The sequence below is a fragment of the Rhodobacter capsulatus SB 1003 genome (genome assembly GCF_000021865.1).
GTDB classification, from domain to species: domain Bacteria; phylum Pseudomonadota; class Alphaproteobacteria; order Rhodobacterales; family Rhodobacteraceae; genus Rhodobacter; species Rhodobacter capsulatus_B.
On the sequence record NC_014034.1, the window covers coordinates 891555 to 948902 of the forward strand.

Sequence of the window (57348 nt, forward strand, 5' to 3'; positions counted from 1 at the left end):
ATTCTTGTAGCGGTGCAGCAGCGACACCCCCAGAAACACCCGTTCGGGATGGCTCAGCGCCGCCATGTTGGCGCGGGTGACATTGTCGAAACAGGCCTCGGCGCGGTAATCGGGATGGGTGCGCCAGGTGGTGTCGTGCAAAAGACAGGCCGCCCGCATCAGCCGGTAGCGCTTCGGCGAGACCTCGCCGAAGAGCGGCTCGATGAAGGCATGCAGCCGCTTGCCGAAGCCCGGCAGCCGCGACATCGTGCGTTCGGCATGCCGACAGGCCTCGATCAGGGGGTCGCGCGCCCGCAGCTTGTCGGGCATCTTTTCATAAAGCAGCCCCTCGCGGATGCCATAGGAGGAAACGTCGATCTCCTTGGGCTGGAAGGTCTCGATCAGCTCGCGCAGCACCATCGCGGCGAGCGGCACCAGCTCCATCCGCGCTTCCGACGTGCCGGTCTTCGCCCGCAGCGCCGCCATGTCCTGCTTGGCGACCCAGTCGAGCGTTTTCAGCAGGTTCTCCGGGTCCATCCGGTATTCATGCAGCACCAGAAGCGGATAGTTGCGCCGCTCCATGTCGAGCCGCGCAATCGCCCGCCAGGACCCGCCGACCAGATATAGCCGCTCATGGCCCAGCCCCACCGCCGCGGCGAGCCGGGCGATATGCTCGCGGATATGCGCGGTCAGTTCCTTGCGCCCGCCCTTGACCTGCTGCAGCCGGAACGGACCAAGCGGCGAGGTCGCCCGCGCGCCCACCTTGCCGCCGCCCAGAACCGCCAGTTCCATCGAGTTGCCGCCGATGTCGCAGATGATCCCCTGCGCCTCGGGCCAGCCCACCAGCACGCCCTGGGCCGAAAGCCGCGCCTCCTCGGCGCCGTCGATCACATGCAGCCGCAGGCCGGTTTCCTGCTCGACCTGCTTTTGAAACGCCGGGCCGTCCTTGGCCTCGCGCACGGCGGCGGTGGCGACGCAGGTCAGCGGCCCGATCTCCATCCCCTTGGCCAGCAACGCAAACCGTTTCAGCGCCGCCAGCGCGCGCGCGCGGCCCTTGGGAAACAGCATCCCGGTTTCGGCCAGACCCTGACCCAGCCCCGCCATCACCTTTTCGTTGTAGAAATAGGCGGGCGAGCGGGCGGCGCCGTCAAAGACCACCATCCGCACCGAGTTCGATCCGACATCAACGACGCCGACGCGCGACAGCGCCCGCGCCGAGGGGTCGTCGAACAGCTCCCGCCCGAAAGGATCCCAGTCCTCGTTGTCCGAGTGCGGGGCAACGGTCTTTGCGATCATCGGGCAGCCTGCTGAGTCGTTACGGTGTGAGCGATATCACGCTATCGTGTCCAGGGGGGAATGGGCAAGGGCAGGAACGTCCTTTGCCCCCGCAGAGCCCCGGCCGGACAGCGACGGATTTTCCATGAAATAGCGGTGGCAGGAAAAAAGCTCTTTCCCTTCCGGCAGATGGCGGGTGTAGTGGCCATCGGGGCCCAGTAACCAGCTTTGCGCGGTATCGGCCATGTTCGCGGTCATGATCTGCCCGACGATCTGCGCCTTCACCGTCTCGTTCTTCGCCTCGACCAGGGTTTCGACCCGGCGCGTCAGGTTGCGGCCCATCCAGTCGGCCGAGGACATGAAGACCCGCGCCTGTTCCGAGGGCAGGCCGTGGCCATTGCCGAAACAGACGATGCGCGAATGTTCCAGAAACCGCCCGACGATGGATTTGACGCGGATGTTTTCCGACAGGCCCCTGATCCCCGGCCGCACGCCGCAGATGCCGCGGGTGACGATGGAAATCTTCACCCCGGCATTCGAGGCGGCGTAAAGCGCGTCGATCACCTCGGGGTCGATCAGGCTGTTCATCTTGGCCCAGATCTCGGCCGGACGCCCGGCTTTCGCATGCTCGATCTCGGCGCCGATCAGCTCCAGCAGCCGCGGTTTCAGCGTGATCGGCGAGATGGCGAGGTTTTCCAGCCCCGCAGGCTGCACATAGCCCGAGAGGTAATTGAACACCTTGGTGGCGTCGCGGCCCAGCTGCGCATCGCAGGTGAAGAAGCTGAGGTCGGTATAGATCCGCGCGGTGATCGGGTGATAGTTGCCGGTGCCGTAATGGGTATAGGTGACCAGCGTATCGCCCTCGCGCCGCACGACGGTCGAGATTTTCGCATGGGTTTTCAGATGCATGAAGCCATAGACCACATGCGCCCCCGCGCGTTCCAGCCGCCGCGACTGGCGGATGTTCGCCGCCTCGTCGAAACGCGCCTTCAGCTCCACCAGTGCGGTGACCGACTTGCCCGCCTCGGCCGCTTCGCAAAGCGCATCGACGACGGGGCTGTCCTTGGAGGTACGATAAAGCGTCTGCTTGATCGCCAGCACGTTCGGGTCATGCGCCGCCTGATTGAGGAAGCGGATCACCAGATCGAAGGTTTCATAGGGGTGATGCAGCAGGATGTCTTTCTGCCGGATCGCCGCGAACATGTCGCCCGCGTGATCCTCGACCCGTTCGGGCACGCGCGGGGAAAACGGCGGCCAAAGCAGGTCGGGCCGGCTTGACAGCACCAGCTGCGACAGATCGGCGATGCCCAGAAGGCCCTTGACCTCGACCACCGCATCGGGCGCGACCTGCAATTCGTCCATGATCAGACGGCGCAGCGCCTCGGGGGCGCCCGCGGTGATCTTGAGCCGGATCACCTGGCCGCGGCGACGCCGTTTCAGCGCGGTCTCGAATTCGCGCACCAGATCTTCGGCCTCGTCCTCGACCTCAAGATCGCTGTCGCGCAGCACCCGGAAGGCGCAATGGCCGGTGTCGGTATAGCCGGGAAAGAGCATGCCCAGATGCAGCAAAAGCAGCTCTTCGAGCGGCAGGAAGCGGGCCTCGCCGGGCAGACGCACGAAGCGGGCGATCTGCTGCGGGATCGGCAAGAGAGCCTGCATCCGGCGCTTGTCGATCTCGCGTTCCAGTTCCAGCGCCAGACAGAAGCCGGTGTTCGGAATGAAGGGGAAAGGGTGGGCCGGGTCGATGGCCAGCGGCGAGAGCACCGGGAAGACATTGGCCAGAAAATGCTCGGACAGGAAGGCGCGGTCGCGGGCATTGATCTTGGTGCGGGTCAGCAGCTGGATGCCCTCGGTCTCCATCTCGCGGCGCAGCCGGTTGAAGGTGGTCTGCTGCGTTTCCATCAGCTTGCGCGCATCGGCGTTGATCAGCACCAGCTGTTCGGCGGGCGTCAGCCCGTCATCCGAGGGCACGACATTGCGTTCGCGCACCAGCTCCATCAGCCCGGCGACGCGGACGGTGTAGAATTCGTCCAGGTTGTTGGCCGAGATCGACAGGAAGCGCAGCCGTTCCAAAAGCGGCACGCGCGGATTTTCCGCCTCTTCCAGAACCCGCCAGTTGAAGGCGAGCCAGCTCAATTCCCGGTTGAAGAAGCGCTTGGGTCCGGTGCGTTCCTCGTCGGGGATGGTGACGGGGGCGGGGTAGGGGGCGGAGAGGAAATCGGCGAGTGTCATGGGGCGCTTATGCTTTTCGATTGTGACGGCGCGATGACAGTTTGGCTTCAGCCTTGCAGCCTGTCCAGCACTTCGGCGGCCATCGCACGGGTAATTGCGCGCCCCTCGGCCAGCGCGCGTGCATCAAGCGCCTCCACCACCGCCCGCGCCGTGCCCAGCGCGCGTTCCATCCGCAAGACCAGCCAGTCGATCAGGCTTTGCGGCACCGTCAGCTGACGGTCGGCGAAGAGCTTGACCAGCACCGCGGCCAAAAGCGCCTCGTCGGGGGGGGCGATGCGGACCGATTGCGTCGCATCAAGCCGGCTTTTCAGATCGGGCAGCGCCACGCCCCAGTCGCGCGGCGGCGTGGGGGCGGTGATCAGGCAGCGCCCGCCCTCGGCCGCGGTCAGGTTGAGCAGGTGAAACAGCGCCTGTTCCGAAGCCGCCCGCCCGGCCAGATGCTGCGCATCCTCGATCACCACGGCGCCGGTCGCGGCCAGATCGGCCACCGTCTCGGGGCGCAGATCCGCCGCCGGCCGGATCACCGCGCCGCGCTCGGAGGCCCAGATCGCCGCCAGATGGCTTTTGCCCGCGCCCTCGGGGCCCAGAAGCAGCATCCGCCCCTGTGCCCAGGTCTCGGGCGCGTCAAGCAGGCTCAGCGCCAGCGCATTGGCGGGGGCGACGAAGAAATCCTCGCGTCCCTCGGCGACGCGCACCGGCAGCGGCAGGGGCAATTGGCGGGTCATGTCAGGCCTTGGTCTCGGTGGCGTCGGACAGCGTCGTCGGCGTGTCGTCCAGCCCGGCCAGGCCGCGGTAAAGCCGCCCCTGCCGGTAATGCTCGATCGCGAAGCGGATCAGCACGCCGATCACCGCCGAGACCGGCACCGCGACCAGCATGCCGACAAAGCCAAAGAGCGTGCCAAAGGCGGAGAGCGCGAAGATCAGCCACAGCGGATGCAGGCCCACCGAATTGCCGACCAGCCGCGGGGTGATCACGTTGCCCTCCAGGAACTGGCCGATGGCGAAGATCCCGGCGACAAGGCCGATCGACATCCAGTCGCCCCAGAACTGAAACAGCGCCAGCCCGATCGCCAGCGCGCCGCCCACCAGCGCGCCGACATAAGGAATGAAGGTCAGCGCCCCGGCGATGGCGCCTGCGAGCAGCCCGAAGCTCAGCCCCGCCGCCATCAGCCCCGCGGCGTAAAAGGCGCCCAGAATCAGGCAGACCGAGACCTGCCCGCGCACGAAGCCCGAGAGCACCCGGTCGATGTCGCGCCCCAGCTGCCGAATCGTCGGCGCATGATCGAGCGGCAGAAGCGTGTCGATCTGCGCCACCATCCGGTCCCAGTCGAGCAGCATGTAAAAGGTCACCACCGGCACGACGACGATGAAGACCACCGCATTCACCAGCGTCATCGCCGAGGACAAGAGCCCCTGCGCCAGCTCGCCGCCCCGCGCCTTGACGGCATTGCCCAGGCTGGTGAGCGATTCATTGATGATCGAGCCATGTTCCATCATCGAGGGGAAGGTGGAGGTCAGAAACCCCTGCAGCCTTGTGGCGATGGCGGGGGCGGTCTCGACCAGACCGATCAGCTGGCGCACCAGAAGCGGCGCCACCGCCAGCGCCAGAACGACGATGCCCAGCGTGGCGATCAGCGCGATGGAAGTGGTGGCGAGCGCCCGGCTCAGCCCCAGCCGCTCCAGCCGGTCGGCCAGCGGGTCGAGGAAATAGGCGATGGCGCCGCCCACCAGAAAGGGCAAAAGCACGTCGCCCAGTTTCCAAAGCACCAGGGCCAGCACCGCGGCACTGAGGCCCCAGATGGTGATTTGGCTGCGAACCGGCAGGGCCATGCGCCTCTCCTTGCGAATACCGGGGCAAAATCGGGGTTTTGCGGCCCGGTTGCAAGGGCTGATGGCGGAAAACCGGGGCCGGAGCCGCGGCCGACGTCGGGGGGGCACCCCGGCGCGCTTTACGCGCTGACGTCGGGGGCGCCCCGGCGCGTTTCACGCGCCGACGTCGGGGGCGATCGTCATTTCGGCGGTGCCGGGGCCGGGATAGCGAAAGGCGATGCGCAAAAGCGGGGGCGGCGACATCCGTTCCAGCTTGCGGAACTTCACCGCAAAGCCAAGGTTTTCCAGATGCGCCATCATCTCGGCGCCCTGTTCGGGCGTGCCGCCGATCTGGCGCAGCTCGACGATGCGGATGCCGCGCAGGTGATGGCGCAGCCGGGCGTGGTCGCTTTCGATCAGGAAGGGCACATGGGTCATGGCCGCAGCATGGCAAGGGATGTGCCCCGCGCCAAATGGTTTTTTCGCGACAGCTTCCGCCCGGGCGGGCTGTTGCCGATCCGACGCGGGGCCGGATCGGGGCTAGAGGATCCCGGCATGGCGGATGTCCTCGGCGGCGAAATCGATCAGCGCCCGCAGCTTGCGCGGCAGCACCCGGCCTTCCAGATAGACCGCGCTGACCGGGCTGGGCGGGCTGTGAAAGCCGCTCAGCACCGGCACCAGCGCGCCCGTGTCCAGCGCGCCGCAGACCGCAAACCGCGGCGCATGGGCGATGCCAAGCCCCGCGATCGCCAGTTCGGCCGCCGCCCGCGCCGAATTGACGTGAAACCGGCCCTGCACCGTGACCTCCTGCGCCGCCCCCGCCTGCGCGCTGCCCGGGTGAAACTGCCAGCGCCGCGGCTGCTGCCGGTTGGTGTCGACGATGCAATCATGCCGCGCCAGATCCTCGGGCTCTGCGGGCGTGCCATGCGCGGCCAGATAGGCCGGGCTTGCCACCACCACGGTCCGGCTTTCGCCCAGCCGCCGCGCCTTCAGCGACAGCATCTCCGAGCGGCCGATGCGAAAGGCCAGATCGATCCCCTCGCGCGCCAGATCGACGAAGCGGTCGCTCAGCCGCAGATCGAAGCTGAGGCCCGGATGCGCGGCGGCAAACCGCGCCAGCATGCCGCCGACATAGATCTCGCCCAGCGTCACCGGCGCCGACAGCCGGATCACCCCGGAAAACCCGCGCGAGCCCTCGGAGACCCCGGCCAGAAGATCATCCAGATCATCCAGCAGCGCCGGCGCCCGCGCCAGCAGATCCGCCCCCGCCGGCGTCAGCCCGACCCGCCGCGTCGTGCGCTGCAACAGCCGCACGCCGAGCCGCGCCTCCAGCTCCGCGACATATTTCGAGGTCAGCCGGTTCGACACCCCCAGCTGATCGGCGGCGGCGGTGAAAGACCCGGTCTGCGCCGTGGCGACAAAGGCGCGCAATTCCTCGGTGATGTCCATCCGGCCCCCACTCGGAACAAATCAAGGATAGTCATTCCATACATTCTTCATTTCGTGGAGGGTGCGCAAGGCGTATTCCGGCTGCAGCAAGGCCGCGTCGGGCGGCCCCGAACAGGAGTTTTCCAGATGACCACGACCCCCGCCGCCGCCGATTACGCCGCCACGCTGTTGCGCGTCGCCTCGGGCGTGACCTTCCTCGCCCATGGGCTGCTCAAGGTGACGGTGTTCACCATCCCGGGCACGGTGGGCTATTTCGAAAGCCTCGGCCTGCCGGGCGTGTTCGCCTATCTGACGATCCTGGCCGAGCTGGGCGGCGGGCTGGCGCTGGTGCTGGGCGTCGCCACGCGGGCGGTGGCGCTGGCGCTGATCCCGGTGCTTCTGGGCGCGGTCTGGGTGCATGCGGGCAATGGCTGGCTGTTTTCGGGCGCGGGCGGCGGCTGGGAATTCCCGCTCTTCTGGGCGATCATCCAGCTGGGGATCGCGCTTCTGGGCGCGGGCGCCTTTGCGCTGCGCCTGCCGGGGCTGGAACGCCGCCTTGGCGTTTTCGCCTGAGCCAACAATCACCGCCCGCGGCCTCACCCCGCGGGCGGTCTGCCCAAGGAGAAAGCCATGCACCCCGTTTCCTCTCTTTCGGCCCTGCGCGACCGCTTTGCGCCCTCGGACCGGATGCCGCTGGTCTTTCTGGGCCACGGCAGCCCGATGAACGCGATCGAGGATACGGCCAACAGCCGCGCCTGGACCGCGCTCGGCCGCAGCCTGCCGCGGCCAAAGGCGATCCTTGTCGTCTCGGCGCATTGGATGACGCGCGGCACGACGCTCGTCGATGTCTCGGCGCTGCCGCGCACGATCCATGATTTCTACGGCTTCCCGCAGGCGCTTTTCGACCAGCGCTATCCGGCCCCGGGCGATCCGGCACTGGCGCGCGAGGTGGTCTCGCTTCTGGCCAGCCACCGCGTCGCGGGCGATGACAGCTGGGGCCTCGATCACGGCGCCTGGACGGTGCTGAAGTTCCTGTATCCCGAGGCCGACGTGCCGGTGTTTCAGGTCTCGGTCGACATGAGCCGCGATCTCGCCCATCAGCTGGAGATCGGCCGGACGCTGTCAGAGCTGCGCAACCGCGGCGTGCTGATCCTCGGCTCGGGCAATGTGGTGCACAACCTGCGCGCCGTGACCTGGAGCGATGACGCGAAACCGCTTGATTTCGCACAGGACTTCGACGCGCTGTTCACCGATCGCCTTGCCGGTCGCGATTTCGCGGCACTGGCCGACCGTGCCGGGCTGGGGTCCCTTCTGTCGCAGGCCCATCCAAGCCTCGATCACTATCTGCCGACGCTGACCATCGCGGGGGCCTCGGATGCGGGCGACGATCTGACCTTCCTCACCGAGACGATCGATCTTGGCGCGATCTCGATGCGCTCCTTCGTCTTTCATCCGCGCTAGGGGCTACCACAGCCCCTCGGCGCTTTCCTTCAGCACCGCGGCCGAGCGGTGCAGCGCCGCCCATTCCCCCTCGTCCAGCGAGGGGATCAGCGTCGAGACCACCCCGGCCGCGCCGATCACCCGCGGCAGCGACAGCGCCACATCGGCAATCCCCGCCACCTCGGGCGAGCGGATCGAGACCGACATCACCGCGCGCTGATCGTCGCGGATCGCCTGCACCAGCCGCGCCAGCCCGGCGCCGATGCCATACCAGGTCGCCCCCTTGCCCGCGATGATCCGATAGGCGGCCTGCCGCACCCCCGCGTCGATCTTCGCCCGCACCTCCTCGGTGATTGCCACCCCCAGCTGCGACGCGATCCGGTCCAAAGGCTCGGCGCCGACGCGGGCACTGGACCAGGCCAGCACCTCGCTGTCGCCATGCTCGCCCAGCACGAAGCCATGCACCGAATGCGCGGCCACCCCCAGATGCCCGGCCAAAAGCGCGCGAAACCGCGCCGAATCCAGCAGCGTGCCGGTGCCGATCACCCGCTCGGCCGGCAGGCCCGAGGCCCGCTGCGCCACCTCGGTCATGATGTCGACAGGGTTCGAGGCGACGATCAGCAGCGCCTCGGGCGCCTGTGCGCGCACCTTCGCGATGACCTCGGAAAACACCGCCGCATTGCGGGACAAAAGGCTGAGCCGGCTCTCGCCCGGCTTTTGCGCCACGCCTGCCGCCAGAATCACGATGCCCGCCCCCGCCAGCACCTCGTAATCGCCCGCGCCCAGCTTCACCGGATGCGCAAAGGGCACGGCATGGCCGATATCCTCGGCCTGGGCCTGCGCAAGCGCGGCGTTGCGATCGACAAACACCACCTCCGACGCGCCGCCGCGCATCGCAATGGCAAATCCCGCCGCCGAGCCGACCATCCCCGCGCCCACGATTCCGACCTTCATCGGCCGTCTCCCGTTTGTGATGGCGCTACCATGGCACGCTCACGCGTCCGCGCAACCCCGTTTCCGCGCGGCGCCGCTTTGCCGCAGCCCCGGTTTTCCTTGGTGCAAATACGCCCGGGGGTGCCGCGGAGCCCGCGGGTCGCCCCGGCCCTGCCGGGGCGAAAGCCCCCGCGCGCCGCGGCCCGGCAAAAGCTCTGGTCAGAGGGGGCAACTTGGGCTAGAGTCGGCGCCAAGACCCGGCAATCGGGCGTTCCTCGGCAGATCAGGCAAACGAGCGGTTTTCGCGATGACGGAAATGGTTTTCGGCACCGTCCCCTTGCGGGCGACGGATCCCGTGCTTCCACGCTGGTGGCGCACGATCGACAAATGGGCGCTGACCGCGGTCTTCGCGCTCTTTGGCGTCGGCATGCTTCTGGGCCTTGCCGCCTCGGTGCCGCTGGCCGAAAAGAACGGGCTCGAGCCCTTCTATTACGTCAAGCGTCAGGCGCTGTTCGGCGGCGTCGGCCTGGTCGTGATGGTCGCGCTCTCGATGATGAGCCCGCAGCAGGTCCGCCGCATCGGCGTCGTGGGCTTCGCGCTGGCCTTCCTCACCCTGATGGCGCTGCCCGTCATCGGCACCGATTTCGGCAAGGGCGCGGTGCGCTGGATCTCGCTCGGCTTCGCCTCGTTCCAGCCTTCGGAATTCCTCAAGCCCGGCTTCGTCATCGTCTCGGCCTGGTTCATGGCCGCCGCGCTGGAAGTGGCGGGCCCGCCCGGGCGGCTTTATTCCTTCATCCTCACCGCGCTGATCGTCGTCACCCTGGCACTGCAGCCCGACTTCGGCCAGGCCTCGCTGATCCTCTTTTCCTGGATGGTGATGTATTTCGTCTCCGGGGCGCCGATCCTGCCGCTGGTCGCGGCGGGCGGGCTTTCGGCGGCGGGCGGCTTTCTGGCCTATAACATGTCCGAACACGTCGCGCGCCGGATCAACGGCTTCCTCTCGGCCGAGGTCGATCCGCGCACCCAGATCGGCTATGCGACGAACGCGATCCAGGAGGGCGGCTTCTTCGGCGTCGGCGTCGGCGAGGGCTCGGTGAAATGGTCGCTGCCCGACGCCCATACCGATTTCATCGTCGCGGTCGCGGCGGAAGAATACGGCCTTGTCCTGGTTCTGGGCATCATCGCGCTTTATGCCGTCGTCGTGCTGCGCTCGCTCAGCCGGATGATGGCCGAACGCGACCCCTTCGCGCGGATCGCGGGCACCGGCCTTGCCTTTGCCTTCGGCGTGCAGGCGCTGATCAACATGGGGGTTGCGGTGCGGCTTCTGCCCGCCAAGGGCATGACGCTGCCCTTCGTCAGCTATGGCGGCTCCTCGGTGATCGCCAGCGGAATCGCGCTTGGCTTCCTGCTCGCGCTCACCCGCACCCGGCCGAAAAACGAGATCGCCCGCATTCTCGGCAATCGTCCCGCCGCCTGAGGGAGGGTGACATGGATCACGCAAAACCGCCTCTGCTTCTGATCGCTGCCGGGGGGACCGGGGGGCATATGTTCCCGGCCCAGGCCTTGGCCGAGGCGATGGTCCGCCGCGGCTGGCGGGTGAAGCTTTCGACCGATGCCCGCGGCGCGCGCTATGCCGGGGCCTTTCCGGCGCAGGTGCCGGTGGAACAGGTGGCCTCGGCCACCTTTGCCCGTGGCGGCGTGCTGGCGAAACTGGCCGTGCCGTTCCGGCTGGCGGGGGGGATGGTCTCGGCGCTGGCGCGCAATCTGCTGGACCGGCCCGCCGTCGTCGTGGGCTTTGGCGGCTATCCGACGATCCCGGCGCTTGCCTCGGCGCTGGTTCTGGGCGTGCCGCGCGCGATCCATGAACAAAACGGCGTGATGGGCAAGGTGAACCGCGTCTTCGCCCGCCGCGTTCATGCCTTTGCCTGCGGCACCTGGCCCACCGATCTGCCGCCCGGCGTGCAGGGCACCCATACCGGCAACCCGGTCCGCGCCGCCGTCGTCGAACGCGCGGGCGCGCCCTATATTCCGCCGGGCGATTATCCGATGTCGGTGCTGGTGATCGGCGGCTCGCAGGGGGCGCGGATTCTCTCGGACCTTGTCCCCGCCGCCTTTGCCGCGCTGCCCGAAGGCTTGCGTCGGCATCTGCGTATCGCCCATCAGGCCCGCCCCGAAGATGCCGCCCGCGTCACCGAAGCCTATGAACGCGCGGGCATCGAGGCCGAGATCGCGCCCTTCTTCGCCGATGTCCCCCGCCGTCTGGCGGAATGCCAGCTCGTCATCTCGCGCTCGGGGGCCTCGTCGGTCGCCGATATCTCGGTGATCGGGCGGCCCGCGATCCTCATTCCCTATGCCGCCGCGACGGGTGATCACCAGACCGCCAATGCCCGCGGCCTGACCGATGCGGGCGCCGCCATCCTGATCCCCGAGACCGCCGCCTCGGTCGCCACGCTCTCCAGCCAGATCGCGCTTGTTCTGGACAATCCCGAAGGCGCGGTGCAAATGGCGCGGGCAGCGCTGGCCGAAGGCATCCCCGATGCCACGGCGCGGCTCGTGACCATCGTCGAAAAGCTTGCAGGACCCCGCCCATGAACGCGACCAAATTGCCCGGAGAGCTGGGCCCCATCCATTTTATCGGTATCGGCGGCATCGGCATGTCGGGCATCGCCGAAGTGCTGATGACGCAGGGCTTTTCGGTGCAGGGCTCGGATGCGAAGGCCAGCAAGATCACCGACCGGCTGGTGGAACTGGGCGCGACCTTTTTCGAGGGCCAGCGCGCGTCGAACATCGGCGAAGCGGCCGTGGTGGTGATTTCCTCGGCAATCAAGCCGGGCAACCCGGAGCTGGAGGAAGCCCGCCGCCGCCATCTGCCCGTCGTGCGCCGCGCCGAGATGCTGGCCGAACTGATGCGGCTGCGCTCGAACATCGCGATTGCGGGCACGCATGGGAAAACCACCACGACGACGATGGTGGCGACGCTTCTGGACAAGGGCGGCTTTGATCCGACGGTGATCAACGGCGGCATCATCCACGCCTACGGCTCGAACGCGCGGGCGGGGGCGGGCGAATGGATGGTGGTCGAGGCGGATGAAAGCGACGGGTCCTTCAACCGGCTGCCCGCGACGATCGCCATCGTGACGAACATCGACCCCGAGCACATGGAGCACTGGGGCACGATCGAAAACCTGCGCAAGGGGTTTTACGATTTCGTCTCCGGCATCCCGTTTTACGGTCTGGCCGTCTGCTGCACCGACCACCCCGAGGTGCAGGCGCTGGTGGGCAAGATCACCGACCGCCGTGTGGTGACCTTCGGCTTCAACGCCCAGGCGGATGTGCGGGCGGTGAACCTGCGCTTCGAGGGCGGGCGCAACTGCTTTGACATCCAGCTGCAGGCCGAAGGCGCGGTGATCGAGGGCTGCACCCTGCCGATGCCGGGCAATCACAACGTCTCGAACGCCTTGGCCGCCGTTGCCGTCGCCCGCCATCTGGGCATGAAGAAAGACGAGATCCGCGACGCGCTGGCGAATTTCGCCGGGGTGAACCGGCGCTTCACCAAGGTGGGCGAGGTGCTGGGCGGCGTCACCGTGATCGATGATTACGGCCACCATCCGGTGGAAATCGCAGCCGTTCTGAAGGCGGCGCGGCAGGCGGTCTCGGCCACGCCCGGCGCGCGGGTGATCGCGGCGCATCAGCCGCACCGCTACACCCGGTTGCAGAACCTCTTCGATGATTTCTGCACCTGTTTCAACGAGGCCGATGTGGTCGCCATCGCCGATGTCTATGCCGCGGGCGAGGAGCCCATTCCCGGCGCGTCCCGCGATGATCTGGTCTCCGGGCTGATCCGCCACGGCCACCGCCACGCCCGGGCGCTTCTGAACGAGGAAGACCTGGCGCGGCTGGTCAAGGAACAGGCGCGGCCCGGCGATATCGTGGTGTGCCTTGGGGCCGGGACGATCTCGACCTGGGCGAACGGATTGCCCGCCAAACTCGGATAACGGAGCCAGCCATGACGCTTTCGCTTGCCACCGCTTGTCTTTGGGCGGTGATCGCTTCCCTCATCGCGCTGGGTCCGCGGCGGTTTCACTGGCCCGCCGCCTGGGGGCTGATCGCGGCGGGGGTGCCGATCCTTGGCTGGGTCACCTATGAGAACGGCCCGGTCTGGGGGCTTGCGGTGCTGGCAGGCGGGCTGAGCGTGCTGCGCTGGCCGGTGCGGCGGCTCTTTGCCGCGATGCACCGGCGCGACTGAGGGCGGGGCAGGGGGGCGCTGCCCCCCTCTTTTTGGCTGCCAAAATTCACCCCCCGGCGTATTTGCACCAGGAAAAAGCCCGGCGTTTTTCCTGGTCGAAATACGCCGGGGGGAGTCCGCTTGCGGACGGGGGGCAGCGCCCCCCCCTTTCTTTCGACCCCTTGCCCCATTGGGGTGCTCTCGTTATGGCAGGGCATGGACAAGCTGAGCTACACCCCGCGCGGCGCGCTGACGCCGAATTACCCCCTGGCCGATCTGACCTGGCTGCGCGTCGGCGGCCCGGCCGACTGGCTGTTCCAGCCCGCCGACGAGGCGGATCTGAGCGCCTGTCTCGCCGCGCTGCCCGCCGATGTCACGGTCTTTCCGATGGGGGTCGGCTCGAACCTGATCGTGCGCGACGGCGGGCTGCGGGCCGTGGTGATCCGGCTTGGCCGCGGCTTCAATGCGATCTCGGTCATGGGCGAGACCGTGACCGCGGGGGCCGCCGCGCTGGATGCCCATGTCGCGCGCAGGGCGGCCGAGGCCGGGCGCGATCTGACCTTTCTGCGCACCATTCCGGGCGCGATCGGTGGCGCGGTGCGGATGAATGCGGGCTGCTATGGCGCCTATGTCGCCGATCATCTGATCTCTGTCCGGGTCGTGCTGCGCACGGGCGAAGTTGTTGAAATGGCGGCCGAAGATCTGCATCTGGCCTATCGCAGCTCGACCCTGCCCGATCAGGCGGTGATCGTTTCCGCGACCTTCCGCGCCGCCGCTGGCGATCCCGCGGCGCTGGCCGCGCGGATGGAGGAGCAGATCGCCAAACGCGACGCGAGCCAGCCGACCAAGGCGCGCTCGGCCGGATCGACTTTCCGCAACCCTTCGGGGGCGTCCTCGACGGGCCGCGCCGATGACAGCCAGGAGTTGAAGGCCTGGAAGGTGATCGACGCGGCGGGGATGCGCGGGGCGACGCTTGGCGGCGCGCAGATCAGCCCGATGCACTCGAATTTCCTGATCAATGCGGGCGGCGCGACGGCGCGCGATCTGGAAACATTGGGCGAGGAGGTGCGCAAAAAGGTTTTGCAGACGCAGGGAATTTCGTTAGAATGGGAAATCATGCGCGTGGGCGAATATTGAGGTCGTCGCGCAGTCCATAACAAGATGCGGCAGAACAGCCCGGGGGCGAACCCCGGCAGGGACGAAAGTGGCGGGCATGTCGAGCAGGACGGTCCCCCTCGTGGCGGTACTCATGGGCGGACCCTCGGCCGAGCGCGAGGTGTCATTGTCCTCCGGGCGCGAATGCGCCAAGGCACTGCGGGCGGCGGGATACGATGTAGCGGAAATCGATGCGGGGGCGGACCTTGCAGAGCGTCTTCGGGCGCTGATGCCGGATGTCGTCTTCAATGCGCTGCATGGCCGCTGGGGCGAGGATGGCTGCGTGCAGGGCATCCTGGAATGGCTGCGGCTGCCCTATACGCATTCGGGCGTGCTGGCCTCGGCCCTTGCGATGGACAAGACCCGCGCCAAGGCTGCCTACAAGGCCGCCGGGCTGCCGGTGGTCGAAAGCCGTCTGGCCAGCAAGGCCGAGGTGATGGCGGCGCATGTGCTGCCCGCGCCCTATGTGGTCAAACCCAACAACGAGGGGTCGTCCGTCGGCGTCTATCTGGTGCTGGATGGCGCCAACCGGCCGCCGCAGCTCTCGGACGAGATGCCCGAGGTGGTGATGGTGGAAACCTATGCGCCGGGGCGGGAGCTGACATGCACGGTGATGGGCGACCGCGCGCTTTGCGTGACCGAGATCGTCACGACGGGCTGGTATGATTACGCGGCGAAATATACCGCCGGGGGCTCGCGGCATGTCTGCCCGGCCGAGCTGCCCGCCGGGATCGCCGAGACGATCCGCGATTACGCCCTGCGCGCGCATCGGGCGCTGGGATGTCGCGGCGTCAGCCGCACCGATTTTCGCTGGGATGAAAGCCGCGGCACGGCCGGGCTGATCCTGCTCGAGACCAACACCCAGCCCGGCATGACGCCGACCTCGCTGGCGCCCGAACAGGCCGCGGCCGAGGGGATGTCCTTTGCCGATCTGTGCCGCTGGATGGTGGAGGATGCCTCATGCGACCGCTGATCGCCGAGCCGCGCTATCCGCAGGGGCCCGGGGCAGGGGGGGCGAAAGCTGCACTGAAACCCGCCGCGGCCGCGAAGCCGCAAAAGCCGCCGCGCCGCACCGTGGCGCCGACCCGGCTGTCGTTCCGGCTGGAACGGCTCTGGCTGACGCCGGTCGTGCGCGTCGTCACCCGCGTTGGCGTGCCGGTGTTCTGCGTCACTTTGGGCCTTGGCCTGTGGCTGGGCGATGCCGACCGCCGCGCCGATCTGATGGAATGGTCGCAGGATCTGCGCACGCAGATCGAGAACCGCCCGGAATTCCAGCTCTCCACCCTGGCGATCGAGGGCGCCTCGCCCGAGGTCGAGGGCGCGGTCCATGCGCTCTTGCCGGTGCGGCTGCCCGCCTCGCGCTTTGCGCTGGATCTGGATGGCTACCGCGCCGCGATCCTGCGGCTGGATGCGGTGAAGACGGTGGCCTTGGTGGTGCAGCCGGGCGGCACGCTCTCGGTGCGGGTGACCGAGCGCGAGCCGGTGATCCTGTGGCGCACGGCGCTGGGGCTGCAGATGCTGGATGAAAGCGGGCACCGCACCGCCTCGCTGACCCGGCGCGATGCCCGCCCCGACCTGCCCCTGATCGCGGGCGAGGGGGCGGACAAGGCCGTGCCCGAGGCGCTGGCGATCCTGGCCGCGGCCAAGCCGATCCTGCCGCGGGCGCGCGGGCTGGTGCGCGTCGGCGAACGGCGCTGGGACATCGTTCTGGACAAGGACCGGCGCATCCTTCTGCCCGAGAAGGACCCGGTGCAGGCGATCGACCGGGCGCTGGCGCTGAATGCCGCCGAAGATCTTCTCAGCCGCGACTTTTCCCGGCTTGACCTGCGCAATGCAACCCGGCCGACGATCCGTCTCAGCGCGCCCGCGCTGGTGGCGTTCCAGCAGGCGGCCGCGCAAACCACAGCAGAGGCCTCGCGATGACCGAGTTCCACAAGACACAGCGTGCCATGCGGACGATGCGGACCACCGCGATGGCGCGTGGCGTGATTGCGCTGCTGGACATTGGCACCTCGAAAGTGTCCTGTCTGGTGCTGCGTTTCGAAAATCCGGAAGCGGCGAATGATGTCGTCACGCCGCTGTTTCAGCAATCGGCGATGCGGGTGATCGGGGCGAAGACCATCGCCTCGCAGGGGGTCCGCTACGGCGAGATCGACGCGATGGCGGAAACCGAACGCGCGATCCGCACCGCGGTGCAGGCGGCGCAGAAGATGGCGAACACCCGCGTCGATCACGTCATCGCCTGTTTCGCCGGCGGCGAGCCGCGCAGCTACGGGCTGGCGGGCGAGGTCGATGTGGCGGGCAGCCATGTCGAGGAGCAGGATGTCGCCCGGGTGCTGGCCGCCTGCGACATGCCCGACATCGGCTGGGGCCGCGAGGTGCTGCATGCCCATCCGGTGAATTTCGCGCTGGATCACCGCTCGGGGCTCTCCGATCCGCGCGGCCATGTCGGCGCGAAACTGGCCACCGACATGCATATGCTGACGGTCGATGCCGCCTCGGTGCAGAACATCATCACCTGCATCCGGCGCTGCGATCTGGAACTGGCGGGGATCGCCTCCTCGGCCTATGTGGCGGGGCTTTCGGCGCTGGTCGAGGATGAACAGGAACTGGGCGCGGCCTGCATCGACATGGGCGGCGGTGCCACGGGCGTTTCGATCTTCCTGAAAAAGCACATGATTTTCGCCGATACCGTGCGGATGGGCGGCGATACCGTGACCCGCGACATCTCGGCCGGGCTGCAGGTGCCGATGGCGCTGGCCGAGCGGATCAAGACCTTTCACGGCGGCGTGCATGCGACCGGCATGGATGACCGCGAGATGATCGAGCTGTCGGCCAATTCGGGCGACTGGGAAAAGGACCGTCGCCAGATCAGCCGCACCGAGCTGATCGGCATCATGCGCCCGCGCGTCGAGGAAATCCTGGAAGAGGTCCGCGCCAGCCTGGACGTGGCCGGGTTCGACCTGCTGCCAAGCCAGCAGATCGTACTGACGGGCGGGGCGAGCCAGATCCCCGGGCTGGACATGCTGGCGGCAAAGATCCTGGGCCAGAACGTGCGGCTGGGCCGACCGATGCGGGTGCAGGGCATGCCCGAGGCGATGCGCGGCCCGGGCTTTGCCGCGATGGTCGGTCTGGCGCTGTTCGCGGCCTGTCCGCAAGACGAATGGTGGGATTTCGAGATCCCGCTCGAACGTATGGGAGGGCGCTCGTTCAAGCGCGCGATCCGCTGGTTCCGCGATAACTGGTAGACCTATCCACAGGGTGAAAGCCGATTCGCTTCCCCAGATGCTGCGTCATGCGCGAAATGCCGCCTAACGCTTCCGTTAATCATCCATATTTTGTGGATTTGTTGTGTTTTTTGGGTGACGGAACCCTGAAAGCTGGATACTATTGACAGTAATATCGGGGACAGTCGGCCGTCGAAGGCCGCGGGAACACAGGCGGACTCCTATGACCTTGAATCTGAGCATGTCAGAGCACGAAGACCTCAAGCCGCGGATCACCGTCTTCGGCGTCGGTGGTGCGGGTGGCAACGCGGTCAACAACATGATCGACAAGGCGCTGGAAGGCGTCGAATTCGTCGTGGCCAATACCGATGCGCAGGCGCTGCAGCAGTCGCGCTCGCGCGATCGGATCCAGATGGGCGTGAAGGTGACCGAGGGTCTCGGGGCCGGGGCCCGTCCCTCGGTCGGCGCGGCGGCGGCCGAGGAAAGCATCGAGGCGATCGTCGATCATCTGGTCGGCGCGCACATGTGCTTCATCACCGCGGGGATGGGCGGCGGCACCGGCACCGGCGCGGCCCCGATCATCGCGCAGGCCGCCCGCGAGCTGGGCGTGCTGACCGTCGGCGTGGTGACGAAACCCTTCCAGTTCGAAGGGCCGAAACGCATGCGTCAGGCCGAGGCGGGGATCGAAGCCCTGCAAAAGGTCGTCGACACGCTGATCATCATTCCGAACCAGAACCTGTTCCGTCTGGCGAACGAAAAGACCACCTTCACCGAAGCCTTCGCGCTGGCCGATGACGTGCTTTACCAGGGCGTCAAGGGCGTGACCGATCTGATGGTCCGTCCGGGGCTGATCAACCTCGACTTCGCCGATGTCCGCGCGGTGATGGACGAGATGGGCAAGGCGATGATGGGCACGGGCGAATCCGCGGGCGATGACCGCGCCGTTCAGGCCGCCGAAAAGGCGATCTCGAACCCGCTGCTCGATGAAATCAGCCTGCGCGGCGCCAAGGGCGTCCTGATCAACATCACCGGCGGCTATGATCTGACGCTGTTCGAACTGGACGAGGCCGCCAACCGCATCCGCGAGGAAGTGGACCCGGATGCGAACATCATCGTCGGCTCGACGCTGGATCCGTCGATGGAAGGCATGATGCGGGTCTCGGTCGTGGCGACCGGCATCGACGCCGCCCCGGCGCAGGAAATCCCGGTGCCGCGCCGCTCGATGGCCGAACCGCTGAAAGCCGCGGCCCCCGCCCCGGCCCCGGTCGAACCCGCGCGTCCGGCGCTGAGCGTGACCTCGGCGCAGCCGGTGACGATGGCGCAACCGGCGCCGCAGCCCGTCGTGCAGCAGCCCGCGCCGCAGCCGGTGGCGCAACAGCCGCAACCGGCGCCGCAGCAACCCGCCGCGCAGCCGGTCTATGACCGCAACCTGTTCGAGGCCCCGGTCGCCGCCGCGCCCGCGCCGCAGCCGGTGCATGCGCCGCAACCGCAACCGCAGCCGCAACAGTTCAGCGACGAACTGCCGCCGCCCGCCTATCAGCCCCGCGCCGCCGCCGCGCGCGAGATGATGCTGCAGGACGACGAAGCCAGCTTCGTCGCGCCGCGTCCGCGCGCGCCCGGCCAACCCTCGCCCGAGGCGCTGGCCCGGCTGCAGGCCGCGGTGAGCAAGGTGCCGCAGGGCAATCCGGCCCCCGCCGCGGGCTATCACCGCCCGATGGCGCAGCCGGCGGGCAGCGTTGCCCGCGCCCCGGCGCCGCAAGCCGCGGAAAAACCGCGCTTCGGCATCAATTCGCTGATCAACCGGATGACCGGCCATGCCGAGGCCGCCGCGCTGGCCCCGACTCAGCGTCAGATGCCCGCCGCGCCGCAGCATCAGCCCTATGACGACGAACAGGACCCGGACCAGGATCGCATCGAAATCCCGGCTTTCCTGCGTCGTCAGGCGAATTGACGCATCACAACATGTCGCGGAAGGGCCGGTGAAAACCGGCCCTTTTCTTTTGCAATTCAATGCTCTAACGCGAAGTCGGCAGGGTTTTGCCCATGCCTTGGCCTTCTGTTTCAGTTTGTTGCAAAAGGTGAATTGTGTGTTTGGTCAACGGTTCTTAACTGATCCTCGGAACTCCCCGCCACGATCGGTGTGGGGAAAAGAAAGGCAAGCACGACCGTGCAAACCACGCTTGGCGCATCTGTCACCTTCGTCGGGATCGGCCTGCATTCGGGCAAGCCGGTGCGGATGATCGCGCATCCCGCCCCCGCCGGTCACGGCATCGTCTTCCGGCGCACCGATGTGACGGGCGTCGATCCGCGCATCCCGGCGCTTTGGGATCATGTCACGCCCTCGAAACTCTGCACGCTGATCGTGAATGCCGACGGCGTGTCCGTCTCGACGATCGAACACATCATGGCGGCGCTGGCCGGTCTGGGCATCGGCAACGCGCTGATCGAGATCGACGGGCCGGAAGTGCCGATTCTCGACGGCTCCTCGGCGCCTTTCGTGAAGGCGATCCGCCGCGTTGGCCTGCGGCGTCTTGACGCCGATCTGCGCGCGATCCGGGTGCTGCATCCGGTCGAAGTCCGCGAGGGCGAGGCCGTCGCGCGGCTGGAACCGGCGCCGACGCTGGAAATCGATTTCGCCATCGACTTCGCCGATGCGGCGATCGGCAAACAGGCGAAAAGCCTGAAGATGGCCAATGGCGCCTTCGTGCGCGAGCTGATGGACAGCCGCACCTTCTGCCGTCAGGCCGATGTCGATTTCATGCGCGCCAACGGGCTTGCGCTGGGGGGCACCTATGAAAACGCCGTCGTCGTCGATGGCGCCGAGGTGCTCTCGCCCGGCGGGCTGCGCCATGCCGATGAAGCCGTGCGCCACAAGATGCTGGATGCGATGGGCGATCTGGCCCTGGCCGGGGCGCCGCTGATGGCGCGATACGTCGGCAACCGGGCGGGCCATGCGCTGACGAACAAGCTTTTGCGCGCGCTTTTCGCCGATCCCGACGCCTGGATCTGGGAAACCTGCTCGCCCGAACAGGCGCATCGCCTGCCGGGCGCGGGCGTGCTGCGCGGGTCGATGGCGGCGCGCTGAGCCTTCACGGCCGCGTCAGTCCTTCGCTGGCGCGCGAAAGGCGTTTTGCGCCGCCGTTTTTTCTGTGCTAGGACGGGCGAAACAGCGGCTCCCCCGGGGGTCAGAGGCGGCAGACCGGACGCAGTTCCGGTGACGAACGGAAGAGGCAGCGATGGCAACGGGCAAAACGGCGGCGCTACGGGTCGGCAGTCTTGCGCTGCTTGCGGCTTTGGCGGCCTGCGGTCCGACGCAAAAGGAGCCGCCGCTGGAAAACTTCACCGCCGAGGAAATCTACAAGCGCGGCGAATATGAACTCGAGGTCGGCAACCCCCGCCGTCCCGCCGAGGCGCTGCGCTATTTCTCGGAAGTGGAGCGGCTTTACCCCTATTCCGAATATGCCAAGCGCGCCCTGATCATGGAGGCCTTCGCCCAGCACAAGGCGAAGAAATACGAAGACGCCCGGTCTTCGGCGCAGCGCTATCTGGACACCTATCCGGGGTCCGAAGATGCGGCCTATGCGAAATATCTGCTGGCGCTGTCCTATTACGACCAGATCGACGAGGTCGGCCGCGATCAGGGTCTGACCTTCCAGGCGCTGCAGGCGCTGCGCGCGGTGATCGAGGAATATCCCGACAGCGATTACGCGCGCTCGGCGGCGCTGAAATTCGATCTGGCCTTCGACCATCTGGCGTCGAAGGAAATGGAAATCGGCCGGTTCTACCTGAAAAAGGGTCATTACACCGCCGCGATCAACCGTTTCCGCGTCGTGGTCGAGCAATATCAGACCACCACCCACACGCCCGAGGCGCTGATGCGGCTCGTCGAATGCTATCTCTCGCTCGGCCTGACCGACGAGGCGCAGACGGCGGGGGCGATCCTGGGTCACAACTTCCAGTCCTCGCCCTTCTATGACGATGCCTACAAGCGGCTGAAAAAGATGGGCCTTGAACCCGAAGCCAAGGGGTCGAGCTGGCTTTCCGCGATCTATCGGCAGGTCATCAAGGGCGAATGGCTCTGATCCTTTCGGGGACCGGGGCAGGGGGCTGAGATGCTGTGCACGCTCGACATTCGTGACATGCTGCTGATCGACCGGCTGCAGCTTGACTTCGGCGCGGGTCTGAATGTGCTCACCGGCGAGACCGGGGCGGGCAAGTCGATCCTGCTCGATTGTCTGGGCTTCGTGCTGGGCTGGCGCGGCCGGGCAGAGCTGGTGCGGGCGGGGGCCGCGCAGGGCGAGGTGGTCGCGGTCTTCGAGCTGCCCGCGGGCCATCCGGCGCGTGCGGTTCTGGAAGATGCGGGGATCCCGGCCGAAGACGAGCTGATCCTGCGCCGGGTGAATGCGCGCGATGGCCGCAAGACCGCCTTCATCAACGACCGCCGGGCAAGCGGCGAGGTGCTGCGCGCGGTCTCCGAGACCCTGGTCGAGCTGCACGGGCAACAGGATGATGGCGGGCTGCTGAACGCCCGCGGCCACCGCGCCGCGCTCGATGCCTTTGCCGGTCACGACGATCTTCTGGCGGCGGTCCGGGCGGCCTGGGCGGCACGGGCGGCGGCGACAAAACGGCTTGCCGAGGCCGAAGCGGCGCTGGCCGCGGTCAAGGGCGAGGAGGATTTCCTGCGTCATGCCGTGGCGGAACTCGACAAGCTCGCCCCCGTCGCGGGCGAAGAGGCCGAGCTGGACACCCGCCGCCGTCTGATGCAGGCGGCCGAACGCATCCGCGCCGATGTGCTGCGCGCGCATCAGATCCTTGGCCCCGAGGGCGCCGAGGGGGCGATGCGCGACGCCGACCGCTGGCTTGCGGGCGCGGCCGACAAGGCCGAGGGGTCGCTGGACGGCGCGATGGCCTCGCTCGAACGGGCGCTGATCGAGCTGGGCGAAGCGGTCTCGGGGATCGAGGCGGCGCTGCAGGCGATGGCCTTCGATCCGCGCGCGCTGGAGGCCTGCGAGGAGCGGCTTTTCGCGCTGCGGGCGGCGGCGCGCAAACATGGCACGACCCCCGATGATCTGGCGGAGCTGAGCGGCAAGCTTTCGGCCCGTCTTGCCGCGCTTGATGCGGGCGAAGAGGGGATCTCCCGGCTGACGGCCGATGTCGCGGCGACCGAGACGGCCTTTGGCGCGGCGGCGGCGCGGCTTTCAGCGGCGCGGGCCGAGGCGGCGGGGCGGCTTGATGCGGCGATGGCGGCAGAACTGGCGCCGCTGAAGCTGGAACGGGCTGTTTTCGCGACGAAAATCACCCGCGGCGAGGCGGGGCCCGAGGGCTGGGACACGGTCGCCTTCACCGTGGCGACGAACCCGGGGGCGCCTGCGGGTCCCTTGGACAAGATCGCTTCGGGCGGGGAGCTGTCGCGCTTTGTTCTGGCGCTGAAAGTGGTGCTGGCCAGGGGCGCCGATGCGCTGGTGCTGATCTTCGACGAGATCGACCGCGGGGTTGGCGGCGCCACCGCCGATGCGGTCGGGCGGCGGCTGGCGCAGCTGTCGGAAACCGCGCAGGTTCTGGTCGTCACCCACAGCCCGCAGGTCGCCGCGCGCGGATCGCATCATTTCCGCGTCGCGAAATCGGTGGCCGACGGCATGACCACCTCGCGCGTCGAGGCGCTGCCGCCGCCCGAGCGGGTGGATGAGATCGCCCGGATGATTTCGGGCGCCGAGGTGACCGACGCCGCCCGGGCCGCGGCGCAATCGCTTCTGCACGGCTGAGGCAGGGGGGCGCTGCCCCCCGTCCCTGCGGGACTCCCCCCGGGATATTTCTGGCAAGATAAAAGGGCAGGGGCTGTCCCCCCCTGCCTTACGATTCCACCACGAATTGCGCGGTGACGATCTGCCAATCCTCGGGGCCGAGGCGTTCGAGCGTGGCACACAGCACGGCGCCGATCCGGCCCGCATCCTGCCCGGCCTCGTCCACCAGACCCGAAAGCACGAAGCGTTGCATCAGCACTGTCACCGCGCTGCCGATCGGGCGCAGCCGGGTGCGGCCGGTCACCAGCCGCGCGCGCTGAAAGGCGCCGGCGAATTCGCCCGCCATCAATTCCGCGATCGCCGCCCGCCCCTGCGCCGCGCCGCCGGTGAGGCTGAGGAGTTCGCCATCCTCGACGAAGAGCTGCGACAGCCCCAGCGCGTCGCGCGCCCCCCACAGCACGGCAAAGGTCCGCGGCAGCTCTGCCGGTTGGCTCAGGCTCACGGCATCTCTCCGTCTTGCGGCACCAGCTTGCCGGGGTTGAGGATGTTCAAGGGATCAAGCGCCGCCTTGATCGCCCCCATCACCGCCCAGGCCTGCCCGTGTTCCTCGGCCATCATCGCGCGCTTGCCCAGCCCGATGCCATGTTCGCCGGTGATCGTGCCGCCCATCGCCAGCGCCATCGCGGCCAGATCATGCGCGACCGTTTTCGCCGTCGCCAGTTCCGCCGGGTTCTCGCGGTCCAAAAGCAGGATGGCGTGGAAATTGCCGTCGCCGACATGGCCCAGGATCGGCCCGGTCAGCCCCGCCGCGGCAATCAGCGCCCGCGCTTGCGCCACCGCCTCGGCCAGCCGCGAGATCGGCACGCAGACATCGGTGACAAGCCCCATGCAGCCCGGCCGCGAGGCGATGCAGGCCGAATAGGCGCCGTGCCGCATCTTCCAGAGCCGGTTGCGCTCCTCGGTCGTCGTCGCCCATTGGAAATCGGCGCCGCCCATCTCGGCCACCACCTCGCCGAAACGCTCCGAGGCCTCGGCCACGCCTGCGTCCGAACCGTGGAACTCGATCATCAGATGCGGCGTCTCGGGCAGGGCGGTGCCGTTCATCTTGTTGAAGATGCGCGCGATCTCTTCGTCGACGAATTCGATCCGCGCCACTTCGATGCCCAGCTGGATGACATGCTGCACGGTTTCCACCGCCGCCTCGAAGCGCTCGAAGGCGCAGACCGCCGAGGAGACCGCCTCGGGCTGGCCATGCAGCCGCAGCGTCAGTTCGGTGATCAGCCCGAGCGTGCCTTCCGATCCCAGCATCAGCGCCGTCAGATCATAGCCCGACGCCGATTTCGCCGCGCCCGAGCCGGTGCGGATCACCCGCCCGTCGGCCAGAACCACGCTCAGCCCCGCCACATTGTCCCGCATCGAGCCGTAACGCACCGTCGTCGTTCCGCTCGCCCGGGTCGCCGCCATCCCGCCCAGCGACGCATTCGCCCCCGGATCGACCGGGAAGAACAGCCCCGTCGCACGCAGATCGGCATTCAGCGCCTCGCGGGTGATGCCGGGCTGGACCCGCACCAGACGATCCTCGGCGCGGACTTCCAGCACCCGGTTCATCCGGCTGAAATCGACGACGATGCCGCCCGCAACCGCCAAAGCATGGCCCTCAAGCGAGGTTCCCGCCCCCCAGCCGACCAGCGGCACCCGATGCGCGGCGCAAATTTTCGTGAGGGCCGCGACCTCTTCGGTCGTTTCGGGGAAGACCACTGCCTCGGGCGGGGTCAGGGGGAACCAGGTCTCGGATTGGCCGTGGGTTTCGCAATCTGTCCTTTTTTTGCTGATCCGATTGCCGAAAATTACCTGCGCCTCTTGCCAGAATGTCGCGTCCGCCATGTGCCCCTCCCGGTGTTGACCCGTCTTAAGCGGATCGGCGCCGTCCCGAAAGGGGCGAAAAACCGCAGCAACAGGCGTTGAACAATATCTCTCGCGGATGCACCAATCCGCTCGGACAGGAGACAGCCGCAGAGTCGCGGCGATGGAGGGAGTCCGCGATGATTTTCGAAAGCCGCATGTATCACGAAATCGAGCCGGGAATGAGCGCAGAGCTGCGCCGGCTTTGCACCGCCGATGATATCTATGCCTTCGTCGCTGCCTCGGGGAACCACAACCCGATGCACCTCGAGCATGTTGACGAAGACGGGCAAAAGGAAAAGCCGCTGGCGCCGGGGCTGTTCGTGGCCGCGCTGATTTCCTCGCTTCTGGGCTCGATCCTTCCCGGGCCGGGCACGCGCTACCGCGAGCAGCAGCTGGCCTTCCATGATTACGTGACCGCGGGCGAGGAGCTGGTGGCCAAGGTCACCGTCACGGGCAAGGAGCCCGAGGGGGTGATTGCGCTCGCCACCGAGGTGCGGCGGGTCGAGGGCGGCGCGCTGATCTGTTCGGGCACGGCGCGGGTTCTGGCGCCCAAGACCTATATCCGTTACGAGGAAATCGACGCCCCCGGGCTGATCGTGCAGCGCCATCGCCATTTCGAGGCGCTTTTGGAAAAGGCCGAGGCGCTGCCGGAACTGGCGACGGCGGTGGTCTGCCCCGAGGAGCAATCGGCGCTGGAAGGGGCGCTGATCGCGGCCGAGCGCGGGCTGATCAAGCCGATCCTGATCGGCAATCCGGCAAAGATCGAGGCGGCGGCAAAGGCGCTGTCGAAATCGCTCTCGGGCTTCGAGATCGTCGAGATGCTGAGCCATCGCGAGGCCGCCCGCGCGGCGGTCGAGCTGGTGCGCGCGGGCCGCGCCCAGTCGATCATGAAGGGGCATCTGCACACCGATGACCTGCTGCGGCCGATGCTCGACAAGGAAAAGGGGCTGCGGATCGGGCGGCGCTTCACCCATGTCTTCGTGATGGACGTGCCCGGTGTCAGCCATCCGCTGCTGGTCACCGATGCGGCGATCAACATTGCCCCCGATCTGGCGACCAAGGTCGACATCGTGCAAAACGCCATAGATCTGGCGATTTCGCTCGGCATGGAGACGCCGAAGGTCGGCGTGCTGAGCGCGGTCGAAACGGTGAACCCGGCGATGCCGAGCTCGATCGATGCGGCGCTTTTGTCGAAAATGGCGGAGCGCGGGCAGATCAAGGGCGGGGTGGTCGACGGGCCGCTTGCGATGGACAATGCGGTCGATATCGGGGCGGCGCGCACCAAGGGGCTGCGCGGGCCGGTGGCCGGTCATGCCGATGTGCTGGTGGTGCCGGGGATCGACGCGGGCAACATGCTGGCCAAGCAGCTGGCCTATATTTCCCACGCCGAGGCCGCGGGCGTCGTGCTGGGCGCGCGGGTGCCGGTGATCCTCAATTCGCGCTCTGACAGCGCGATGGCGCGGCTGGCCTCGGCGGCTGTCGCCTCGATCCACTGGAACCGGATCGGCGGGGGGAATGCCTGATGACGCGTGCGATTCTGACGCTGAACGCCGGGTCGTCCTCGCTGAAACTGGGGCTTTTCGACGAGGCGCTGGCGCCCCTCGCCACCGCCCATGTCGACCGGCTGGGCGCGCCCGAGGGCTCGTTGAACCTGAAGGATGCCGAGGGCAAGGCCATGCCGGTGCCGCATCTGGGGCCGGATGATTTCGCCACCCATACGCTCGCGCTGCGCTCGGCCTTGGGGGCGTTTCGCACCGACATGCCGGAACTCGAGATCGTGGCGATCGGGCATCGGATCGTGCATGGCGGCACCGCGCACGCCGAGCCGGAAAAGGTCACCGACGTGCTGATGGACCACCTGGAACGGCTGAACCCGTTCGCGCCGCTGCACCAGCCGCACAACCTGGCGGGCGTGCGCGCGGCGATCGAGGCCTTTCCGGGCGTGCCCAATGTCGCCTGTTTCGACACGGCGTTCCATCGCGGCCATCCCTTTGTCGACGACACCTATGCGCTGCCGCGGCACTATTACGAAAAGGGCGTGCGGCGCTATGGCTTCCACGGGCTGAGCTACACCTATATCGATGGCGTTCTGGCGGCCGAGGAACCGGAACTGCGCGCGGGCCGGGTGGTGATTGCGCATCTGGGCTCGGGCGCCTCGATCTGCGCCGTGCACAATGGCCAGTCGATCTCCTGCACCATGGGCTTCTCGACGCTGTCGGGCCTGCCGATGGGCACGCGCGCCGGGGAACTGGACGCGGGCGTGGTGCTTTACCTGATGGATCAGGAAAAGATGAATGCCGAGGACATCACCGAGCTTTTGTTCAAGCGCTCTGGGCTGATCGGGATGTCGGGGGTGTCGAATGACATGCGCACGCTTGAAGCCTCGAAGAGCCCGCATGCCGCGGAAGCGATCGACTATTTCTGCCACCGGGTGAAGCGCGAGATCGCCTCGCTGGCGGCGGCGATGGGCGGGATGGATGCGCTCGTCTTCTGCGGCGGTGTGGGCGAGAATTCCTCGCATGTGCGCGCGGCGGTCTGCGAGGGGCTCGATTGGGCCGGGATCACGCTCGACCAGACGGCGAACCTGGCGCATGCGCGCGAGATCTCGACGGGCCGCGTCGCGGTGCGGGTGATCCCGACGAACGAGGAAGTGGTGATCGCGCGGGCGGCCAAGGACGCGCTGCATATCTGAGCAACGCGGGGGGCGCTGCCCCCCGGTCCCTTCGGGACTCCCCCCGGGATATTTGAGGCAAGATAAAAGCAGGCCCTTTAGGCTTTTTCCCTTTACCTTGCTGCAAATATCCCGGGGGGTGAGGCCGCAAGGCCGAGGGGGGCAGAGCCCCCCCTTTTGCGTTCAGAGTGGCGCGCAGGCCGCGACAAGCCAATCGCGCGCGGCGGCCCCTACCAGCGGGCCGATCCGGGCCAGAACGCCCGCGTGATAGCTGTCGATCCAGGCGCGTTCGGGCTGCGAAAGCATCTCGACGACGATCAGGCGGCGGTCGATCGGCACCCAGGTCAGGGTCTCGAAGCACAGATGGTCGCGGTTGTCGCCCAGTTTCGGCGCCTCGGTGACAAGGATCAGGTTCTCGATCCGGATCCCCCACTGGCCTTCGCGGTAATGGCCGGGTTCGTTCGACAGGATCATGCCGGGGGCAAGGGGGACATCGGAAATCCGCGAGATCCGCGCCGGGCCTTCGTGCACGCAAAGCGCCGCGCCGACGCCATGGCCGGTGCCGTGGTCGTAATCCATCCCCGCAGACCAGAGCGCCACCCGCGCCAGCGCGTCCAGATCCCGCCCGGCCAGGCCGCGCGGAAAGCGGGCGCGGGAAATCGCGATCATGCCCTGCAGCACCCGGGTAAAGGCCTCGGCCGCGCCCTCGGGCACGGGGCCGACCGCAAGGGTGCGGGTGATGTCGGTGGTGCCATCCGGGTATTGCGCGCCAGAGTCGATCAGCAGCAACTCGCCGGGGCTGACGCGGCGGTTCGTCGCCTCGGTCACGCGGTAATGCACGATGGCGCCGTTCGGCCCGGCGCCGCAGATCGTGTCGAAGCTGATGTCCACGAGTTGCCCCGTGGCGCGGCGGTGCTGTTCCAGCTGCGTGACCACGTCGATTTCGGTCAGATTGCCCTTGGGCGCTTCGGTGTCGAGCCAGGCGAGGAATTCCACCAGTGCCGCGCCGTCGCGCAGATGGGCGGCGCGCATCCCCGCGGCTTCCGCGGCGGTCTTGCGGGCCTTGGGGGCGATGCAGGGATCTTCGGCCCAGAGCACCGGGGTTCCGGCCTCTTCCAGCGCGCGGCCGACCTGATGCGGGGCCGAGGCGGGATCGACCTGCACCGGGCCGGGCAGGCTGCGCAGCCCCGCGGCAAAGGCGGAAACCGGGCGCAAGGTCACCTCGTTGCCCAGATGGGCGCGGATCTCGGGCGGGAATTTCGCGGCCTCGGCGTAAAGCGTCAGATGGCCATTGGCCTGCAGCACGGCAAAGGCCTGCACCACCGGGTTGCGGGGAATGTCGGCGCCGCGGATGTTCAAGAGCCACGAAATGCTGTCGGGCAGGGTCAGCACCGCCGCCTGCGCGCCCTGTTTTGCCAGCCCGGCGGCCAGACGGCCGCGCTTCTCGGCGCTGCTTTCCCCCGCGAAGTCAAGCGGATGCACCCGCGCGGTTGCGGTCGGCGGGGCCGGGCGGTCGGTCCAGATCGCGTCGATCAGGTTCGCCGTCTCGACCAGTTCGATCGCCGATCCGTCCAGCGCGCGGCGCAGGTCCTCGACCTCCTTGCGGCTGTGCAGCCAGGGATCGAAGCCGATCCGCCCGCCCGCGGGCAGGTGCTCCAGCAGCCAGGGTCCGGCCTTGACCTCGGGCCAGGGGACGGGGGTGAAGGCCCCCAGATCGACCTCGGATTTCACCTGCACCCGGTAGCGGCCGTCGATGAAGACCCCCGCCACCTCGGGCAGCACGATGCAGAACCCGGCCGAGCCGGTGAAGCCGGTCAGCCAGCCCAGCCGCGCATCGCAATCGGCGACATATTCGCCCTGATGCGCATCGGCGCGGGGGATCAGGAAGCCGGTCAGCCCCTCCGAGGCGATCGCCTGACGCAAAAGCGCCAGCCGGGCCGGGCCATGCGCAGGCGTCGAGCGGCTGGTGAAATCCTGAAACATGCCCGCTTACCCCGTCTTTTTCATCCCCAGCACCCGCGCCCGCGCCCGCGGATCGCTGTCGAAAAGCGCCGCCAGCTGTTCGGTCATCGCGCCCGCCAGCTGCTCGACATCGGTGATGGTGACGGCGCGCGAATAATAGCGCGTCACGTCATGGCCGATGCCGATCGCCAGAAGTTCGACCGCGCGGCGGCGTTCCACCATGGCGATCACGTCGCGCAGGTGTTTTTCCAGATAGATCGCGGGGTTGACCGAAAGCGTCGAATCATCGACCGGGGCGCCGTCGGAAATCACCATCAGGATTTTCCGCGCCTCGGGCCGCGCCATCGACCGCTTCCACGCCCATTCCAGCGCCTCGCCGTCGATGTTTTCCTTCAGCAGGCCTTCCTTCATCATCAGGCCCAGATTGGACCGCACCCGCCGCCAGGGCGCATCGGCGGATTTGTAGATGATGTGGCGCAGGTCATTGAGCCGCCCCGGCCCCTGCTTGCGCCCCTCGGCCAGCCATTTCTCGCGGCTTTGGCCGCCCTTCCAGGCGCGGGTGGTGAAGCCCAGGATCTCGACCTTGACCGAGCAGCGTTCGAGCGTCCGCGCCAGCACGTCGGCGCAGATCGCGGCAATGGAAATCGGGCGGCCCCGCATCGAGCCCGAATTGTCCAGAAGCAGCGTCACGCAGGTGTCGCGGAATTCGGTGTCTTTCTCGATCTTGAAGGACAGCGGCGTCGTCGGGTTTGCCACGACGCGGGCAAGGCGGCCAGCATCGAGCGTGCCTTCCTCGCGGTCGAATTCCCAGCTGCGGTTCTGCTGCGCCTGCAGCCGCCGTTGCAGCTTGTTCGCCAGCCGCGCGACGGCGCCTTTCAGCGGTTCGAGCTGCGTGTCAAGGTAAGCGCGCAGCCGTTCCAGTTCCGCCGGTTCCGCCAGATCCTCGGCGCGGATTTCCTCGTCGAAGTCGGTGGTGAAGACGGTGTAATTCGGATCGGCATTCGAATGCGGCGCGGGCGGCGGCGGTTCGGGCGGCGCATCGGCCTGCGGCATGTCGAGCTCGTCGCCGCTCTCGTCCTCGGCGAGATCGTCCTGGCTGACGGTGGTTTGCCGCTGATCCTGCTGCTGTTCCTGACTTTGCTCGGGGCTGGCCTCGCCGTCGTCGTCCTGCTGCTCTGCCTCCGAGCGGTTGTCCTGATCCGCTTCCGGGTCTTCCTCGCTCTCCTGATCGGCCTCGTCGTTTTGCTGCGCGTCGGGATCTTCGCCGAGCTGATCGCCGTAACCCAGATCGGCAATCACCTTGCGCGCAAGACGTGCAAAGGCCGCCTGATCGGCCAGAGCCGCCTCGATGCCCTGAAACTCCTCGCCCGCCTGATCCTCAAGAAAGCCGCGCCAGAGGTCGAGCACATGGTTCGCGGCCTGCGGCAGTTTCCGCCCCGTCGCCATTTCGCGCACCAGATAGCCCGCGGCCACCGCAAGCGGCGCCTCGGCCTGGGTGCGGATCTGGCCATAGCCCTTGCGCTCGGCCTCATGGCCGATCTTGAAGTCGATATTGGTCAGCGTGCCGGGCATGTCGCGCGCGCCCAAAGCCTCGCAGCGGGCGGTTTCCATCGCCTCGTAAAGCGATTTCGCCATGTCGCCCGAGGGCGCATAGCGGGCGGCCACGGCGGTATCGTGGTGACGCTGGCGCAGGGCCAAAGCATCGCCGGTGCCGCGCGCCATCATGATCTCGTCGCGCGTCATCCGGCGCGAGACCTGCGGCAGGCGCATCTGATCGCCCGCCACACCGGGCGGATCGACGCTGAAACTGACGCTCAGTTCGGGTGCATCGGCCAAGGTCCGGGTGGCCTCGGCCAGGGCCTTCTTGAACGGATCGGCGGGGTTGTCAGTGGGCTTCGTCATCGCCCCCCCTTAGCGCCCCGCGATGACGGCGGCGCTTTCGGGCAGTTCCTCGTCGAACAGACGCTGGTAGAACTCGGCCACGGTGGCGCGTTCGAGTTCGTCGCATTTGTTCAGGAAGGTCAGCCGGAAAGCATAGCCCACGTTGCGGAAGATATCGGCGTTCTGCGCCCAGGCGATGACGGTGCGGGGCGACATCACGGTCGAGAGGTTCCCGGCCATGAAGGCGGTCCGGGTCAGATCGGCCACGGTCACCATCTGGTTGATCACCTTGCGGCCCTTGTCGGTGTTGTAATGCGGCACTTTCGAGAGGACGATCGCGGCCTCGGCGTCGTGGGACAGATAGTTCAGCGTCGCGACAAGCGACCAGCGGTCCATCTGGCCCTGGTTGATCTGCTGCGTGCCGTGATAAAGCCCGGTCGTGTCGCCCAGACCCACGGTGTTCGCCGTCGCGAACAGCCGGAAATAGGGGTTCGGGGTGATCACTTCGTTCTGGTCGAGCAGCGTCAGTTTCCCGTCGGCTTCCAGAACGCGCTGGATCACGAACATCACATCGGCGCGGCCGGCGTCGTATTCATCGAACACAATCGCGGTCGGGTTGCGCAGCGCCCAGGGCAGAATCCCCTCGTGGAAGACCGTGACCTGCTTGCCGTCAACGAGCTTGATCGCATCCTTGCCGATCAGGTCGATCCGGCTCACGTGGCTGTCAAGGTTCACCCGCACGCAGGGCCAGTTCAACCGCGCCGCCACCTGTTCGATATGGGTCGATTTGCCGGTGCCGTGATAGCCCTGAATCATCACGCGGCGGTTGTAGGCAAAGCCTGCCAGAATCGCCATCGTGGTGTCGGGGTCGAATTTGTAGGTCGGGTCAAGGTCCGGCACCCGGTCGGTGCGTTCGGCAAAGGCCTTCACCTTCATGTCGCTGTCGATCCCGAAGACTTCGCGCAGATCGATCTCTTCGGTGGGCTTGGCGGTCTGGTCGAGCATCTTCGGTCCTCTTCGTGCACTCGTTGTTTTGTGGCCGATGGGGCAGGGCTGCGCAAGAGGCGGATTGTGCCCCGGACAAGGCCGGGGGGGCTTTGTCGAACCGGGGTGAAGGCGGCGTTCACCCCTTCGTTGCTTGACCTGCCGCGCGCAAGGCGTATCTGTCGCGGCCAAAACGAGGTGCGCCATGCAGCTTTACGACTACAAGGTGGTTCCCGCGCCGGTGCGGGGCGAAAAGGATCGCGGCGGGAAAACCGGGGCCGAGCGCTTTGCCCTGGCCCTGGGCGAGGTGATGAACGAGCTTGCGCGCGAGGGCTGGGAATATTGGCGCGCCGAGACGCTGCCCGCCGAGGAACGCGCGGGGCTGGCCTCGAAGGTGACGGTGGTTCACCATCTGCTGGTGTTCCGCCGCGCGCTGGCCCGGGCCGAAGCCGACGAAAGCGCGGCGGAAGACGAAACCGGCCTGACCTTTTCGACGGAACGGCGCGGCAGGCTGACCGCCTTCGCCCCCGAGGGCCGCGCGCCGCGGCTTGGCCCGGCGGCGGACGAGAGCTTCTGAGCCGGAACCTTCGTCAATCTTCCCGCTTGCCCTTGGCTTGGCCGGGAAATCCTCTATCCTCTGGCACCCGAGTCGGCGAGCGGACCCAGAAGCCGCGCCGAAACCCTGACCGCGCCCAGCTTGCGGACGTGATTTGCGAGGCCCCATGAGCAAGACCGACCCTTTCGGCTTCAACATTTCTGCCGCGGCCGACAAGAAAAGTCGGACCAAGGGCAAGCGCGGCATGTCCGGCGCCTTCGAAACCTCGACGCGGCAATGCGATCACCCCGATTGCAAGGAGCCGGGCCAGTATCGCGCGCCGAAAAGCCCGAAGGTGCTTGATGACTATTTCTGGTTCTGCAAGGACCATGTGCGGGAATACAACCTGCGCTGGAACTATTTTCAGGGCCAGTCGGACGAGGAATTCCAGCAGTTTCTGGACAATGCCAATGTCTGGGAACGGCCGACGAAGCCCTTTGGTCGCTCGAAAGAGGAAAAGGGCTGGGCGCGGCATGGCATCACCGACCCGATGGAGCTTCTGGGCGCCAATGCGACGCAGAACCCGGGGCGGACCGTGGTGGGCCGCAAGCTGCCGCCGACCGAGCGGCGCGCGCTTGAGCTGCTCGATGCCAAGGACACGATGACGAAGACCGAGATCCGCGGCTGCTACAAGGCGCTGATCAAGGTGCTGCACCCCGACATGAATGGCGGCGACCGCAGCCAGGAGGAGATGCTGCAGCAGGTGGTCTGGGCCTGGGACCAGATCAAGGACAGCCGCAACTTCAAATGAGGCCCCCGTCGCGGGCGGGACAGGGGGGCGCTGCCCCCCTCTTTTGGCTTCGCCAAAATTCACCCCCCGGGATATTTGGGGCAAGGTGAAAGCAGGCCGCTTTGCCCTTTCATCTTGCCCCAAATATCCCGGGGGGAGTCCGCTTGCGGACGGGGGGCAGCGCCCCCCCTTTCTTATGCTTTGGCGGCCTTCACCTGCGCCCGGCGCTGGTGCAGCACCGGCTCGGTATAGCCCGAGGACTGGATCCGGGCGAGGAAGACCAGATCGCAGGCGGCCTGGAACGCCAGCCCGTCGAAATTCGGGGCCATCGGCTGATAGGCCGGATCGCCCGCATTCTGCCGGTCGACCACGGCCGCCATCTTGCGGAAGGCCTTCATCACCTGCGGCTCGCCGACGATGCCGTGATGCAGCCAGTTCGCCAGCGCCTGAGAGCTGATCCGCAACGTCGCGCGGTCTTCCATCAGGCCGGTGTCGTGAATGTCGGGCACCTTGGAACAGCCGATGCCCTGATCGACCCAGCGCACCACATAGCCCAGAATCCCCTGCGCGTTGTTTTCGATTTCGGCGGTGATCTCGGCCTCGGAATAGGTGCGCCCGACGGCAAGCGGGATCGTCAGCAGATCAAACAGCCGCAGCGGTCGTTGCAGCTGTGCGATCTCGCGTTGCCGCGCCTTCACGTCGACGCGGTGGTAATGCGTCGCATGCAGCGTGGCGGCGGTGGGCGAGGGCACCCAGGCGCAATTCGCCCCGGCCATCGGATGGGCGATCTTTTGCGCCAGCATCTCGGCCATGTTGTCGGGCGCGGCCCACATCCCCTTGCCGATCTGCGCCTTGCCCGGCAACCCGCAGCGCAGGCCGATATCGACGTTGCGATCCTCGTAAGCGGAAATCCAGGGCTGCGATTTCATCTCGGCCTTGGTCACCATCGGCCCGGCTTCCATCGAGGTGAAAATCTCGTCCCCGGTCCGGTCCAGAAAGCCCGAGTTGATGAAGGCCAGCCGATCCCTGGCGGCGCGGATGCATTCCTTGAGGTTGGCCGAGGTGCGGCGTTCCTCGTCCATGATGCCCAGTTTCACCGTATTGGCGGGCAGGCCCAGAACTTCCTCGACATGGGCGAAGCTGGCGCAGGTGAAGGCGACTTCCTCGGGGCCGTGCAGCTTCGGCTTGACCACATAGACCGAGCCGGTGGCGGAATTGGCGCCGCGCTTCAGGTCATGGAGCGCGCAAAGCGTGGTCACCATCGCATCCATCAGCCCCTCGGGCGCCTCGGCGCCGCTGCGGGTCAGGATCGCGGGGGTGGTCATCAGGGGCCCGACATTGCGCACGAGCATCAGCGCCCGGCCCTTGAGCGTGACCGGGCCACCCGCGGGCGCGGTGAAGGTCAGATCGGGGGCAAGGGCGCGGGGGAAGCTGCGCCCGCCCTTGGTCACCGTTTCGGTCAGATCGCCGCGCATCAGGCCCAGCCAGTTGCGATAGGCCAGAACCTTGTCGGCGGCATCGACGGTGGCCACCGAATCCTCGCAATCCATGATCGAGGACAGCGCCGATTCGAGCACCAGATCGGCCAGCCCCAGCGGATCGGTGGCACCGATCGGATGGCCGCGGTCAAGCTTCAGGATCAGATGCAAGCCGTTGTTGCGCAAAAGGATTTCGGTGGGCGCCTCGGGGGCGCCGCGACTGCCCGCGAATTGGGCGGGGTCCCTCAGCCCGGTTTCTTCGCCCGCCACTTCGGCGAACAGACCGCCGTCTTGCAGCCAAAGCCGCGTGGCTTGCGCCCAGGACCCGGCCACCAGCGGGCAGGCGGCATCCAGAAAGTCCTTGGCCCAGGCGATCACCTTGGCGCCGCGGACCGGGTCATAGCCGGGCGCGGCGGGCGGCGTTCCCAGCGCATCGGTGCCGTAAAGCGCGTCATAAAGGCTGCCCCAGCGCGCATTCGCGGCATTGAGCGCATAGCGCGCATTGGTGATCGGCACGACCAGCTGCGGGCCGCAGACCCGGGCGATCTCGGGATCGGTCGGGCCGGTCTCGATGCTGAAATCGGCGCCCTCGGGCACCAGATAGCCGATCTCTTCCAGAAAGGCGCGATAGGCGGTGGCGTCATGGCCCTGCGTGCGGTGTTGCAGGTGCCAGGCGTCGATCTGCGCCTGCAGCTGGTCGCGCTTGTCCAGCAGCGCCCGGTTCTGCGGCCCGAACGCATGGATCAGCGCCGAAAACCCCGCCCAGAATCGCGCCGGATCGACCCCGGTGCCGGGCAGCGCCTCCGTTTCGATGAAGGTCGCCAGTTCGGCCGCAACCTGCAGCCCCTCGCGTTCCACGCGTTCCGTCATCGGCTCCTCCCAAGCTTTGGCCGGTATCTTGGCCCTGATGCCGCCCCTGTCCAGCGAAATTCGCATCCGCGCCGGCTGTCGGCGATGCCTTGCCGGGGGGGCGGGAAGCGCCTAGCTTGCGCGAAAGCCCAGTGCAAGCCCAGTGCGAGGAAAGTCATGGACGGCGTCACCCTTTTGTCGGATTACAAGCCCTATCCCTTTGAGATTGCGTCCGTTTCCTTGATTTTCCGGCTCGATCCGGCGGCCACGCGGGTTCTTGCGACGCTCGACGTGACGCCGCGGCAGCCGGGCGCCGACATGGTGTTGCAGGGCGAGGACCTCACGCTGATCTCACTTTCCCTTGACGGGCGGACGCTGGCCCCGGGCGACTATCTTCTGGACGAGACCGGCCTGACGCTGCCTGCCGCGGGGCTGCCCGCGGGCCCGTTCCGGCTGCAGACCGAGGTCGAGATCGCCCCCGCGGCCAATACCGCGCTCGAGGGGCTTTACATGTCGAACGGCATGTATTGCACCCAATGCGAGGCCGAGGGCTTTCGCCACATCACCTTTTACCCCGACCGTCCCGATGTGATGAGCCGCTTTCATGTCCGCATCGAGAGCGATCTGCCGGTGCTTTTGTCGAACGGCAACCCGGTCGGGCAGGGGCCGGGCTGGGCGGAATGGGACGATCCCTGGCCGAAGCCCGCCTATCTGTTCGCGCTGGTGGCGGGGGATCTGCGCGCCACCTCGGGCAGCTTCACCACGCGCTCGGGCCGCAAGGTCGATCTCAATATCTGGGTGCGCCCGGGCGACGAGGACCGCTGCGATTTCGCGCTGGGGGCGCTCGCCCGGTCGATGACATGGGACGAAGAGGCCTATGGGCGCGAATACGATCTGGATCTGTTCAACATCGTCGCGGTCGATGATTTCAACATGGGGGCGATGGAAAACAAGGGGTTGAACATCTTCAATTCGAAGCTGGTCCTGGCAAGCCCCGAAACCGCGACCGACACCGATTACGAACGCATCGAGGCGGTGATCGCGCATGAATATTTCCACAACTGGACCGGCAACCGCATCACCTGCCGCGACTGGTTCCAGCTTTGCCTGAAGGAAGGCTTGACGGTCTATCGCGACCAAAGCTTCACCCGCGACGTGCGGCTGGGCGGGCTCAAGCGCATCGAGGATGTGGCGGCCCTGCGCGCGCGCCAGTTCCGCGAGGATGCGGGCCCGCTTGCCCATCCGCCGCGGCCCGACCGTTACAAGGAAATCAACAACTTCTACACCGCGACCGTCTATGAAAAGGGCGCCGAGGTGGTGGGCATGCTGGCGACGCTTCTGGGCCCCGAGGGGTATCGCGCGGCGCTGGATCTCTATTTCGACCGCCACGACGGCCAGGCTTGCACCATCGAGGATTGGATCAAGGTCTTCGAGGATGCCTCGGGCCGTGATCTGAGCCAGTTCAAGCTCTGGTATACCCAGGCGGGCACGCCGAAGCTGACGGTGAGCGAAACCTATGCGGCCGGGACCCTGACGCTTGATGTGATGCAGATGACCCCGCCCACCCCCGGCGAGACGGAAAAGCCGCCGCGCCACATTCCGCTGGCGGTGGGGCTGTTGTCGCCCAATGGCGACGAGGTGGTGCCGACGGTGGTGCTGGAACTGACCGAGACGCGGCAAAGCTTCCGCTTCGAGGGGCTGTCGGCGCGGCCGGTGCCCTCGATCCTGCGCGGCTTTTCGGCGCCGGTGATCCTGGAACGGGCGACGACGCCCGCGGAACAGGCTTTCCTGCTGGCCCATGACACCGATCCCTTCAACCGTTGGGAGGCGGGGCGGACGCTGGCACGCCAGACCCTGATGGCGATGGCGCGCGGCGAGGGGGCGCAGCTTGATTATCTCGATGCGGTGGGGCGGCTGATCGCCGATGACGAGGCCGATCCGGGCTTTCGGGCCGCCTGTCTGCGCCTGCCGGGCGAGGACGAGATCGCCGCGGCGCTGTTCGCGCGCGGCGACACCCCCGACCCCGAGGCGATCCGGGTGGCGCGGCGCAAGCTGATGAAGATGCTGGCCACCCGTCACGGCGCGGCGCTGAGCCGGGTCTATGACAGCTGCGCGGTCGCGGGCCCCTACAGCCCCGACGCGGGGCCCGCCGGGCGCCGGGCGCTGCGGCTGGCCACGCTCGCGCTGCTGACGACCGAGGATGGCGGCGCGCGGGCGGCGGCCCTGTTTGCGGAAGCGACGAACATGACCGAAAGCATCGGTGCGCTGAACCTGCTGGTGGCCGAGGGCAAGGGGCAGGGGCAGCTGGCCGGTTTCGCCGCGCGCTGGGCCGCCGATCCGCTGGTGATGGACAAGTGGCGGATGGCGCAGGGCGCGCTGACGCCCCCCGAAGACGCGGCCGAAACCGTGGCGCGGCTGGCGGCGGCACCGGAGTTCGACTGGAAGAACCCGAACCGCTTCCGCAGCCTTTTGGGCGGCTTTGCCGCCAACCATGCGGGCTTTCACCGCGCCGATGGCGCGGGCTATGCGCTTTACGCCGATTGGCTGTTGCGCCTCGATCCGCTCAATCCGCAGACCGCGGCGCGGATGTCGACCGCGTTTGAGACCTGGCGGCGTTACGATGCCCCCCGTCAGGCCCATGCGAAAGCGGCGCTGGCCCGGATCGCCGCCACCCCCGGCCTCAGCCGCGATCTTGGCGAGATGGTCGGGCGGCTTGCAGGCTGAAAGCGCCGGGGCGCTGCCCCGGACCCCGGCGTATTTGCGCCAAGAAGAAGCTCCTCCGTTTCTTCTTGGCAAAAATACGCCCTTTCGACCTTACACCCGCCGCGCGGGCGGGCCATCTTGCCCCGCGCCACGCCCTGCCCTAGAAGGGCTCAAGCCGAGAAAGGGAACCCGCAATGCTTGATCACCTTGCCTTCACCGCCCCCGAACCGAAAGTCATTGCCGGCGCGAAAAGCGACTGGGAACTGGTGATCGGGATGGAGGTGCACGCGCAGGTGGCCTCGAATGCGAAGCTGTTCTCGGGCGCCTCGACCATGTTCGGCAATGAGCCCAATGCCAACGTCGCCTTTGTCGATGCGGCGATGCCGGGCATGCTGCCGGTGATCAACGAATTCTGCGTGGCGCAGGCCGTGCGCACCGGGCTGGCGCTGAAAGCCGGGATCAACCTGCGTTCGGCCTTTGACCGCAAGAACTACTTCTACCCCGACCTGCCGCAGGGCTATCAGATTTCGCAGCTCTACCACCCGATCGTGGGCGAGGGCGAGATCATCGTCGACATGGGGCCGGGCGTGGCGCGCAAGGTGCGGATCGAGCGGATCCACCTGGAACAGGATGCGGGCAAGTCGATCCATGACATGGACCCGACCATGTCCTTCGTCGATTTCAACCGCACCGGTGTGGCGCTGATGGAAATCGTCTCGCGCCCCGACATTCGCGGCCCGGAAGAAGCGGCGGCCTATATCGCCAAGCTGCGGCAGATCCTGCGTTACATCGGCACCTGCGACGGCAACATGCAGAACGGCAACCTGCGCGCCGATGTGAACGTCTCGGTCTGCCGTCCGGGGCAATACGAGAAATATCAGGCGACCCAGGATTTCAGCCATCTGGGCACGCGCTGCGAGATCAAGAACATGAACTCGATGCGCTTCATCCAGCAGGCGATCGATTACGAAGCCCGCCGCCAGATCGCTATTCTGGAGGATGGCGGGTCGATCGTGCAGGAAACCCGGCTTTACGACCCGGACAAGGGCGAGACGCGGTCGATGCGCTCCAAGGAAGAGGCGCATGATTACCGCTATTTCCCCTGCCCGGACCTGCTGCCTTTGGAGATCGAACAGGCCTGGGTCGATGACATCGGCGCCACGATGCCGGAACTGCCCGATGAGAAAAAGGCCCGTTTCGTCAAGGATCTGGGGCTTTCCGAATATGACGCCTCGGTGCTGACGGCGGAAGTGGCCGATGCCGAATATTTCGAAGCCGTGGTGGCGGTGGCCGAAGATGGCAAGCTGGCCGCGAACTGGGTGATCAACGAGCTCTTCGGGCGCTTGAAGAAAGAGGGCCACGAGATCGGCCAAAGCCCGGTCAGCCCGGTGCAGCTGGGGGGGATCATCAAGCTGATCCGCTCGGGCGACATTTCGGGCAAGATCGCCAAGGATCTGTTCGAGATCGTCTATACCGAGGGCGGCGACCCGGCGGCGATCGTCGAGGCCCGAGGCATGAAGCAGGTGACCGATCTGGGCGCGATCGAGGCGGCGGTCGATGAGATCATCGCCGCGAACCCCGCGCAGGTGGAGAAGGCGAAGGCCAATCCGAAGCTGGCGGGGTGGTTCGTCGGCCAGGTGATCAAGGCGTCTGGCGGCAAGGCCAACCCCGCCGCGGTCAACGAGATCGTGGCGCGGAAGCTCGGGTTGTAAGATTGAAAAGGCGCTCCTGCGGGGGCGCCTTTTGGTTTCTGGGGGAAGTCGAGGCGGAGCTATTTAGTTATCTGATTGCCGAATTAACTCTTCATAAAGAAGCGAAATGCCGATGATAGCTGTGATGTTGCCCCGCCTTCGCAATTCATCTGCGATTTTCTTTACGGAGGAATCAAAGGCGCTTCGATACGTGCGCGGGTTTTCCAGAAAGGCTCGTGAGTTGAAGTCGAAGAATATCAACTTGTGAAACTCACTCCGTTCTTCGGCCATAAGGGCTTCTTTGGTGATGGAGGTCGATGACTTCTCTATGTGTGAGTAGAAATAAAAGTCGGGAAAGCCAAGTCTATAATACTCCCTAATTCCGCCTAGAAATATAGGTGGTGATTTTTTATCATAGAAGTGAACCCCGAGTTCTTTTAAGCATTCACGGTTCAAGCTTTGTATGATGCGGTTAAGCCCATCTTGGTCGCTTTCGAGTTCAAGCAGGTCATTTCCTTCAATCGTGCCGGAAAAAGAAGCGGAGATAGAGTTCGGTCTATTCGCGACAAATCTACTTCTAAGCTGAAAGATCAACTTGTTGTCGGATGTTTCTGTCATTCCCACAACACCCATGTGCCAAGTCAAATCCTCAGATCCGAGCTGCGGAAGCTGGTGGGAGTCATTGAGTAGTTTTCTGCGAAGCGTGGTTCCCTCTAATATGATGTCGGGAGAAAAGTGAGTCCTGAGTGAGTCGAAGTAACTACATCTAGAGAATGTTATCGAGATTTCATTATCATGGAATTCGATCTTGTTTATGCAAAATGGCTCGCCGTCGAATAAGTGATTCCGTTTTTTGCCAGATTTCCTTAAATCGTCCAGTAGTGGCTCCGTGAAACTCGATACTTTTCGGCTTAAAATTCGCTTTTCGTCATTCCATCGAAGGGTAATTCTCTTTGATTTACTTTCTGCTGGCGATATGAAGTGGCAAGCTGGTAGGTAATCCACTTTTCCACTGATGAATGTTTTGATGTGGTTTTCTTTCCCGTAGAACTTGAAAAGGTCTGTCTCGGATATAATCTCAGACTTGTTTTTAAATATTTCATTCCGGTCGCGAAAGCTTCTGAGGGGGCCAAGTCTAATTCCCTTGGAGAATAAACCATCTAAAGTCTTTAAGATGGCCCATCTGACCGACGTTTCAGCAAAGAAAATCCAATCCAGCATAGCGTTAACTCTCAACCTCTCTCGATCGTTCTTAATTTATTCTTTAGCCGCCTTGCTTTGCGTGTTGTTCGCCGATTCGGTTTGCTTTGTTTTGATGGGGTTAACGTTGTGAGCTTTTCGGCGGAAAACAGTATCCTCGGTGAGATGTTTCTCAAAGGCGGTTTTGTGTCGCGTATTCCGCTTGCACCCAGCCCCCCCAGCCCCTACTTACCCGCAAAACCCAAGGGAGATTTGAATGAGCGGCCTTCTCGCCCTTCTTGATGACGTGGCGGGGATCGCCAAGATTGCGGCCGCCTCGGTGGATGATGTCGCCGCGGGCGCCGCCAAGGCCGGGGCCAAGGCCGCGGGCGTGGTCATCGACGATGCCGCCGTCACGCCGCGCTATGTGCATGGGTTCGAGGCCAGCCGCGAATTGCCGATCGTGGGCAAGATCGCGATGGGCTCGATCCGCAACAAGCTGGTGTTCCTTCTGCCCATTGCGCTGCTCTTCTCGGCCTTTGCGCCCTGGGTGATCACGCCGCTTCTGATGCTCGGCGGCGCTTATCTGTGTTTCGAGGGCGCGGAAAAGGTGTTTCACGTCCTTTTCCAGCATGCGCCCCATGCCGATGGCCATGTCGATCCGAATGATGATCCGGCGGGCGATCCGGCGCATCTGGAGCGCGAAAAGGTCTCGGGCGCGGTGAAGACCGATTTCATCCTTTCGGCCGAGATCATGACCATCGCCATGGCCTCGCTGCCCGCGGGGCAGCCGCTCTGGATGCAGACGCTGGCGCTGGCGGCGGTTGCGGTGGGGATCACCGTGCTGGTCTATGGCGGTGTCGCGCTGATCGTGAAGGCCGATGACGTCGGGCTGTGGCTGGCGCGCAGGGGCAAGATTGCGCCCATTCGCTGGGTCGGGCGCGGCCTGGTGCGAGCGATGCCGCCGCTGCTGACGGCGCTCTCGATCCTGGGCACGGCGGCGATGATCTGGGTTGGCGGCTCGATCCTGCTGCATGGCGCGGCCGAACTCGGCTGGCCCGCCGCCTATGACGCGATCCATCATCTGGCCGAGGCGGCGGGGCATCTGTTGCCTGCGGGCGGCTTCACCGAATGGCTGGTGACGGCCGCCTGCGATGGCGTGCTGGGACTGATCTTCGGGCTGCTGCTGATCCCGCCGGCACTTTATGTCGTGGATCCGGCCTTGCGGCTGGTCGCCCGGCTGCGCGGCTGATCAGACCGCCGTCGGCAGCGGCCGCGCCCCGGCGGGAACGCCGTTCAGCATCCGCAGCTTGCCCTGACGCTGCGGCGCGGGGCGGGGGGGCTGGGCCGGGCGCCCCTCGGGGCCGAGCGGTTCCGGATGCGCCATCAACAGCCCGTGCCGCGCCTTCAGCGCCGAAAGCGCCGCCGCCGTGCGCAGATCTTCCAGCGCCGCCAGGGTCTGGTGCAGCTGCGCCGAAAGTGCGCTCAGCTGCGGCTCGGGCAGGGTGTCGTGCCGGGTGCGCTGCGCCTGGGCGCGCAGGATGAATTCCGCCTGCATCGTCACCGCGGCCAGCATCCGCATTTCGCCCACGGCGAGGTCAAGGTCTTCTTCCTGCAGCAAAAGCCAGCGTTCGCGCGCCTCGCCCGCATGGGCGACGACTTGCAGCGCCTTGTCGCGCACCGTCTCGATCTGCTGGCGCAATGCGGTCAGACGGGCGGCCCGGCGGGTGGCACCGGGCGTCAGCAGGTTGCGCATCCGCACCCAGAGGCTGGGGGGCTGCTCTTGGCCGTGGTCTTCGGGGGACATCTCGATCTTCCTTTGCCTCGCGTTCGCCGGTGGGGGGTGGGCCCCCCGGCGTCTTCTTTTTCGCAAGACTCGCGCAGGATTGGTTAAGATATGGTTAACAATCCCGGCGTCCCCCCGGAGCGGAGGAATTATCGGCTCCGGCGATGTCGATTTGCATCGCTCTGGCGCCGACCGGGCACTGGAACTTGTGCCACTGGTCTGCCCGGCCCGCACAGGCGGGCGGGGCCGTGCTGTCAGACGATGCGGCGACGCTCGATCTTTTCGATGATCATCGCGCATTCCTCGACCAGATAGAAGAAATAGTCATGCTTGATGTCGAGCCCGTCCAGCATCAGGCTGGACATGAAGCGCAGCTTCGCCGTCGCCTCCAGGATCGAGGTCGGACGGTGGTCGAGGATGTCCTGCTCCGCCACGCCCATGCGGTAGCGGTAAAGCTTGATCATCTCTTCCAGATCCTCGATCGCCACCATCTCGGGGCTGCAGGCCTTGAGCACGAAGCGGCGGTGCGCATTGGGCAGGCCCTCGGGCACGACGCGCTTGGCCAGATCGCTCAACTGCTTGAAATCCGGGAAAGACAGGTCGGTGATCGTCAGGCTGTCCCGGGCCACCATCTCGCCCGAATCCAGCGCGACCGTGTCGGTCTCGGCCTCGGTCTCGCGCTGCTTGGCGTAGAACTGCCGCGACAGGGTCTCCTGTTCGACGATCAGATCTTCCAGCAGATGTTCGAGATAGTCGTATTGCGCGATCTTCTCGGACAGGGCCAGGTGTTCCGTTTCCGCCGCCACGGCGACCGCAACCGGCTGGGCTTCTTTCATCTCGTGCTTCTTGCGGAACGTGAACGCCATGTTGGTTCTCCTCGGCTGGTCGGCACCCTTTGGGCACCTGTCTGATGAAGCCACTATCGGCGTCGGCTGCGGCATGAGTGAGGAAGCTTTTCGGAATTGTCGCCCAAAGTGGAAACAAATGGTTAACGACGTGTTGACGTCGTCAAGAATCCTTAATGACTCCTTAATTCCCCGGCCAACCCCTTAAAACTTGGGGAAAACTGTTAACCATGCGGCAATAATTCCGCTTTCGCGGCGGCACTGGTTGCGCGCGCTCAACCATCGGTCGGTGGCAATTGTGGCAAAATTGCGCGATCCGGGCCGCTTCGCCGCGATCCCGCCGCGGTTCGCCGCCCCGGGCCTCGGAGGCCGGGCAGGGGGGCTTGACGTGGCCGCGTTGACGATTCGCGCGGCGGGGCCGGGGCGGTCGTTCGCGTTGCGGAAACGCCGGGCAGTCGCCGGGCGTTTTCGCGCCGCAAGGCGCCTTTGCGTTCGGGCGCGCTTGATCTTCCGCAAGGAACGGGCCAGCTTCGTCGGATCGGGTCGGTCCGCTTCGGATCGCCCCGGCCAAGAACAGACAGGACAGGGAGTCCGCATATGACATCACTCCGCAGCCTTCGCCCGGTGGCCGCTTTCGCCGCCCTTCTTGCTTGTGTCGCGCCCGCCGCGCTTTTTGCGCAGACGCCCGCCGACACGCTGGTTCTGGCCGATGCGATCGACGACATCGTCTCGATCGATCCGGCCGAAGCCTTTGAATTCTCGGGCGCGGACCTGAACAACAACCTTTACGATTCGCTGGTGGAACTGGACCCCGCGAAACCCGGTGAGCTGGTGCCCGGTCTGGCCGAAAGCTGGTCGGTCGATGCCGATGGCGTCACCTATCGTTTCAAGATGCGCCCGGGCGTCACCTTCTCCAGCGGCAATCCGGTCACCGCCGAGGCCGCGGCCCAGTCGCTGCGCCGCGTCGTCAAGATGGACAAGACCCCGGCCTTCATCCTGACCCAGTTCGGGCTGACCAAGGACAATGTCGATCAGACCGTCAGCTTTGACGGCGACACGCTGATCCTGAAGACCGACAAGCCCTATGCGCCGACCTTCATCTACAACTGCCTGACCTCGACCCCCGCCTATATCGTCGATGTCAAGGCGGCGATGGAGCACGAGGTGAACGGCGACATGGGCAATGAATGGCTCAAGTCGCATTCCGAAGGCACCGGCGCCTATGTGCTGCGCTCCTTCAAGCCGAACGAGGGCTATATCCTGCAGGCCCGCGAGGGGCATTGGCGCGGCGATGCGCCGATCAAGAACGTGCTGATGCGCCATATCCCCGAGGGCGCGACGCAGCGGCTGCTGATCGAAAAGGGCGACATCGACATTGCCCGCGAAATGACGCCGACCGATATCGAGGGCGTCAGCGGCAATCCTGACATCGTGGTGCAAAATGACGTCGGCGGGCAGATCTACTATCTGGCGATGAACCAGAAGGTGGCCGATCTGGCGAACCCGAAGGTGCTCGAGGCGATGCGCTGGGCGGTCGATTATCAGGGCATGGCCGACAGCATCCTGAAAGGCCAGTGGGTCGTGCATCAGGCCTTCCTGCCCAAGGGCTTCCTGGGGGCGCTGGACGACACGCCCTACAGCCTTGATCTGGAAAAGGCGAAAGCGGCCTTGGCCGAGTCCGGCGTGAAACTGCCGCTGGAAGTCAGCCTGACCGTGCGCAACAACCCCGAGCGGATGAACATCGCGCAATCGGTGCAGCATACGTTCGGGCAGATCGGCATCAACGTCACGCTGGATGTGGGCGACGGCAAGCAGGTGCTGGAGAAGTTCCGCGGCCGTCAGCATCAGATCACCCTGCAGACCTGGGGGCCGGATTATCCCGACCCCCACACGAACGCCTCGACCTTCGCGGAAAACCCCGACAACTCGGACGAGGCCAAGGCGACGGGCTATCTGGCCTGGCGCACGGCCTGGGATCCGGGTGCGATGGGGGCGCAGGCCGAGGCCGCCGTGGCCGAGCCCGATGCCGCCAAACGCGCCGCGATGTATGAAGACATGCAGCGCGTGCACCGCGACAGCTCGGCCTTCGTGACCATGTTCCAGATGGCGCGGCAGGATGCTTTGCGCGCCAATATCAAGGGCTTCCATGCTGGCGGTGCCACCGACCAGGCGAGCTACTGGACCGTGACCAAGTAAGACGATCCCGCCGCCCGGGCCGATCCGGGCGGCGGGGCTTCCCCCCCCATGACCACGACCGAACCCTCCCCCGCTTCGTCCTCCCGTCTGCCTGCGCTCGCGCGCCATGCGGCCGGGGGTCTTCTCACCCTTGCCATCACGCTTCTGGGCCTTTTGCTCGTTACCTTCGTCATCGGCCGCGTCGTGCCGATTGACCCGGTGCTCTCGATCGTCGGCGAACGCGCCACCGAGGCGCAATATCAGGCCGTCCGCGAGGCGCTGGGTCTGGATCAACCGCTCTGGCAGCAGTTCTGGATTTACGTCCGTGACGCCGTGCAGGGCGATCTGGGCCAGTCGATCCGCACCCGCACCCCGGTGATCGAGGATGTCGCCCGCGTCTTCCCCGCCACGCTCGAACTGGCGACGCTCGGAACGCTGATCGGCGTCGCCCTGGGCGTGCCCGCAGGCGTTCTGGCCGCGACCCGCCCGGGCACGCTTTCCGATCAGATCGTGCGGCTGGTCGGCCTTGTCGGCTATTCGATGCCGGTCTTCTGGCTGGGCCTGATCGGTCTTCTGATCTTTTACGGCCAGCTTGGCTGGGTCGGCGGCCCCGGGCGGCTCGATGCGACCTACGAGATGATGCTGGAATTCAGCATGACCCGTTACACCGGCGCCATATTGATCGACTCCGCGCTGAACGGCGCCTGGGACATCTTTGCCAATGCGATCTCCCACATCCTCCTGCCCGCGGGAATTCTGGGCTATGTCTCCATGGCTTACATCAGCCGCATGACGCGCAGCTTCATGATGACCGAACTGAGCCAGGAATATATCACCACCGCCCGGGTCAAGGGCATGCCGGAATGGCGGGTGATCTGGGTGCATGCGATGCGCAATGTCTCGGTGCCGCTGATCACTGTGATCGCGCTGTCCTACGCCTATCTGCTCGAAGGCTCGGTGCTGACCGAGACGATCTTCGCCTGGCCGGGCCTTGGCCTTTACATCACCGACGCGCTTTTTGCCGCCGACATGCCCGCCGTTCTGGGCGGCACCGTCGTCGTGGGCGTCGTCTTCGTCACGTTGAACATGGCTTCCGACATCCTTTACCGCCTTGTCGATCCGAGGGCCCGCTGATGACCGCGCTCACCCTTTGGCTGACCGATCCGAACCCCAGCTCGCGCCGTCAGGCCCGGCTGGGCCAGGCCTGGCTTGCCTGGCTGCGCCTGCGCCGCAACCCCTTGGCGATGCTGGGTCTTTTCATCATCGCGGGGCTGTGCCTGACGGCCGCCGCGGCGCCGGTCTTTGCGCCGCAGGACCCTTTCGCGCAAAACCTGGCCGAGCGGCTTTTGCCCCCCGGCACGCCCGGGCATTGGCTGGGCACCGATGATTTCGGCCGCGACATCTGGAGCCGGATCGTCCATGGCGCCCGCATCACGCTGGTCATCGTCGCCCTTGTCGCCGTCACCGCGCCGCTGATCGGGCTGTTGATCGGCACCGTCGCGGGCTATTTCGGCGGCTGGGTCGATAGCGTGCTGATGCGGATCACCGATATCTTCCTGGCTTTCCCGCGGCTTATCCTCGCGCTGGCGCTGGTTGCCGTGCTGGGGCCGGGGGTGCAGAACGCGGTTCTGGCCATCGCCCTGACCGCCTGGCCCCCCTATGCCCGCGTCGCGCGGGCGGAAACCCTGACCGTGCGCAATTCCGATTACATCGCCGCCGTGCGGCTGCAGGGCGCGGGGGCGGGGCGGATCATCTGGGGCCATGTCGTGCCGATGTGCCTGCCCTCGGTGATCATCCGCGTCACGCTGGACATGGCGGGGGTGATCCTGATCGCGGCGGGGCTGGGCTTCCTCGGCCTTGGCGTGCAGCCGCCGCTGCCCGAATGGGGGCTGATGATTTCCTCGGGCCGCAAATTCCTGTTCGAGCAATGGTGGGTGGCCACCATGCCCGGTCTGGCGATCTTTACCGTCTCGCTCGGCTTCAACCTTCTGGGGGATGGTCTGCGCGATGTCCTCGACCCGCGGAGTGCGTCGCGATGAGCCTTTTGCAAATCGAAAACCTGCGCGTCACCTTCGCGACCGAGACCGGCCCGGTCGAGGCCGTGCGCGGGGTCAGCTTTTCCTTGGGCCGGGAACGTCTGGGGATCGTCGGCGAAAGCGGTTCGGGGAAAACCATCACCGGGCGCTCGGTCTTGCGGCTGATCCGGCCGCCGGGGCGGATCGAGGCGGATCGGATGGACTTCGACGGCATCGACCTGCTGAAAGCCAATGAAAAACAGATGCGTGCCCTGCGCGGCCCGCGGCTGGCGATGGTGATGCAGGACCCGAAATATTCGCTGAACCCCGTCATGCGGATCGGCGCGCAGCTGACCGAGGGGCTCTTGCGCCGTGATCGCATCAGCCGGGCCGAGGCGCGCAAAAAGGCGATCTCGGCACTGGAAGCGGTGCAGATCCGCGACCCCGAACGGGTGATGGAGGCCTGGCCGCATGAGCTTTCGGGCGGCATGGGCCAGCGGGTGATGATCGCGATGATGCTGATCCCCGAGCCCGACCTGCTGATCGCCGATGAGCCGACTTCGGCCCTGGACGTGACGGTGCAGGCCGAGGTTCTGTCGATCCTTGACGATCTGGTGAAAAGCCGCGGCATGGGGCTGATCTTCATCAGCCATGATCTGCGGCTGGTGGCGCGGTTTTGCGACCGGGTGCTGGTGATGTATCGCGGCCGCATCGTCGAGGAACTGGCGGCGCATGACCTGATGGCGGCGAAACATCCCTATACGCAGGGGCTTTTGAACTGCCTGCCGCGGATCGGGGGCCCGCGGGCGCCGCTGCCGGGGCTTGATCGCACGGGGGACTGGGCGCATGTCTGATCTGATCGAAATCGAGGATCTCTCGGTCACGTTTCGCGCGCATGGCCGCACCGTCCGCGCGGTCGAAGGCGTAAGTCTGCGCGTGCCCGCACAGGCAAGCTTCGGCCTTGTGGGCGAAAGCGGCTCTGGCAAATCCACCATCCTGCGGGCGATCTGCGGGTTGGCGCCGGTTTCGGGCGGCGCGATCCGGATTGGCGGGCAACCGCTGAAAGCGCCGCGCGACAAGGCCTTTGCCGCGCGCGTGCAGATGGTGTTTCAGGACCCCTATGCCAGCCTGCATCCGCGCCACACCATCGACCACACGCTGTCGGAACCGCTGGCCATCCATGGCATCGGCGACACCGATGCGCGGGTGGTGCGGGCGCTGACCGATGTCGGCCTGCCGACCTCGTTCCGCTTTCGCTATCCGCACCAGCTCTCGGGCGGGCAGCGCCAGCGCGTCGCCATTGCCCGCGCGCTGATGCTGGAGCCGGAAATCCTGCTGCTCGATGAACCGACCTCGGCGCTGGATGCTTCGGTGCAGGCCGAGGTGCTCAATCTGCTCAACCGGTTGCGGGCGGAACGCGGGCTGACCTTCCTGATGGTCAGCCACGATCTGGCCGTCATCGATCACATGTGCGACCGCGTTCTGGTGATGCAGAACGGCCGCGCGGTCGAGGAACTGGCGCGTGACGACCTGTCCCACGCCCGGATGAAGACGGCTTATGCGCAAAGCCTGTTCGCGGCCTCCGCGGACCGGATGCTGGACCCCGCCGGAAAGGAAACCCGATGATCCCGGTCTTTGACGGCCACAACGATCTGCTGTTGCGGCTTCTGGAAGCGCCTGAAAAGCGACGCGAAATCTGGCTGACCGGCGAGGGCAGGGGGCAGCTTGACCTGCCGCGGATGCGCGCGGGCGGGTTTGCGGGCGGCTTCTTCGCGATCTATCTGCCCTCGCCCGTGGCGCATGACGATGCCGATCTGATGGCGCAGATGGCCAATCCGCCCTATCGGCTGCCGCTGCCCGCGCTGATGGATGCGACCGAGGCGGCCGATCCGGCTTTGCGCGCGGCAAGTCTGATGCTCTGGATGGAGCGCGCGTCCGAGGGCGCCTTTCGCATCTGCCGCAGCGCAGGCGAGATCCGCGCCGCGATGGCCGAAGGCGTCATCGCCGGCATCATGCATATGGAGGGCGCCGAGGCGATCGATGCCGATCTGGATGCGCTGCATGCGTTCCACGCGCTCGGGTTGCGCTCGCTGGGCCCGGTCTGGTCGCGCCCGACGATCTTTGGCCATGGCGTGCCCTTTGCCTTCCCGTCGAGCCCCGACACCGGGCCGGGCCTGACGGCGGCGGGCAAGCGGCTGGTGGCGGAATGCAACAAGCTCAAGATCATGATTGATCTCAGCCACCTCAATGAGAAGGGCTTTGACGATGTGGCGGCGCTGTCGGATGCGCCGCTGGTTGCCACGCATTCGAATGCGCATGCGCTGTGCCCCTCGTCGCGCAACCTGACGGACCGGCAATTGAACATCATCCGCGAAAGCCGCGGCATGGTCGGGCTGAACTATGCCGTCAGCTTCCTGACCCCCGATGGCCGCAAGGACCCCGGCTGCGGCTGGGCGCCGATGCTGCGCCATCTCGACCATCTGATCGAGCGTCTGGGCGAGGATCACGTCGGCCTGGGCTCGGATTTCGACGGCGCCGAAATTCCCGACGTGCTGGGCGATGTCGCGGGGCTGCAGGGCTTCATCGGCGCGATGCGCGATCATGGCTGGGGCGAGGATCTGATCCGCAAGATCGCCCATGACAACTGGCTTGGGGTGCTGGAGCGCACCTTCGGCGCCTGAGCCAAAGAAAAGCCCCGGGAAACCGGGGCTTTTTGCATTTCCGTGCGGCGGATCAGCCTTCCGAGGGTTCCGTGACCGGGGTTTCCAGCTCGGCCTCGGGGGCCTCGTCGCTGTCCTTGTCCTCGATCACCGGCTTCGTGGTGCGAAACGACCGCAACAGGAAATCCGGCACGTGATCGCCCATGCCGACGACGGCAGGCCCGCCATCGCGGCCACGACGGCTGTCGCGATAGGGTTCCGACCGGCGTTCGTCGCGGCGATCCTCGCGCGGGCCGTCCGGACGGATCGGCTCGGCGCGGTGGCTCTCCGACCGCGGGCCGTCATTCCGGCGCGGTTCCGAACGACGCGGCTCGGCCCGTTTCGCCTCGGGCACCTCGACGATATGCGAGTCGTCTTCCTCGACGGCGACGATCACCGGGGCGCGGTCTTCGCGCGGCGGGCGTTTCTCGTCGCGACCCCGACCCGAGCGCGACCGCGAGGAGCGCGATTTCGGCCCCTTGTCATCGTCATACTTGCGCGGCTCGCGATGCGCGGCTTCCGACAGCGAGAACCCTTCGGGCGGATCGGCGCGGGGAATTTCCTGCTTCACCAGGGCCTCGATCGCGGCCAGATATTTCGCATCCGCGGGCGTGCCGATCGAATAGGCCGTGCCCAGACGCCCGGCGCGGCCGGTGCGGCCGATGCGGTGGACGTAATCCTCGGCATGGCTGGGCAGGTCGTAGTTGAAGACATGGCTGACGGCCGGAATATCAAGGCCCCGCGCGGCGACATCCGAGGCGATCAGAAGCTGCAACGAGCCATCGCGGAACGCGTCCAGCGTCTTCGTGCGCAGGCTCTGGTCCAGATCGCCATGGATCGGCGCGGCGTTGAACCCGTGCGTTTTCAGCGACTTCGCCACGATATCGACATCGGTCTTGCGGTTGCAGAAGATGATCGCGTTGGTGCAGGCCTCGCCCTCGGACTTGATGATCGCGCGCAGAAGTTCGCGTTTCGCCTTGGCCGACTGGTCGCGGCGCGGCGGCGTGATCTGGATCAGCTTTTGCGTGATCGTTTCCGAGGTCGTCGCCTGCCGCGCCACTTCGATGCGCGCGGGCGCATGCAGGAAGGTGTTGGTGATGCGCTCGATTTCCGGCGCCATCGTGGCACTGAAGAACAGCGTCTGCCGGGTGAAGGGGGTCAGCTGGAAGATCCGCTCGATATCCGGGATGAAGCCCATGTCGAGCATCCGGTCGGCCTCGTCGACCACCATGATCTGCACGCCGGTCAGCAAAAGCTTGCCGCGCTCGAAATGGTCCAGAAGCCGCCCGGGCGTGGCGATCAGCACGTCGACGCCGCGGTCGATCAGCTTGTCCTGTTCGCCAAAGGACACGCCGCCGATGAGCAGCGCCTTGGTCAGCCTGGTGTATTTCGCGTAGGTGTCGAAGTTCTCGGCCACCTGCGCCGCCAGTTCGCGGGTCGGGCAAAGCACGAGCGAACGCGGCATCCGCGCCCGGGCCCGGCCCGAGGACAGCATGGTGACCATCGGCAGGGTGAAGGAGGCGGTCTTGCCGGTGCCGGTCTGGGCGATGCCCAGCACGTCGCGGCCTTCGAGCGCGGGCGGAATGGCGCCGGCCTGGATCGGGGTGGGCGTTTCGTATCCGGCGTCCGCGATGGCACGCAGCACGGCAGGGTCAAGCTTGAGATCGGTAAACTTCGTCATGGGCGTCCTGTGGCGCGTGGGGAGGCCCCGCGCGCGGGGTGGGGGGACGCGTTGAAACCGGGCGTCCCGTCTGCCCGCCGGATTGCGGGTGAGGTCGCGTTAGCGGAAAAATCGCGATCCGTCAATCTGAACGGGGTGCGACGCGCTTTCCCATCTTGCGCAAACGGAGCAAAAGCCCCCGGTTCGAGGTCTCGAAATCGGAAATCAGCGCCTCGGCCAGCTGCCCCATCGGCCCGGCGTCGTGGCTTTGCCGCCAGATCCGCGCCAGCAGATTGCGCGGCAGATCGCCCGCGCGCAGGTCATAGGCCGAAAGCCCCATCATCAGCGGCCCGCGGTGCGGGCGGCGGTTCGGAAAGGGCTCCCAGGCGGCAAGGCCGGAAAAGCGCCGCTCGGTTTCGTAAAGCTTCACCAGCCCGAACATCAGCGCGATCTGCGCGCCAAGGCTGCGTTCGGCCTCGGTCCGGCCGTGATCGGCAAAGCATTGCGCCGCCGACACCCGCCAGCGCGTCGGCATTTCCCGCGCGAGGCGCGCGCCGTGTTCGTCCCAGATCCGGAAATAGAGGCTTCGCGCCGTCTCGGGCACCGCGGCGCGGCGCAGGACCATGACCAGCTGCGCATGCAGGAATTCAAGTTCGGTCGTGGCCGGGTCTTCGGCCGCCATCTTGCGGGCAAGATTGCGCGCGCGGGCCGCAAAATCGGTAAAATCCTGCGCTTCCATCGCGCCTTCGGGCGGGATCAGCACCCGGTCGGCCAAAGCGGACAGGTCCAGATCGGCGGGCGGCAGGTCCCCCGGCGCATAGTCGAACGGGCGTTCGCGCGCCACGAGCCGTTCCCAGGCCATGCCCAGACCCAGACCAAGGCCGCTTTCGCCCGCGTCGAATTCGCCCCGCGCGGCCAGTGTCGGGCGGTGCCTGTCTTCGGGTTCGGTCATGCCGGGCCCCCTTTCGGGCGGCATTGAACCGGCTTCGCAAGCCAAGTGCAAGCGCCGGGGCGGGGCAAGAGTTGACGGCAGGGCGCCGCTCTGGCAGGGGTGGGGCAACGAAGGAAGCGATCAGATCATGAACCTCTTTGCTGATGTGCGCGCGGTCGTGCTTGCCGCGCTGGATGCGATGGTGGCCGAAGGCGCGCTGCCTGCGGGCCTTGATACCCAGGCCGTGGCGGTCGAGCCGCCGCGCGATGCCGCCCATGGCGACATGGCGACGAATGCCGCGATGGTGCTGGCGAAACCCGCCGGAACGAACCCGCGCGCGCTGGCCGAGGGGCTGGTGGCGAAACTTGCCGCCGATGCCCGGATCGTCTCGGCCGAGGTCGCCGGTCCGGGTTTCATCAACCTGCGGCTGGCGCCCGGGCTTTGGGCCGATGTGGTGCGTGCGGCGCTGACCGCGGGCAGCGATTTCGGCCGCTCGACGCTGGGCCGCGGCATCAAGGTCAACGTCGAATATGTGTCCGCGAACCCGACCGGGCCGATGCATGTGGGCCATACCCGCGGCGCGGTCTTTGGCGATGCTTTGGCCAGCCTGCTTGATTTCGCGGGCTACGATGTGACGCGCGAATATTACATCAACGACGGCGGCGCGCAGGTCGATGTGCTGGCGCGCTCGGCCTATGAACGCTACCGCGAGGCGAACGGGCTCGAACCCGAGATCCGTGAGGGGCTTTACCCGGGCGATTACCTGATCCCGGTGGGCGAGGCGCTGAAGGAAAAATACGGTGCCAGCCTGATCGACAAGCCCGAAAGCGACTGGCTCGCCGAGGTGCGAGTTTTCGCGACCGAGGCGATGATGGCGATGATCCGCGAGGATCTGGCGCTGCTTGGCGTGAAGATGGACGTCTTCTATTCCGAGAAATCGCTTTACGGCACCGGCCAGATCGAGGCGGCGCTGCAACGGCTGCAGGATCTGGGCCTGATCTATGAAGGCGTGCTGGAGCCGCCGAAGGGGAAACTGCCCGAGGATTGGGAAGAACGCGAACAGACACTGTTCCGCTCGACCAGCTATGGCGACGATGTCGACCGGCCGGTGAAGAAATCGGACGGCGCCTGGACCTATTTCGCCCCCGACATCGCCTATCACTGGACGAAGATCGAGCGCGGCTTCGATCAGCTGATCGACGTTTTCGGCGCCGATCACGGCGGTTACGTGAAGCGGATGAAGGCGGCCGTCGCGGCGCTTTCGGAAAACCGCGTGCCCTTGGACATCAAGCTCATCCAGCTGGTGAAGCTCTTCAAGAACGGCGAGCCCTTCAAGATGAGCAAGCGCGCGGGCACCTTTGTCACCCTGCGCGACGTGGTCGAGCAGGCCGGGGCGGGCGTGACGCGTTTTCACATGCTGACGCGCAAGAACGATGCGCCCTTGGATTTCGACTTCGACAAGGTGCTGGAACAGTCCAAGGACAACCCGGTCTTTTACGTGCAATATGCCCATGCCCGGGTGGCGTCCGTGCTGCGCAAGGCGGTTGATCTGGGGATCGATGTCACCGATGCGGCGCTGGCCGCGGCCGATCTGGACCGCAACACCCACGAGGCCGAACGCGCGCTGGCGAAAAAGATCGCCGAATGGCCGCGTCAGGTCGAAATCGCCGCCCGCGCGAACGAGCCGCATCGGGTCGCCTTCTTCCTGTATGAGATTGCCTCGGACCTGCATGCGCTGTGGAATCGCGGCAATGACGAGCCGTCGCTTCGCTTCCTTCAGGAAGGCGATCTGGCCGCCTCGTCGGCGAAAATCGCCCTTGCCCGGGCCTCGGCCGTTGTGATTTCGGCCGGTCTTGGTATTCTTGGCGTCACCCCGGCCGAAGAGATGCGCTAAGGCACCGCCGGGGGGCAGGGGCGAACCGGCCCGAAAACCGGAGATGGGGCGAGCATGACCGATCCCGACACCCGCACTGGCGGGGGTTTTGGCAGGCAGGGCGGGGGCGACTATGGCCCCGGACTTGACATGCCTGCGCCCCAGTCCGCGCGCTGGGTGCAATGGGCGGGCGCGGCCGTTTCCGGGGCGCTGATCCTGGGCGTGATCATCTGGGGCTACCGGCTGGCCGTGCGCGACGTGTCGGGCGTGCCGGTGATCCGCGCGCTGGAAGGTCCGGCGCGGATGGCGCCTTCGGACCCGGGCGGCGATCTGGCGGCCCATGTCGGGCTGGCGGTGAACGAGGTGGCGGGCTCGGGTCTGGCTGCGCCGGGGCCAAGCCGGGTCGTGCTGGCACCGCCGCCGACGGGCCTGTCGGCCGATGATGCGCCGATGTCCGAACTCAAACCCCTGCCGCAGGTGGAAAATCCCGCCGATGCGGAAGAGCTGGCGATGGAGGGCCCGCCGGTGCCGGTGCCCGACAGCGCCTTGCCGCCGAAACCCGCGGTGACGGCGCCCGCCGCCGATCCGGCCGCAGAGCTGCCGACCGATCCCGAGCTGCCCGCAGAAACGGCCGCAGAAACGCCTGCCGAACCGCCCGTAGACCTTCCGCCCGCCGAGACCGCCGCAGCCGAACCGGTCGAACCGGTCGTTCCGGCCGATGTGCCCGGCGTGGTGAAATCGCCCCGTCCGCTGGCCCGGCCCGATCTTGACATCGAGGCCGAGGCCGCCGCGCAGGCGGTGGCGGCGGCGCTGGCGGGGCCCGAAACCGTCGAGATCAAGGCGGCCGATCTGCCCTCGGGCACGCGGGTGGTGCAACTGGGCGCCTTTGACAGCCCCGAGGAGGCCCGGGCCGAATGGGGCCGGATCTCGGGCCGGTTCGAGGCGCTGATGGCGGGCAAGAAACGCATCGTGCAAGAGGCCGCCTCGGGCGGGCGCAGCTTCTGGCGGCTGCGGGTCTCGGGCTTCAAGGGGGTCGAGGAGGCGCGGCAATTCTGCGCCGCGCTGGTGGCCGAGGGGGCGAATTGCATTCCGACCGTGATCAAGTAAGCCCTTGCGGCGCCACGATTCTGGGCGTCGAGGGCACGGTGCTGGGCGCCGATGAGGCCGCGTTTCTGCGCGAGGCCGACCCCTGGGGGCTGATCCTGTTTGCCCGCAATGTCGAAAGCCCGGCGCAGCTTTCCCGCCTGACGTCCGATCTGCGCGCTGCCTTGGGCCGTGATGCGCCGATCTTT

48 protein-coding genes (2 of these 48 running past the window's edge) are annotated in these 57348 nt (G+C 66.5%); 30 read left to right on the forward strand and 18 right to left on the reverse strand.

Annotated features, from left to right (window positions below; genetic code table 11):
* From ppx to RCAP_RS04080, 6 genes are all read right to left on the reverse strand, one after another.
* On the reverse strand, positions 1-1275 hold the 5' portion of the coding sequence (ppx, locus tag RCAP_RS04055) for an exopolyphosphatase (protein ID WP_013066553.1). It extends 279 nt beyond the left edge of the window; only the first 1275 of its 1554 coding nucleotides appear in the window; it begins with the start codon at positions 1273-1275; the stop codon falls past the left edge of the window.
* A 36-nt stretch (positions 1276-1311) separates the two neighbouring features.
* A complete protein-coding gene (locus tag RCAP_RS04060; protein WP_013066554.1) occupies positions 1312-3486 on the reverse strand; it encodes an RNA degradosome polyphosphate kinase in 2175 nt (724 codons plus the stop codon).
* Positions 3487-3533: 47 nt separating this feature from the next.
* On the reverse strand, positions 3534-4211 hold the full coding sequence (locus tag RCAP_RS04065; RefSeq protein ID WP_013066555.1) for a P-loop NTPase family protein: 678 nt from the start codon (positions 4209-4211) through the stop codon (positions 3534-3536).
* Position 4212: 1 nt separating this feature from the next.
* A complete protein-coding gene (locus RCAP_RS04070) occupies positions 4213-5316 on the reverse strand; it encodes an AI-2E family transporter (RefSeq protein ID WP_013066556.1) in 1104 nt (367 codons plus the stop codon).
* 153 nt (positions 5317-5469) lie between these two features.
* Positions 5470-5733 (reverse strand): hypothetical protein, encoded by a 264-nt coding sequence (locus RCAP_RS04075; RefSeq protein ID WP_013066557.1) that lies wholly within the window; start codon positions 5731-5733, stop codon positions 5470-5472.
* A 102-nt stretch (positions 5734-5835) separates the two neighbouring features.
* Positions 5836-6744 (reverse strand): LysR family transcriptional regulator, encoded by a 909-nt coding sequence (locus tag RCAP_RS04080; protein ID WP_013066558.1) that lies wholly within the window; start codon positions 6742-6744, stop codon positions 5836-5838.
* 126 nt (positions 6745-6870) lie between these two features.
* Here RCAP_RS04080 and RCAP_RS04085 point away from each other — a divergent pair, with 126 nt between their 5' ends.
* Both RCAP_RS04085 and ygiD read left to right on the forward strand, forming a co-directional pair.
* Positions 6871-7296 (forward strand): DoxX family protein, encoded by a 426-nt coding sequence (locus RCAP_RS04085; RefSeq protein ID WP_013066559.1) that lies wholly within the window; start codon positions 6871-6873, stop codon positions 7294-7296.
* A gap of 57 nt (positions 7297-7353) precedes the next feature.
* Complete coding sequence (gene ygiD / locus RCAP_RS04090; RefSeq protein ID WP_013066560.1) at positions 7354-8184, forward strand: 4,5-DOPA-extradiol-dioxygenase; 831 nt, start codon at positions 7354-7356, stop codon at positions 8182-8184.
* A 3-nt stretch (positions 8185-8187) separates the two neighbouring features.
* On the opposite strand, the gene RCAP_RS04095 is transcribed toward ygiD, so the two are convergent.
* Entirely contained in the window at positions 8188-9117 is a 930-nt protein-coding gene (locus tag RCAP_RS04095) for an L-lactate dehydrogenase (RefSeq protein WP_013066561.1), read from the reverse strand.
* A 286-nt stretch (positions 9118-9403) separates the two neighbouring features.
* Between RCAP_RS04095 and RCAP_RS04100 the strand changes: the two genes are divergently transcribed.
* From RCAP_RS04100 to recN, 12 genes are all read left to right on the forward strand, one after another.
* Positions 9404-10573: a peptidoglycan glycosyltransferase FtsW gene (locus tag RCAP_RS04100; RefSeq protein ID WP_013066562.1), complete on the forward strand. Its 1170-nt coding sequence runs from the start codon at positions 9404-9406 to the stop codon at positions 10571-10573.
* A gap of 11 nt (positions 10574-10584) precedes the next feature.
* Entirely contained in the window at positions 10585-11688 is a 1104-nt protein-coding gene (locus RCAP_RS04105; RefSeq protein WP_013066563.1) for a UDP-N-acetylglucosamine--N-acetylmuramyl-(pentapeptide) pyrophosphoryl-undecaprenol N-acetylglucosamine transferase, read from the forward strand.
* Positions 11685-13091: a UDP-N-acetylmuramate--L-alanine ligase gene (gene murC / locus RCAP_RS04110; RefSeq protein ID WP_013066564.1), complete on the forward strand. Its 1407-nt coding sequence runs from the start codon at positions 11685-11687 to the stop codon at positions 13089-13091. The genes RCAP_RS04105 and murC overlap by 4 nt, the downstream gene beginning before the upstream one ends.
* Before the next feature lie 11 nt (positions 13092-13102).
* Complete coding sequence (locus RCAP_RS04115) at positions 13103-13342, forward strand: DUF2484 family protein (protein WP_013066565.1); 240 nt, start codon at positions 13103-13105, stop codon at positions 13340-13342.
* 195 nt (positions 13343-13537) lie between these two features.
* Positions 13538-14458, forward strand: coding sequence for a UDP-N-acetylmuramate dehydrogenase (murB, locus tag RCAP_RS04120; protein ID WP_013066566.1), 921 nt, complete (start codon positions 13538-13540; stop codon positions 14456-14458).
* A gap of 112 nt (positions 14459-14570) precedes the next feature.
* On the forward strand, positions 14571-15449 hold the full coding sequence (locus RCAP_RS04125) for a D-alanine--D-alanine ligase (RefSeq protein ID WP_238530221.1): 879 nt from the start codon (positions 14571-14573) through the stop codon (positions 15447-15449).
* Entirely contained in the window at positions 15437-16399 is a 963-nt protein-coding gene (locus RCAP_RS04130; protein WP_013066568.1) for a cell division protein FtsQ/DivIB, read from the forward strand. Before RCAP_RS04125 ends, RCAP_RS04130 begins: the two co-directional genes overlap by 13 nt.
* Complete coding sequence (gene ftsA, locus RCAP_RS04135; protein ID WP_013066569.1) at positions 16396-17724, forward strand: cell division protein FtsA; 1329 nt, start codon at positions 16396-16398, stop codon at positions 17722-17724. Before RCAP_RS04130 ends, ftsA begins: the two co-directional genes overlap by 4 nt.
* A gap of 202 nt (positions 17725-17926) precedes the next feature.
* Positions 17927-19654, forward strand: a complete 1728-nt coding sequence (gene ftsZ, locus RCAP_RS04140; protein WP_013066570.1) for a cell division protein FtsZ — start codon at positions 17927-17929, stop codon at positions 19652-19654.
* A 216-nt stretch (positions 19655-19870) separates the two neighbouring features.
* A complete protein-coding gene (lpxC, locus tag RCAP_RS04145; protein WP_013066571.1) occupies positions 19871-20788 on the forward strand; it encodes a UDP-3-O-acyl-N-acetylglucosamine deacetylase in 918 nt (305 codons plus the stop codon).
* Positions 20789-20939: 151 nt separating this feature from the next.
* Positions 20940-21785 (forward strand): outer membrane protein assembly factor BamD, encoded by an 846-nt coding sequence (locus tag RCAP_RS04150; protein ID WP_013066572.1) that lies wholly within the window; start codon positions 20940-20942, stop codon positions 21783-21785.
* A gap of 30 nt (positions 21786-21815) precedes the next feature.
* Positions 21816-23465: a DNA repair protein RecN gene (gene recN / locus RCAP_RS04155; RefSeq protein ID WP_013066573.1), complete on the forward strand. Its 1650-nt coding sequence runs from the start codon at positions 21816-21818 to the stop codon at positions 23463-23465.
* Between the two features lie 88 nt (positions 23466-23553).
* Here recN and RCAP_RS04160 read toward each other — a convergent pair whose 3' ends face one another.
* Together RCAP_RS04160 and RCAP_RS04165 are read right to left on the reverse strand one after the other, a co-directional pair.
* Complete coding sequence (locus RCAP_RS04160) at positions 23554-23946, reverse strand: nuclear transport factor 2 family protein (RefSeq protein WP_013066574.1); 393 nt, start codon at positions 23944-23946, stop codon at positions 23554-23556.
* Positions 23943-25328, reverse strand: coding sequence for an FAD-binding oxidoreductase (locus RCAP_RS04165; RefSeq protein WP_013066575.1), 1386 nt, complete (start codon positions 25326-25328; stop codon positions 23943-23945). Before RCAP_RS04165 ends, RCAP_RS04160 begins: the two co-directional genes overlap by 4 nt.
* Positions 25329-25486: 158 nt before the next feature.
* Here RCAP_RS04165 and RCAP_RS04170 point away from each other — a divergent pair, with 158 nt between their 5' ends.
* Both RCAP_RS04170 and RCAP_RS04175 read left to right on the forward strand, forming a co-directional pair.
* A complete protein-coding gene (locus RCAP_RS04170) occupies positions 25487-26872 on the forward strand; it encodes a bifunctional enoyl-CoA hydratase/phosphate acetyltransferase (RefSeq protein WP_013066576.1) in 1386 nt (461 codons plus the stop codon).
* Positions 26872-28041, forward strand: a complete 1170-nt coding sequence (locus RCAP_RS04175; protein ID WP_013066577.1) for an acetate/propionate family kinase — start codon at positions 26872-26874, stop codon at positions 28039-28041. Before RCAP_RS04170 ends, RCAP_RS04175 begins: the two co-directional genes overlap by 1 nt.
* Before the next feature lie 162 nt (positions 28042-28203).
* On the opposite strand, the gene RCAP_RS04180 is transcribed toward RCAP_RS04175, so the two are convergent.
* From RCAP_RS04180 to cobS, 3 genes are read right to left on the reverse strand one after another with little or no spacing between them, the layout of a single operon-like run.
* Positions 28204-30003 carry an aminopeptidase P family protein gene (locus RCAP_RS04180; RefSeq protein WP_013066578.1) on the reverse strand — a complete coding sequence of 600 codons (1800 nt, stop codon included), beginning with the start codon at positions 30001-30003 and terminating at the stop codon, positions 28204-28206.
* A 6-nt stretch (positions 30004-30009) separates the two neighbouring features.
* A complete protein-coding gene (gene cobT / locus RCAP_RS04185; protein ID WP_013066579.1) occupies positions 30010-31884 on the reverse strand; it encodes a cobaltochelatase subunit CobT in 1875 nt (624 codons plus the stop codon).
* Positions 31885-31893: 9 nt separating this feature from the next.
* A complete protein-coding gene (cobS, locus tag RCAP_RS04190; protein WP_013066580.1) occupies positions 31894-32868 on the reverse strand; it encodes a cobaltochelatase subunit CobS in 975 nt (324 codons plus the stop codon).
* Positions 32869-33052: 184 nt separating this feature from the next.
* Between cobS and RCAP_RS04195 the strand changes: the two genes are divergently transcribed.
* A complete protein-coding gene (locus tag RCAP_RS04195; protein ID WP_013066581.1) occupies positions 33053-33424 on the forward strand; it encodes a hypothetical protein in 372 nt (123 codons plus the stop codon).
* Between the two features lie 145 nt (positions 33425-33569).
* Positions 33570-34193: a J domain-containing protein gene (locus RCAP_RS04200; protein WP_013066582.1), complete on the forward strand. Its 624-nt coding sequence runs from the start codon at positions 33570-33572 to the stop codon at positions 34191-34193.
* A 173-nt stretch (positions 34194-34366) separates the two neighbouring features.
* Here the strand turns inward: RCAP_RS04200 and RCAP_RS04205 are convergent, their stop codons facing one another.
* Positions 34367-36520, reverse strand: coding sequence for a malate synthase G (locus tag RCAP_RS04205; RefSeq protein WP_013066583.1), 2154 nt, complete (start codon positions 36518-36520; stop codon positions 34367-34369).
* Positions 36521-36676: 156 nt separating this feature from the next.
* On the opposite strand from RCAP_RS04205, the gene pepN reads away from it, so the two are divergent.
* Both pepN and gatB read left to right on the forward strand, forming a co-directional pair.
* Positions 36677-39223 carry an aminopeptidase N gene (gene pepN, locus RCAP_RS04210; RefSeq protein WP_013066584.1) on the forward strand — a complete coding sequence of 849 codons (2547 nt, stop codon included), beginning with the start codon at positions 36677-36679 and terminating at the stop codon, positions 39221-39223.
* Between the two features lie 173 nt (positions 39224-39396).
* Positions 39397-40914 carry an Asp-tRNA(Asn)/Glu-tRNA(Gln) amidotransferase subunit GatB gene (gene gatB, locus RCAP_RS04215; RefSeq protein WP_013066585.1) on the forward strand — a complete coding sequence of 506 codons (1518 nt, stop codon included), beginning with the start codon at positions 39397-39399 and terminating at the stop codon, positions 40912-40914.
* Positions 40915-40977: 63 nt separating this feature from the next.
* Here gatB and RCAP_RS19165 read toward each other — a convergent pair whose 3' ends face one another.
* The gene (locus tag RCAP_RS19165) at positions 40978-42114 is read right to left on the reverse strand and encodes a hypothetical protein (protein WP_013066586.1); all 1137 of its coding nucleotides are present in this window, start codon (positions 42112-42114) and stop codon (positions 40978-40980) included.
* 235 nt (positions 42115-42349) lie between these two features.
* Between RCAP_RS19165 and RCAP_RS04220 the strand changes: the two genes are divergently transcribed.
* On the forward strand, positions 42350-43324 hold the full coding sequence (locus RCAP_RS04220; protein WP_013066587.1) for a DUF808 domain-containing protein: 975 nt from the start codon (positions 42350-42352) through the stop codon (positions 43322-43324).
* Here the strand turns inward: RCAP_RS04220 and RCAP_RS04225 are convergent, their stop codons facing one another.
* Positions 43325-43879, reverse strand: a complete 555-nt coding sequence (locus tag RCAP_RS04225; protein WP_013066588.1) for a hypothetical protein — start codon at positions 43877-43879, stop codon at positions 43325-43327.
* 233 nt (positions 43880-44112) lie between these two features.
* On the reverse strand, positions 44113-44724 hold the full coding sequence (locus tag RCAP_RS04230; RefSeq protein WP_013066589.1) for a hypothetical protein: 612 nt from the start codon (positions 44722-44724) through the stop codon (positions 44113-44115).
* 576 nt (positions 44725-45300) lie between these two features.
* On the opposite strand from RCAP_RS04230, the gene RCAP_RS04235 reads away from it, so the two are divergent.
* The 6 genes from RCAP_RS04235 to RCAP_RS04260 are packed head-to-tail and all read left to right on the forward strand — an operon-like array spanning position 45301 to position 51574.
* Positions 45301-46899: an ABC transporter substrate-binding protein gene (locus RCAP_RS04235; protein ID WP_013066590.1), complete on the forward strand. Its 1599-nt coding sequence runs from the start codon at positions 45301-45303 to the stop codon at positions 46897-46899.
* A gap of 48 nt (positions 46900-46947) precedes the next feature.
* Positions 46948-48012, forward strand: coding sequence for an ABC transporter permease (locus RCAP_RS04240; RefSeq protein WP_013066591.1), 1065 nt, complete (start codon positions 46948-46950; stop codon positions 48010-48012).
* Positions 48012-48917 (forward strand): nickel transporter permease, encoded by a 906-nt coding sequence (gene nikC / locus RCAP_RS04245; protein ID WP_013066592.1) that lies wholly within the window; start codon positions 48012-48014, stop codon positions 48915-48917. The genes RCAP_RS04240 and nikC overlap by 1 nt, the downstream gene beginning before the upstream one ends.
* Positions 48914-49747, forward strand: coding sequence for an ABC transporter ATP-binding protein (locus RCAP_RS04250; RefSeq protein ID WP_013066593.1), 834 nt, complete (start codon positions 48914-48916; stop codon positions 49745-49747). The genes nikC and RCAP_RS04250 overlap by 4 nt, the downstream gene beginning before the upstream one ends.
* Positions 49740-50519, forward strand: coding sequence for an ABC transporter ATP-binding protein (locus RCAP_RS04255; RefSeq protein ID WP_013066594.1), 780 nt, complete (start codon positions 49740-49742; stop codon positions 50517-50519). The genes RCAP_RS04250 and RCAP_RS04255 overlap by 8 nt, the downstream gene beginning before the upstream one ends.
* Positions 50516-51574, forward strand: a complete 1059-nt coding sequence (locus tag RCAP_RS04260; protein ID WP_013066595.1) for a dipeptidase — start codon at positions 50516-50518, stop codon at positions 51572-51574. Before RCAP_RS04255 ends, RCAP_RS04260 begins: the two co-directional genes overlap by 4 nt.
* A gap of 52 nt (positions 51575-51626) precedes the next feature.
* On the opposite strand, the gene RCAP_RS04265 is transcribed toward RCAP_RS04260, so the two are convergent.
* Both RCAP_RS04265 and RCAP_RS04270 read right to left on the reverse strand, forming a co-directional pair.
* Positions 51627-53273, reverse strand: a complete 1647-nt coding sequence (locus tag RCAP_RS04265) for a DEAD/DEAH box helicase (RefSeq protein ID WP_013066596.1) — start codon at positions 53271-53273, stop codon at positions 51627-51629.
* A 121-nt stretch (positions 53274-53394) separates the two neighbouring features.
* Positions 53395-54204, reverse strand: coding sequence for a hypothetical protein (locus tag RCAP_RS04270; protein WP_013066597.1), 810 nt, complete (start codon positions 54202-54204; stop codon positions 53395-53397).
* Between the two features lie 127 nt (positions 54205-54331).
* On the opposite strand from RCAP_RS04270, the gene argS reads away from it, so the two are divergent.
* The 3 genes from argS to RCAP_RS04285 form a co-directional block, all read left to right on the forward strand.
* The gene (argS, locus tag RCAP_RS04275) at positions 54332-56077 is read left to right on the forward strand and encodes an arginine--tRNA ligase (RefSeq protein ID WP_013066598.1); all 1746 of its coding nucleotides are present in this window, start codon (positions 54332-54334) and stop codon (positions 56075-56077) included.
* Between the two features lie 129 nt (positions 56078-56206).
* Complete coding sequence (locus RCAP_RS19170) at positions 56207-57163, forward strand: SPOR domain-containing protein (protein WP_023911089.1); 957 nt, start codon at positions 56207-56209, stop codon at positions 57161-57163.
* Positions 57139-57348: the 5' end (the start) of a glycoside hydrolase family 3 N-terminal domain-containing protein gene (locus tag RCAP_RS04285; RefSeq protein WP_013066600.1), read on the forward strand. 813 nt of this gene lie beyond the right edge of the window; the window shows 210 of its 1023 coding nt (coding positions 1-210); its start codon is at positions 57139-57141; the stop codon falls past the right edge of the window. The genes RCAP_RS19170 and RCAP_RS04285 overlap by 25 nt, the downstream gene beginning before the upstream one ends.

What these genes read in the sequence shown, in the direction of transcription:
- RCAP_RS04060 (WP_013066554.1), bottom strand. Translation starts at nt 3,486, where the DNA reads ATGACACTCGCCGATTTCCTCTCCGCCCCCTACCCCGCCCCCGTCACC.
- RCAP_RS04065 (WP_013066555.1), bottom strand. Translation starts at nt 4,211, where the DNA reads ATGACCCGCCAATTGCCCCTGCCGCTGCCGGTGCGCGTCGCCGAGGGA.
- RCAP_RS04070 (WP_013066556.1), bottom strand. Translation starts at nt 5,316, where the DNA reads ATGGCCCTGCCGGTTCGCAGCCAAATCACCATCTGGGGCCTCAGTGCC.
- RCAP_RS04075 (WP_013066557.1), bottom strand. Translation starts at nt 5,733, where the DNA reads ATGACCCATGTGCCCTTCCTGATCGAAAGCGACCACGCCCGGCTGCGC.
- RCAP_RS04080 (WP_013066558.1), bottom strand. Translation starts at nt 6,744, where the DNA reads ATGGACATCACCGAGGAATTGCGCGCCTTTGTCGCCACGGCGCAGACC.
- RCAP_RS04085 (WP_013066559.1), top strand. Translation starts at nt 6,871, where the DNA reads ATGACCACGACCCCCGCCGCCGCCGATTACGCCGCCACGCTGTTGCGC.
- ygiD (WP_013066560.1), top strand. Translation starts at nt 7,354, where the DNA reads ATGCACCCCGTTTCCTCTCTTTCGGCCCTGCGCGACCGCTTTGCGCCC.
- RCAP_RS04095 (WP_013066561.1), bottom strand. Translation starts at nt 9,117, where the DNA reads ATGAAGGTCGGAATCGTGGGCGCGGGGATGGTCGGCTCGGCGGCGGGA.
- RCAP_RS04100 (WP_013066562.1), top strand. Translation starts at nt 9,404, where the DNA reads ATGACGGAAATGGTTTTCGGCACCGTCCCCTTGCGGGCGACGGATCCC.
- RCAP_RS04105 (WP_013066563.1), top strand. Translation starts at nt 10,585, where the DNA reads ATGGATCACGCAAAACCGCCTCTGCTTCTGATCGCTGCCGGGGGGACC.
- murC (WP_013066564.1), top strand. Translation starts at nt 11,685, where the DNA reads ATGAACGCGACCAAATTGCCCGGAGAGCTGGGCCCCATCCATTTTATC.
- RCAP_RS04115 (WP_013066565.1), top strand. Translation starts at nt 13,103, where the DNA reads ATGACGCTTTCGCTTGCCACCGCTTGTCTTTGGGCGGTGATCGCTTCC.
- murB (WP_013066566.1), top strand. Translation starts at nt 13,538, where the DNA reads ATGGACAAGCTGAGCTACACCCCGCGCGGCGCGCTGACGCCGAATTAC.
- RCAP_RS04125 (WP_238530221.1), top strand. Translation starts at nt 14,571, where the DNA reads ATGGGCGGACCCTCGGCCGAGCGCGAGGTGTCATTGTCCTCCGGGCGC.
- RCAP_RS04130 (WP_013066568.1), top strand. Translation starts at nt 15,437, where the DNA reads ATGCGACCGCTGATCGCCGAGCCGCGCTATCCGCAGGGGCCCGGGGCA.
- ftsA (WP_013066569.1), top strand. Translation starts at nt 16,396, where the DNA reads ATGACCGAGTTCCACAAGACACAGCGTGCCATGCGGACGATGCGGACC.
- ftsZ (WP_013066570.1), top strand. Translation starts at nt 17,927, where the DNA reads ATGACCTTGAATCTGAGCATGTCAGAGCACGAAGACCTCAAGCCGCGG.
- RCAP_RS04150 (WP_013066572.1), top strand. Translation starts at nt 20,940, where the DNA reads ATGGCAACGGGCAAAACGGCGGCGCTACGGGTCGGCAGTCTTGCGCTG.
- recN (WP_013066573.1), top strand. Translation starts at nt 21,816, where the DNA reads ATGCTGTGCACGCTCGACATTCGTGACATGCTGCTGATCGACCGGCTG.
- RCAP_RS04165 (WP_013066575.1), bottom strand. Translation starts at nt 25,328, where the DNA reads ATGGCGGACGCGACATTCTGGCAAGAGGCGCAGGTAATTTTCGGCAAT.
- RCAP_RS04170 (WP_013066576.1), top strand. Translation starts at nt 25,487, where the DNA reads ATGATTTTCGAAAGCCGCATGTATCACGAAATCGAGCCGGGAATGAGC.
- RCAP_RS04175 (WP_013066577.1), top strand. Translation starts at nt 26,872, where the DNA reads ATGACGCGTGCGATTCTGACGCTGAACGCCGGGTCGTCCTCGCTGAAA.
- RCAP_RS04180 (WP_013066578.1), bottom strand. Translation starts at nt 30,003, where the DNA reads ATGTTTCAGGATTTCACCAGCCGCTCGACGCCTGCGCATGGCCCGGCC.
- cobT (WP_013066579.1), bottom strand. Translation starts at nt 31,884, where the DNA reads ATGACGAAGCCCACTGACAACCCCGCCGATCCGTTCAAGAAGGCCCTG.
- cobS (WP_013066580.1), bottom strand. Translation starts at nt 32,868, where the DNA reads ATGCTCGACCAGACCGCCAAGCCCACCGAAGAGATCGATCTGCGCGAA.
- RCAP_RS04195 (WP_013066581.1), top strand. Translation starts at nt 33,053, where the DNA reads ATGCAGCTTTACGACTACAAGGTGGTTCCCGCGCCGGTGCGGGGCGAA.
- RCAP_RS04200 (WP_013066582.1), top strand. Translation starts at nt 33,570, where the DNA reads ATGAGCAAGACCGACCCTTTCGGCTTCAACATTTCTGCCGCGGCCGAC.
- RCAP_RS04205 (WP_013066583.1), bottom strand. Translation starts at nt 36,520, where the DNA reads ATGACGGAACGCGTGGAACGCGAGGGGCTGCAGGTTGCGGCCGAACTG.
- pepN (WP_013066584.1), top strand. Translation starts at nt 36,677, where the DNA reads ATGGACGGCGTCACCCTTTTGTCGGATTACAAGCCCTATCCCTTTGAG.
- gatB (WP_013066585.1), top strand. Translation starts at nt 39,397, where the DNA reads ATGCTTGATCACCTTGCCTTCACCGCCCCCGAACCGAAAGTCATTGCC.
- RCAP_RS19165 (WP_013066586.1), bottom strand. Translation starts at nt 42,114, where the DNA reads ATGCTGGATTGGATTTTCTTTGCTGAAACGTCGGTCAGATGGGCCATC.
- RCAP_RS04220 (WP_013066587.1), top strand. Translation starts at nt 42,350, where the DNA reads ATGAGCGGCCTTCTCGCCCTTCTTGATGACGTGGCGGGGATCGCCAAG.
- RCAP_RS04225 (WP_013066588.1), bottom strand. Translation starts at nt 43,879, where the DNA reads ATGTCCCCCGAAGACCACGGCCAAGAGCAGCCCCCCAGCCTCTGGGTG.
- RCAP_RS04230 (WP_013066589.1), bottom strand. Translation starts at nt 44,724, where the DNA reads ATGGCGTTCACGTTCCGCAAGAAGCACGAGATGAAAGAAGCCCAGCCG.
- RCAP_RS04235 (WP_013066590.1), top strand. Translation starts at nt 45,301, where the DNA reads ATGACATCACTCCGCAGCCTTCGCCCGGTGGCCGCTTTCGCCGCCCTT.
- RCAP_RS04240 (WP_013066591.1), top strand. Translation starts at nt 46,948, where the DNA reads ATGACCACGACCGAACCCTCCCCCGCTTCGTCCTCCCGTCTGCCTGCG.
- nikC (WP_013066592.1), top strand. Translation starts at nt 48,012, where the DNA reads ATGACCGCGCTCACCCTTTGGCTGACCGATCCGAACCCCAGCTCGCGC.
- RCAP_RS04250 (WP_013066593.1), top strand. Translation starts at nt 48,914, where the DNA reads ATGAGCCTTTTGCAAATCGAAAACCTGCGCGTCACCTTCGCGACCGAG.
- RCAP_RS04255 (WP_013066594.1), top strand. Translation starts at nt 49,740, where the DNA reads ATGTCTGATCTGATCGAAATCGAGGATCTCTCGGTCACGTTTCGCGCG.
- RCAP_RS04260 (WP_013066595.1), top strand. Translation starts at nt 50,516, where the DNA reads ATGATCCCGGTCTTTGACGGCCACAACGATCTGCTGTTGCGGCTTCTG.
- RCAP_RS04265 (WP_013066596.1), bottom strand. Translation starts at nt 53,273, where the DNA reads ATGACGAAGTTTACCGATCTCAAGCTTGACCCTGCCGTGCTGCGTGCC.
- RCAP_RS04270 (WP_013066597.1), bottom strand. Translation starts at nt 54,204, where the DNA reads ATGACCGAACCCGAAGACAGGCACCGCCCGACACTGGCCGCGCGGGGC.
- argS (WP_013066598.1), top strand. Translation starts at nt 54,332, where the DNA reads ATGAACCTCTTTGCTGATGTGCGCGCGGTCGTGCTTGCCGCGCTGGAT.
- RCAP_RS19170 (WP_023911089.1), top strand. Translation starts at nt 56,207, where the DNA reads ATGCCTGCGCCCCAGTCCGCGCGCTGGGTGCAATGGGCGGGCGCGGCC.